This is a genomic window from Mammaliicoccus sp. C-M13 (assembly GCF_022386845.1).
Taxonomy (GTDB): Bacteria; Bacillota; Bacilli; order Staphylococcales; family Staphylococcaceae; genus Mammaliicoccus; species Mammaliicoccus lentus.
The window spans coordinates 1-57,671 of sequence record NZ_JAJNHQ010000013.1; the positions used below are offsets into that span (position 1 = coordinate 1).

Annotated in this window: 60 protein-coding genes and 1 riboswitch (1 of these 61 running past the window's edge); of the genes, 51 read left to right on the top strand and 9 right to left on the bottom strand. The window is 31.6% G+C overall.

The annotated features are described in order from the left end of the window. Nucleotides 1-469 precede the first annotated feature (469 nt). Nucleotides 470-1,330, bottom strand: a complete 861-nt coding sequence (locus LQ615_RS10555) for a helix-turn-helix domain-containing protein (protein WP_064211255.1) — start codon at nt 1,328-1,330, stop codon at nt 470-472. 28 nt (nt 1,331-1,358) lie between these two features. Then, entirely contained in the window at nt 1,359-2,843 is a 1,485-nt protein-coding gene (zwf, locus tag LQ615_RS10560) for a glucose-6-phosphate dehydrogenase (protein WP_064211256.1), read from the bottom strand. A 199-nt stretch (nt 2,844-3,042) separates the two neighbouring features. Here zwf and rnz point away from each other — a divergent pair, with 199 nt between their 5' ends. Next, nucleotides 3,043-3,960 (top strand): ribonuclease Z, encoded by a 918-nt coding sequence (gene rnz, locus LQ615_RS10565; protein WP_239703853.1) that lies wholly within the window; start codon nt 3,043-3,045, stop codon nt 3,958-3,960. Between the two features lie 88 nt (nt 3,961-4,048). On the opposite strand, the gene proC is transcribed toward rnz, so the two are convergent. Next, entirely contained in the window at nt 4,049-4,870 is an 822-nt protein-coding gene (gene proC / locus LQ615_RS10570; RefSeq protein ID WP_016999132.1) for a pyrroline-5-carboxylate reductase, read from the bottom strand. A 140-nt stretch (nt 4,871-5,010) separates the two neighbouring features. Between proC and LQ615_RS10575 the strand changes: the two genes are divergently transcribed. Next, nucleotides 5,011-5,760 carry an SDR family NAD(P)-dependent oxidoreductase gene (locus tag LQ615_RS10575; protein WP_016999133.1) on the top strand — a complete coding sequence of 250 codons (750 nt, stop codon included), beginning with the start codon at nt 5,011-5,013 and terminating at the stop codon, nt 5,758-5,760. 95 nt (nt 5,761-5,855) lie between these two features. Here the strand turns inward: LQ615_RS10575 and LQ615_RS10580 are convergent, their stop codons facing one another. Continuing rightward, a complete protein-coding gene (locus LQ615_RS10580; protein ID WP_239703852.1) occupies nt 5,856-6,767 on the bottom strand; it encodes an aldo/keto reductase in 912 nt (303 codons plus the stop codon). 76 nt (nt 6,768-6,843) lie between these two features. On the opposite strand from LQ615_RS10580, the gene LQ615_RS10585 reads away from it, so the two are divergent. The 3 genes from LQ615_RS10585 to xerD all read left to right on the top strand — a co-directional run bounded on the left by LQ615_RS10585 (nt 6,844) and on the right by xerD (nt 8,924). Beyond that, the gene (locus tag LQ615_RS10585) at nt 6,844-7,386 is read left to right on the top strand and encodes an NUDIX hydrolase (protein WP_016999135.1); all 543 of its coding nucleotides are present in this window, start codon (nt 6,844-6,846) and stop codon (nt 7,384-7,386) included. A gap of 99 nt (nt 7,387-7,485) precedes the next feature. Beyond that, nucleotides 7,486-7,926 carry a ferric iron uptake transcriptional regulator gene (fur, locus tag LQ615_RS10590; protein WP_016999136.1) on the top strand — a complete coding sequence of 147 codons (441 nt, stop codon included), beginning with the start codon at nt 7,486-7,488 and terminating at the stop codon, nt 7,924-7,926. A gap of 92 nt (nt 7,927-8,018) precedes the next feature. Then, on the top strand, nt 8,019-8,924 hold the full coding sequence (xerD, locus tag LQ615_RS10595) for a site-specific tyrosine recombinase XerD (protein ID WP_016999137.1): 906 nt from the start codon (nt 8,019-8,021) through the stop codon (nt 8,922-8,924). 93 nt (nt 8,925-9,017) lie between these two features. Here xerD and LQ615_RS10600 read toward each other — a convergent pair whose 3' ends face one another. After that, nucleotides 9,018-9,524, bottom strand: a complete 507-nt coding sequence (locus LQ615_RS10600) for a DUF309 domain-containing protein (protein WP_228064608.1) — start codon at nt 9,522-9,524, stop codon at nt 9,018-9,020. Between the two features lie 94 nt (nt 9,525-9,618). On the opposite strand from LQ615_RS10600, the gene LQ615_RS10605 reads away from it, so the two are divergent. The 9 genes from LQ615_RS10605 (at nt 9,619) to LQ615_RS10645 (ending at nt 18,471) form a co-directional block, all read left to right on the top strand. Continuing rightward, complete coding sequence (locus LQ615_RS10605; protein ID WP_016999140.1) at nt 9,619-10,353, top strand: segregation and condensation protein A; 735 nt, start codon at nt 9,619-9,621, stop codon at nt 10,351-10,353. Further along, nucleotides 10,340-10,897, top strand: coding sequence for an SMC-Scp complex subunit ScpB (gene scpB / locus LQ615_RS10610; protein ID WP_016999141.1), 558 nt, complete (start codon nt 10,340-10,342; stop codon nt 10,895-10,897). The genes LQ615_RS10605 and scpB overlap by 14 nt, the downstream gene beginning before the upstream one ends. Continuing rightward, nucleotides 10,897-11,634 (top strand): pseudouridine synthase, encoded by a 738-nt coding sequence (locus LQ615_RS10615; protein ID WP_016999142.1) that lies wholly within the window; start codon nt 10,897-10,899, stop codon nt 11,632-11,634. Before scpB ends, LQ615_RS10615 begins: the two co-directional genes overlap by 1 nt. A 114-nt stretch (nt 11,635-11,748) precedes the next feature. Further along, complete coding sequence (resA, locus tag LQ615_RS10620) at nt 11,749-12,285, top strand: thiol-disulfide oxidoreductase ResA (RefSeq protein WP_016999143.1); 537 nt, start codon at nt 11,749-11,751, stop codon at nt 12,283-12,285. 13 nt (nt 12,286-12,298) lie between these two features. Beyond that, a complete protein-coding gene (gene resB / locus LQ615_RS10625; protein ID WP_016999144.1) occupies nt 12,299-13,948 on the top strand; it encodes a cytochrome c biogenesis protein ResB in 1,650 nt (549 codons plus the stop codon). Then, nucleotides 13,941-15,158, top strand: coding sequence for a c-type cytochrome biogenesis protein CcsB (gene ccsB / locus LQ615_RS10630; protein ID WP_016999145.1), 1,218 nt, complete (start codon nt 13,941-13,943; stop codon nt 15,156-15,158). Before resB ends, ccsB begins: the two co-directional genes overlap by 8 nt. A gap of 31 nt (nt 15,159-15,189) precedes the next feature. Next, nucleotides 15,190-15,897 carry a response regulator transcription factor gene (locus LQ615_RS10635; RefSeq protein WP_016999146.1) on the top strand — a complete coding sequence of 236 codons (708 nt, stop codon included), beginning with the start codon at nt 15,190-15,192 and terminating at the stop codon, nt 15,895-15,897. Then, nucleotides 15,897-17,636 carry an ATP-binding protein gene (locus tag LQ615_RS10640; protein WP_016999147.1) on the top strand — a complete coding sequence of 580 codons (1,740 nt, stop codon included), beginning with the start codon at nt 15,897-15,899 and terminating at the stop codon, nt 17,634-17,636. The genes LQ615_RS10635 and LQ615_RS10640 overlap by 1 nt, the downstream gene beginning before the upstream one ends. Nucleotides 17,637-17,712: 76 nt before the next feature. Continuing rightward, nucleotides 17,713-17,844, top strand: a riboswitch (FMN riboswitch). A gap of 78 nt (nt 17,845-17,922) precedes the next feature. Continuing rightward, nucleotides 17,923-18,471: an ECF transporter S component gene (locus LQ615_RS10645; protein WP_016999148.1), complete on the top strand. Its 549-nt coding sequence runs from the start codon at nt 17,923-17,925 to the stop codon at nt 18,469-18,471. A 271-nt stretch (nt 18,472-18,742) separates the two neighbouring features. On the opposite strand, the gene LQ615_RS10650 is transcribed toward LQ615_RS10645, so the two are convergent. Continuing rightward, nucleotides 18,743-18,991 (bottom strand): ferredoxin, encoded by a 249-nt coding sequence (locus LQ615_RS10650; RefSeq protein WP_016999149.1) that lies wholly within the window; start codon nt 18,989-18,991, stop codon nt 18,743-18,745. Between the two features lie 104 nt (nt 18,992-19,095). On the opposite strand from LQ615_RS10650, the gene LQ615_RS10655 reads away from it, so the two are divergent. The 5 genes from LQ615_RS10655 (at nt 19,096) to LQ615_RS10675 (ending at nt 24,784) form a co-directional block, all read left to right on the top strand. Beyond that, complete coding sequence (locus LQ615_RS10655; protein ID WP_239705438.1) at nt 19,096-20,046, top strand: helix-turn-helix domain-containing protein; 951 nt, start codon at nt 19,096-19,098, stop codon at nt 20,044-20,046. After that, nucleotides 20,033-21,406, top strand: coding sequence for a RecQ family ATP-dependent DNA helicase (locus tag LQ615_RS10660; protein ID WP_218705914.1), 1,374 nt, complete (start codon nt 20,033-20,035; stop codon nt 21,404-21,406). The genes LQ615_RS10655 and LQ615_RS10660 overlap by 14 nt, the downstream gene beginning before the upstream one ends. Nucleotides 21,407-21,502: 96 nt before the next feature. Continuing rightward, nucleotides 21,503-23,029 carry a LysM peptidoglycan-binding domain-containing protein gene (locus tag LQ615_RS10665; RefSeq protein ID WP_239703850.1) on the top strand — a complete coding sequence of 509 codons (1,527 nt, stop codon included), beginning with the start codon at nt 21,503-21,505 and terminating at the stop codon, nt 23,027-23,029. A 24-nt stretch (nt 23,030-23,053) separates the two neighbouring features. Further along, entirely contained in the window at nt 23,054-23,692 is a 639-nt protein-coding gene (locus LQ615_RS10670) for a CBS domain-containing protein (protein WP_016999995.1), read from the top strand. A 105-nt stretch (nt 23,693-23,797) separates the two neighbouring features. Next, entirely contained in the window at nt 23,798-24,784 is a 987-nt protein-coding gene (locus LQ615_RS10675) for a YpdA family putative bacillithiol disulfide reductase (RefSeq protein WP_016999994.1), read from the top strand. Between the two features lie 48 nt (nt 24,785-24,832). Here LQ615_RS10675 and LQ615_RS10680 read toward each other — a convergent pair whose 3' ends face one another. Continuing rightward, nucleotides 24,833-25,801 (bottom strand): asparaginase, encoded by a 969-nt coding sequence (locus LQ615_RS10680; RefSeq protein ID WP_239703849.1) that lies wholly within the window; start codon nt 25,799-25,801, stop codon nt 24,833-24,835. A gap of 74 nt (nt 25,802-25,875) precedes the next feature. On the opposite strand from LQ615_RS10680, the gene cmk reads away from it, so the two are divergent. From cmk to LQ615_RS10830, 30 genes are all read left to right on the top strand, one after another. Continuing rightward, a complete protein-coding gene (gene cmk / locus LQ615_RS10685) occupies nt 25,876-26,529 on the top strand; it encodes a (d)CMP kinase (protein ID WP_016999992.1) in 654 nt (217 codons plus the stop codon). A 78-nt stretch (nt 26,530-26,607) separates the two neighbouring features. Next, on the top strand, nt 26,608-27,765 hold the full coding sequence (rpsA, locus tag LQ615_RS10690; protein WP_016999991.1) for a 30S ribosomal protein S1: 1,158 nt from the start codon (nt 26,608-26,610) through the stop codon (nt 27,763-27,765). Nucleotides 27,766-27,949: 184 nt separating this feature from the next. Continuing rightward, nucleotides 27,950-29,260 carry a ribosome biogenesis GTPase Der gene (gene der / locus LQ615_RS10695; protein WP_016999990.1) on the top strand — a complete coding sequence of 437 codons (1,311 nt, stop codon included), beginning with the start codon at nt 27,950-27,952 and terminating at the stop codon, nt 29,258-29,260. A gap of 19 nt (nt 29,261-29,279) precedes the next feature. Further along, on the top strand, nt 29,280-30,284 hold the full coding sequence (locus tag LQ615_RS10700; protein ID WP_016999989.1) for an NAD(P)H-dependent glycerol-3-phosphate dehydrogenase: 1,005 nt from the start codon (nt 29,280-29,282) through the stop codon (nt 30,282-30,284). A gap of 17 nt (nt 30,285-30,301) precedes the next feature. Continuing rightward, the gene (locus LQ615_RS10705; RefSeq protein ID WP_016999988.1) at nt 30,302-30,508 is read left to right on the top strand and encodes a DUF2768 domain-containing protein; all 207 of its coding nucleotides are present in this window, start codon (nt 30,302-30,304) and stop codon (nt 30,506-30,508) included. Then, nucleotides 30,501-31,226, top strand: a complete 726-nt coding sequence (locus LQ615_RS10710) for a hypothetical protein (RefSeq protein WP_016999987.1) — start codon at nt 30,501-30,503, stop codon at nt 31,224-31,226. Before LQ615_RS10705 ends, LQ615_RS10710 begins: the two co-directional genes overlap by 8 nt. A 126-nt stretch (nt 31,227-31,352) precedes the next feature. Further along, entirely contained in the window at nt 31,353-31,625 is a 273-nt protein-coding gene (locus LQ615_RS10715; RefSeq protein ID WP_016912122.1) for an HU family DNA-binding protein, read from the top strand. Nucleotides 31,626-31,756: 131 nt separating this feature from the next. After that, nucleotides 31,757-32,248: a hypothetical protein gene (locus tag LQ615_RS10720; RefSeq protein WP_016999986.1), complete on the top strand. Its 492-nt coding sequence runs from the start codon at nt 31,757-31,759 to the stop codon at nt 32,246-32,248. Beyond that, a complete protein-coding gene (locus LQ615_RS10725) occupies nt 32,249-32,956 on the top strand; it encodes a demethylmenaquinone methyltransferase (RefSeq protein WP_026023674.1) in 708 nt (235 codons plus the stop codon). A gap of 12 nt (nt 32,957-32,968) precedes the next feature. Then, entirely contained in the window at nt 32,969-33,931 is a 963-nt protein-coding gene (locus tag LQ615_RS10730; RefSeq protein ID WP_064204567.1) for a polyprenyl synthetase family protein, read from the top strand. A gap of 74 nt (nt 33,932-34,005) precedes the next feature. After that, nucleotides 34,006-34,458, top strand: a complete 453-nt coding sequence (ndk, locus tag LQ615_RS10735; protein ID WP_064204568.1) for a nucleoside-diphosphate kinase — start codon at nt 34,006-34,008, stop codon at nt 34,456-34,458. Nucleotides 34,459-34,576: 118 nt separating this feature from the next. Continuing rightward, nucleotides 34,577-35,743: a chorismate synthase gene (gene aroC, locus LQ615_RS10740; protein ID WP_182093953.1), complete on the top strand. Its 1,167-nt coding sequence runs from the start codon at nt 34,577-34,579 to the stop codon at nt 35,741-35,743. Nucleotides 35,744-35,751: 8 nt separating this feature from the next. After that, a complete protein-coding gene (aroB, locus tag LQ615_RS10745) occupies nt 35,752-36,825 on the top strand; it encodes a 3-dehydroquinate synthase (protein WP_239705436.1) in 1,074 nt (357 codons plus the stop codon). A gap of 15 nt (nt 36,826-36,840) precedes the next feature. Further along, nucleotides 36,841-38,079, top strand: a complete 1,239-nt coding sequence (locus LQ615_RS10750; RefSeq protein ID WP_016999980.1) for a tetratricopeptide repeat protein — start codon at nt 36,841-36,843, stop codon at nt 38,077-38,079. A 13-nt stretch (nt 38,080-38,092) separates the two neighbouring features. Next, nucleotides 38,093-38,632 carry a YpiB family protein gene (locus tag LQ615_RS10755; protein WP_016999979.1) on the top strand — a complete coding sequence of 180 codons (540 nt, stop codon included), beginning with the start codon at nt 38,093-38,095 and terminating at the stop codon, nt 38,630-38,632. Beyond that, nucleotides 38,632-39,066 (top strand): DUF2487 family protein, encoded by a 435-nt coding sequence (locus tag LQ615_RS10760; protein ID WP_239703847.1) that lies wholly within the window; start codon nt 38,632-38,634, stop codon nt 39,064-39,066. Before LQ615_RS10755 ends, LQ615_RS10760 begins: the two co-directional genes overlap by 1 nt. A 280-nt stretch (nt 39,067-39,346) precedes the next feature. Further along, entirely contained in the window at nt 39,347-39,850 is a 504-nt protein-coding gene (locus LQ615_RS10765; protein ID WP_016999977.1) for a Rieske (2Fe-2S) protein, read from the top strand. Between the two features lie 13 nt (nt 39,851-39,863). Further along, nucleotides 39,864-40,538, top strand: a complete 675-nt coding sequence (qcrB, locus tag LQ615_RS10770; RefSeq protein ID WP_016912349.1) for a menaquinol-cytochrome c reductase cytochrome b subunit — start codon at nt 39,864-39,866, stop codon at nt 40,536-40,538. Between the two features lie 37 nt (nt 40,539-40,575). Next, entirely contained in the window at nt 40,576-41,364 is a 789-nt protein-coding gene (locus LQ615_RS10775; protein WP_064204570.1) for a menaquinol-cytochrome c reductase cytochrome b/c subunit, read from the top strand. 193 nt (nt 41,365-41,557) lie between these two features. After that, on the top strand, nt 41,558-42,151 hold the full coding sequence (locus tag LQ615_RS10780; RefSeq protein ID WP_216683626.1) for a DUF1405 domain-containing protein: 594 nt from the start codon (nt 41,558-41,560) through the stop codon (nt 42,149-42,151). A 53-nt stretch (nt 42,152-42,204) separates the two neighbouring features. Continuing rightward, nucleotides 42,205-42,894, top strand: coding sequence for a zinc metallopeptidase (locus LQ615_RS10785; protein ID WP_016999973.1), 690 nt, complete (start codon nt 42,205-42,207; stop codon nt 42,892-42,894). A gap of 884 nt (nt 42,895-43,778) precedes the next feature. Continuing rightward, a complete protein-coding gene (locus LQ615_RS10790) occupies nt 43,779-44,114 on the top strand; it encodes a nucleotide pyrophosphohydrolase (protein ID WP_016999972.1) in 336 nt (111 codons plus the stop codon). Between the two features lies 1 nt (nt 44,115). Continuing rightward, the gene (gene bshA, locus LQ615_RS10795; RefSeq protein WP_239703846.1) at nt 44,116-45,237 is read left to right on the top strand and encodes an N-acetyl-alpha-D-glucosaminyl L-malate synthase BshA; all 1,122 of its coding nucleotides are present in this window, start codon (nt 44,116-44,118) and stop codon (nt 45,235-45,237) included. 1 nt (nt 45,238) lies between these two features. After that, complete coding sequence (locus LQ615_RS10800) at nt 45,239-46,450, top strand: CCA tRNA nucleotidyltransferase (RefSeq protein WP_064204573.1); 1,212 nt, start codon at nt 45,239-45,241, stop codon at nt 46,448-46,450. Then, nucleotides 46,437-47,405 carry a biotin--[acetyl-CoA-carboxylase] ligase gene (locus tag LQ615_RS10805; protein WP_016999969.1) on the top strand — a complete coding sequence of 323 codons (969 nt, stop codon included), beginning with the start codon at nt 46,437-46,439 and terminating at the stop codon, nt 47,403-47,405. The genes LQ615_RS10800 and LQ615_RS10805 overlap by 14 nt, the downstream gene beginning before the upstream one ends. A gap of 10 nt (nt 47,406-47,415) precedes the next feature. Beyond that, complete coding sequence (locus LQ615_RS10810) at nt 47,416-50,109, top strand: helicase C-terminal domain-containing protein (protein ID WP_135020266.1); 2,694 nt, start codon at nt 47,416-47,418, stop codon at nt 50,107-50,109. A 62-nt stretch (nt 50,110-50,171) separates the two neighbouring features. Then, entirely contained in the window at nt 50,172-51,464 is a 1,293-nt protein-coding gene (gene asnS, locus LQ615_RS10815) for an asparagine--tRNA ligase (protein ID WP_016999967.1), read from the top strand. A 169-nt stretch (nt 51,465-51,633) separates the two neighbouring features. Beyond that, on the top strand, nt 51,634-52,326 hold the full coding sequence (locus LQ615_RS10820) for a DnaD domain-containing protein (RefSeq protein ID WP_016999966.1): 693 nt from the start codon (nt 51,634-51,636) through the stop codon (nt 52,324-52,326). Beyond that, on the top strand, nt 52,316-52,984 hold the full coding sequence (nth, locus tag LQ615_RS10825) for an endonuclease III (protein ID WP_016999965.1): 669 nt from the start codon (nt 52,316-52,318) through the stop codon (nt 52,982-52,984). Before LQ615_RS10820 ends, nth begins: the two co-directional genes overlap by 11 nt. Then, entirely contained in the window at nt 52,981-53,322 is a 342-nt protein-coding gene (locus LQ615_RS10830; protein ID WP_135020264.1) for a YpoC family protein, read from the top strand. Before nth ends, LQ615_RS10830 begins: the two co-directional genes overlap by 4 nt. A gap of 349 nt (nt 53,323-53,671) precedes the next feature. Here the strand turns inward: LQ615_RS10830 and LQ615_RS10835 are convergent, their stop codons facing one another. Continuing rightward, on the bottom strand, nt 53,672-56,035 hold the full coding sequence (locus LQ615_RS10835) for a transglycosylase domain-containing protein (RefSeq protein WP_239703845.1): 2,364 nt from the start codon (nt 56,033-56,035) through the stop codon (nt 53,672-53,674). Next, nucleotides 56,032-56,658: a Holliday junction resolvase RecU gene (gene recU / locus LQ615_RS10840; RefSeq protein WP_218688398.1), complete on the bottom strand. Its 627-nt coding sequence runs from the start codon at nt 56,656-56,658 to the stop codon at nt 56,032-56,034. Before recU ends, LQ615_RS10835 begins: the two co-directional genes overlap by 4 nt. Before the next feature lie 168 nt (nt 56,659-56,826). Between recU and LQ615_RS10845 the strand changes: the two genes are divergently transcribed. Then, nucleotides 56,827-57,156: a DUF1798 family protein gene (locus tag LQ615_RS10845; protein ID WP_017000952.1), complete on the top strand. Its 330-nt coding sequence runs from the start codon at nt 56,827-56,829 to the stop codon at nt 57,154-57,156. Then, nucleotides 57,153-57,671, top strand: partial view of an SLOG family protein gene (locus tag LQ615_RS10850; RefSeq protein WP_103269585.1) — the 5' portion only. 42 nt of this gene lie beyond the right edge of the window; the window shows 519 of its 561 coding nt (coding positions 1-519); it begins with the start codon at nt 57,153-57,155; its stop codon lies beyond the right edge, outside the window. Before LQ615_RS10845 ends, LQ615_RS10850 begins: the two co-directional genes overlap by 4 nt.

The window sequence follows — 57,671 nt, forward strand, 5'->3', positions numbered from 1 at the left end:
TCAAACAGATTTATTTTGTTAATACATTCTAAAAAACCAATGGTTGATTACTTCTAAAGATATTACACATAAATATGGACTTGACTTAAAAGCGTGTCTATTTGGATTAATGAGGAAGAAAATCCAATAAAAGCGTGTCTATTTGGATTAATGAGTTAGAAAATCCAATAAAGGTGTGGTTAGTTGGATTAATGAGTTAGAAAATCCAATAAAGGTGTGGTTAGTTGGATTAATGAGTTAGAAAATCCAATAAAAGCGTGTCTATTTGGATTAATGAGGAAGAAAATCCAATAACAGGGTATTTATTTGGATTAACGAGGTAGAAAATCCAATAACGATGGCTGCACTTCATAAAAAAGCACCTATGTATACGTCGTACTTAATTTTAATCCAATAACAGTATATAAAAATAGCAGTGAAGAATTCCTATAATAATAGGGTTTTCTTCACTGCTTTTATTTATCTATATTTAATCTAATTTCTCGTAATCAATAGGTATCCATAATTGTACTTTAGTACTTTCTTGATCAAAGTTAACATCTAGTGGGTATACTTCAACATAAAAGTCATCATGTAAATAAGGCATTTTTAATTGCCATTGATTTTCAATATGGTGCCATGCTTCACTTACGACGAAATCCAATTCGCCTTGTAAATTAAAAGTAGCAAAATGATGACTAGGTAAGTAATAGTTATCTAAATGCCCTGGATAACGATCACTTGGTACACCGACGAAAACTTCTAAACCATCTAGAAGTGGTCTTCGTATAATAAAAAGTTGATTTGGTTTAACGTCATTATACCTAATAAAATCTTCGACATATTTATTTTCAATTAACATTTCCAATAAATCCGGTACAAGAAAATGGTTATCTAATTCGCTTGCTTGATAATGATAATTTTTACCTACTAAATTTAAATCGTCTTTATATTGTAAAGTATAATTTAAAGGTTCTGTTTCAGTAGCTGTAAGTTTGATAGAGACTCGATTTTTAATTTTAAGCATAGATTGATGTGTCTTTGTTTGTAGTGGGCTGATACCGTGATAAGCATTATAATCATGTGCAAAAGAGTTTGCATCACGATAACCATATTTCATAGCTATATCTAATATCCTTGTGTGTCCACTTAAAATATCCTTGGCCGCTTCGGTCATTCTTCTTGCTGATTGATATTCTAAAGGCGTCATACCTACTATCATAGTAAAAGTTTGGTTTATATGAAAAGGGGATTTATCTACATAATCGCTTAAAGTTTGTAAACTAATATCACTTAACAAATGGTCTTCTATGTAAACAATCACTCTTTGTAAATCTTTAATTACTTCCAAAGTTCAGTCACTCCTGTGGGTAGAAAGATTAATTTATATCGTCCCACCATTTAAATCCATCGACTGACAACAATAATTGACTCTTAATTGGGCCATTTGTGCCAGCTCTATAATTAGGGAATGGGGCTTTATCATTGTCCCATACATTTTGTATTACATCCACATATTTCCATGTAGCTTTTAATTCTTCCCAATGCGTAAAGTTTGTTGCATCACCTTTTAAGCAGTCAAAAATTAAATTCTCATAAGCATCAACTGTGTTCATTTTATCTTGAGCACTCATCGAATAAGAAAGTTGAACAGGTTCTGTTTCAATACCTTGAACTTGTTTTTTAGCATTTAAGTGTAATGATAAACCTTCATTTGGTTGAATGTTAATAACAAGTAAATTAGATTCAAGTTGTGAATCTCTTTGATAATATAAATTCATTGGGACTTCTTTAAATTCTACTACAACTTGTATTCCTTTTTTCTTCATACGTTTACCTGTTCTTATGAAGAATGGTACACCAGCCCATCTGAAATTATCAATTAGTAATTTACCGGCTACAAATGTAGGGGTATTTGAATCATCGGCTACTTTATCTTCTTCGCGATAACTCTTAACTTGTTCTCCGTCTATTTGTCCTCTATCATATTGTCCACGAACAAAGTTTTGCTTAACTTCTGATTCGTCTAAAGGTCTAATAGAGCGAAGGACTTTAACTTTTTCATTTCTGACATCTTCACTATTTAAACTGATAGGGGGTTCCATTGCTAGTAAAGCAACCATTTGTAACATATGGTTTTGGAACATATCTTTTAATGCACCACTGTCTTCATAATATCCACCGCGATCTTCAACGCCGAGTATTTCAGATGAAGTAACTTGAATATTTGATATATATTTATTATTCCACAATGGTTCGAACATCGCATTAGCGAATCTTAAAACTTCTATGTTTTGAACCATATCTTTACCTAAGTAATGGTCGATTCTATATATTTCTTCTTCTTTGAATGAACGTCTTATTTGTTCATTTAAATCTTCAGCAGATGCTAAATCATTACCAAACGGTTTTTCAATGATAAGTCTTTTGAATCCATCTGTTTCTGTTAAACCTGAAGATTTTAGGAAATCTGTAACTGTTCCAAAGAATTGAGGTGCCATTGCTAAGTAAAACAAACGATTTCCTTGTAGTTCATATTTTGAATCTAGGTCATTCGCAAATTCTAAAAGCTCTTGATAACTTGTAGCATCATTAACATCATGGGACTGATAAAATACATGCTCCATAAATTCATCTAATTTGTTTGTGTCTTGAACATGCTTTTGAACAGAAGCTTTAATCTCTGATCTGAACTTTTCATTAGACCAATCTCTACGACCAACACCTATGATTGCAATATGCTCGTCTAGTTGATTTTGTTGATATAAATGAAAAATAGATGGGAAAAGTTTACGGTGACTTAAGTCGCCAGTCGCCCCAAATATTGTAATTAAACATGGTATATTTTTAGTTTCAGTTGCCAATTTGATTACCTCGATTCTCTGACTTTTTTATCTTTATGCAATATCATTTATTATAACATGATACTTCTTGATATTCTTCAATTTGAACTATCAAAATTATAATTGAAATATTACTATACATATTAGTATACTCGAAATTATTTTTTTATAAATATAAATTTAAAAGACGTGTTATAATAATGTCGTTAGGAGGAAGACGATGGAGATTACATTTTTAGGTACAAGTGCTGGTTTACCGACCAAAGAGAGAAATACGCAATCTATTGCCTTTAATTGCCTACCTCAAGAAAATAAAATATGGCTATTTGATGTTGGCGAAGCTACACAACATAGAATATTACATACAGGTATTAAGCTAGGTAAAGTGAGTCATATTTTTATTACACATTTACATGGAGATCATATATTTGGTCTGCCTGGACTATTAACAAGTCGATCTTTCCAAGGTGGAAAAGATAAACCTCTTACGATAGTAGGTCCTAAAGGAATATCTAAATTTATAAATACAGTATTAGAAATTTCTCAATCCCACTTAAATTATCAAATAACGATTAATGAATTTAATACTGATACAGATTTAAACGTCGATGGTTTTCACATAAAAGCTTTACCATTGAAACATGGCATTTTATCAGTCGGATATAGAATTACCGCTCCAGATATAGAAGGTAAGCTAGACGTTAATAAATTGAAAGAACTTGGTATGGAGCCTGGTCCGTTATATCAAGAGGTTAAAGCTAATGAAACCTTTATTTATAACAACCAAACTTATCAGTCTAAAGATTTTAAAGGGCCAAAGAAAAAAGGTAAAGTCATCACAATTTTTGGTGATACGATGCCATGTGAAAATGAATTGATTTTAGCGAAAGATGCAGATGTTATTGTTCATGAAACAACATATATAGAAGGTGATAAGAATCTAGCTAATGATTATTATCATAGCCACATAGATGACGTCTTATCTTTAATGACCGAAGCTAATGTAAAAAGAGCATTGTTCACACATTTATCAAATAGATATGAGATAGAAGAAATCGAAGAAATCGAAGAAGAAATTAACAAAATAACACACCATAAATTTAACTTTGTTAATGACTATGAAACATATCAAGTATAAGCTCTCACGCACATAAAATAATTAAAAACGCCAATTCGTTAGTTAAGTTATGAACTAACGAATTGGCGTTTTTTAAAGTATTATCACTTTAAGATTTATCTTCATCTGCTTCAGCTAATTCTATACTTCTTTTTACAGCAGCATTTAAACAATCAGTGAAAATTGCTTCTATATCGTGATTGCTCAAAGCATTTAATCCTGCTTGTGTCGTTCCACCTTTAGATGTAATGTTTTTACGCAATTGATCCATTTTTAAGTCAGAGCGTTCTATCATTTTACCAGTACCGATGATAAGTTCTTTTATAGATTCTTCTACTTGAGACTGTTCGATACCAAGCTTAGTTCCTGCGTTAACATATTGTTCAAATACGTGATATAAAAATGCGGGGCCGCTACCAGTAATCGCTGTTACTTGGTGTAAATGATCTTCTTTTACTTCTAAAGCAGTTCCAAATGCTTCAATTAACGTTAAAACTTCTTGTTTAGAAGTAGGGCCGAAGTTTGAAGAGAAACTAATACCTGTTACTGAATGACCAACATGAGCATTCGTGTTCGGCATAATTCTAGCGATAGGATTATCATTTTGTAAATGTTCTTTAATATAATTTATAGGTAACCCTGCCATGATAGAGATAAATTTGTTATCTGCATTAATATGAGGTCTAATACGCTCAGCTAATTTTAGAAAGTCATAAGGTTTAGTACTTAAGAAAACATAATCAGCATCTTTTAATAACTCGGCGTCATCATAACTGTAACTGACACCTAATGAATTATGATAGTCTTCTAAAGCTCCTTGATTTGATTTATTTGTTAAAAAAATATTCTCCGGCTCAATTGATTTACTGTTAACAATACCAGTAAAAATTGCGTTAGCCATGTTGCCTGAACCATAAAAAACAATTTTCATTATTAATCACTCACTTCCGTAGGATTTCATTTTCATTATAAAGTAATTAATTTTTATGTCAAAAATGATTCGGTATATATTAATCAATTACTAGAAGGTGTGTTACCATTTATAATAATACATATAAAAAGGTGATAACTATGATAGGTAAACATTTTATTGTAACGGGTGCTACAGGTTCATTAGGAGAAAGTCTAATTCATTATTTAAATTTATACGGCGCAAAAGCTACAATAATAGTTCGTAATAAAGAAAAAGCTCAAATTTTACAAAATAAATATAATAATATTGAAGATACAATCATATTAGATTTAAATAATTCAAATGAAATTATTAATATGGGTAGTTTAAATCATAAATACGATGGCATCATAAATAATGCCGGATTAGGTTATTTTAAATCTAATGATAATCATAGTTTTGAAGATATTATGGCTATATACAACACGAACTTGGTCAACCTAATTTTATTACAAAACATATTGTTGCCAAACATGAAAAGAGGGGCATCAATTGTAAATATTGCGTCTATTTCAGGAAAAGTAACAACGCCGTATGCAAGCCATTACGCCGCTTCTAAAGCAGGTTTAATAAACTTTTCAAACGCCTTAAGATTAGAAAGACCAGATTTACATGTCTTAACGGTAAATCCAGGCCCATTTAAATCGTCATTTCATTTAAAAGCTGATCCATCTGGTTCATACAATGAATCTACTGAATTTCTACAATTGGATATTGATGTTTTAGCAAACCAAATTATTAAAGGTATGATTAATAAAACGATAGAAATAAATGAACCTAAGTGGATGGATATTGGACTTAGATTTTATCAGTTAGCGCCAAGAACAATAGAAAAAATATTTAAAAAAGTTTTTTTAAGTAAGATGTAATAGGTTTTTATAATGAAAACGCCCCATCCGAGAAGTAAAACTAACGGATGAGGCGTTTTATTTTAATAAGAGATATACGTTCATAAGCTAGATTATTAGTTTAAATGATTTGTATATTCTAAGTTCTTAACAATTGATCTTGCATGGTTAATTTGGTCTTCTGAAAGACTTTCATTGTAATGTTGCATATTTGTAATAAGTTGTTCTTTAGAGCTTGCACCTGTGATAATAGAACCTAATGCTTCGAATGATTTTAAATAGTTAAAAGTAACAGCTGAAAGATTATCAAATTCTTCTGCTAACTTTGTTACTGTTTCTGTTAAATCATCTGCATTATATTCTAATAAACCATCTTTGAATTTATTTTCTAAAACTTTATTATATTTATCAGTCAATAAACCTTTAGAAACAGGTCCTCTAGCTAATATTTTAATATCTTTATCGTTGATTCTTTCTGTCAGAGCTTCTGGTCTATTATCTAGAAGGCTAAATTGCATCATAATTGTTTCGATATTACTATTTTCTAAATAATAATCAATGACGTTTGGTCGAATAGAAGAAATACCATATGCTCTTATTAATCCTTGTTCTTTTAACCTTTCAAACGCTTCAATAGTTTCATCTTTGTTATCTTCTATTGTACCGCCGTGTAACATATATAAATCCAACTGTTCTACGTCTAGGCGTTGCAATGTATCTTTAATGCCTTTCATTATATGCTCTTTAGAAGGGTCCCAATGATGTTCTTTTGTTTCTTTATCAAAATGATTACCTACTTTTGAGCCGATAACAATATCACTGTTATTTTGATATTTTTTCAGCAAACTACCAACTATTTTTTCATTTTCACCATAATCGTATAAATCTGCTGTATCAAAATAAGTTATTCCTTGGTTAATTGCTTCGTCAATAATTGTTTCAGCATGTTCAACATCTGTACCTAAACTCATACAACCTAAGCCAACTTCTGATATTTCTATACCACTTTTTAAAGTATTTTTTTGCATATTGAAGCTCCTTTCGCTACACTTTATATATTAAGTTTATCAGATTAATTATTTAAATGAAAAGAGGCACGCTCGAATGAAGTTAACAGAAGATACAATTAGTAAAGAATTAATTTACGAAGGTAAGATTTTTAAAGTAGAAAAACATGAAATCAAATTACCTAATGGTGAAACGAGCTCAAGAGATGTTGTCTTACATAATGGAGCTGTAGCTGTGTTAGCTATAACACCTGAAAAAGAAGTATTAGTCGTAGAACAATTTAGAAAAGCAATGGAAAAAGTTTTAATAGAAATTCCAGCTGGTAAATTGGAGATTGGTGAAGAAAGAAAAAGTGCTGCATTAAGAGAATTAGAAGAAGAAACTGGTTATATTGCAGAAGACTTAGAATTAATAGGTGAAGTATACGGAAGCCCTGGATTCTGTAATGAGAAAATAAGCATCTATTTAGCTGATAATTTATCTGAAGGAAAAATGAAGTTAGATGAAGATGAATTTCTAGATATTAAAAAATATACAATTGAAGAAGTTAAAAATTTATTGTTATCTCAAAAAATTGAAGATGCAAAAACAATGATTGCGTTTCAATATTTATTATTAAATTATAATCATTCTAAATAATACAAAGTTTTCGCTTGCTTTTTTATAAAATTATTGGTAATTTAGTATACGAAATGTTTCTAATTGATAATGATTTTATTTAAGAAAGTAGGTGTCACCGTGGAAGAACGTATTCAACGTGTAAAAGAGCAATTACACAAAGCTTCCTATAAATTAACGCCACAACGAGAAGCAACTGTTAGAGTATTACTTGAGAATGAATCTGATCATTTAAGCGCAGAAGACGTTTATCTTAAAGTAAAAGATAAAGCGCCTGAAATAGGTTTAGCTACTGTTTACCGCACACTTGAATTATTAGCAGAATTAAAAGTAGTCGACAAAATTAATTTTGGGGACGGGGTAGCAAGATTTGATTTAAGGAAAGAAGGAGCGAAGCATTTCCATCATCACATGGTATGTATGGAATGTGGAGCAGTTGATGAAATTGAAGAAGATTTATTAGAAGATGTAGAAAAACGTGTAGAGAAAGAATTCGACTTTAAAATTTTAGATCATAGATTAACTTTTCATGGTATTTGCCATAGATGTAAAAAAGATTAATCTTTTAAGCTGACGTTACTAAAAGGTGTTTAACACAAATTTTAGTGATGTCTTTTTTTATGGTAAAATAAGTTCAACAATGAGGTGAATACATGGAGCAAATTATCAATGAATTTATAGATTTTATTAGATTAGAAAAAGGATTAAGCCAAAATACGATACAATCTTATAATCGTGATTTGTCACAGTATAATGAATATTTGAATGAACATAAAATTAGTCATATAGATAATATAGATCGTATCGTCATACAAAAATATTTCGCGGAATTAAAGAAAGATGGAAAGTCTTCAAAAACAATTGCGAGATTAGCTGCGACAATAAGAAGCTTCCATCAATTCGCAATTAGAGAAAAATACGCAGTAAAAGATCCAACGATATTAATAGAGACCCCAAAATATGAACAAAAATTGCCTGATGTGTTAAGTGAAGAAGAAGTGAATCAACTGCTAACATTTAGTCATATAACAAATGCTAGAGATGAGAGAGATAGAGTAATGTTAGAACTGCTCTATGGTACGGGGGTCAGAGTAACAGAATTAATAGAATTAAAAGTTGAAGATGTTAACCTTACAATGGGCTTTATACGTGTATTTGGTAAAGGAAATAAAGAAAGAATTGTTCCGCTTGGTAAGCATTTAATGGAATTATTGCGTGTTTACATCCAAGAAGTAAGACCTAACCTTTTGAAAAAACAAGTTACAGATATTTTATTTTTAAATGCACGCGGAACTCAATTAACAAGACAAGGTTTTTGGAAAATACTTAAAAAAATTGGACTAGAGAAAGGTATTACTAAAACTTTAACACCACATACATTACGCCACTCATTTGCTACACATTTATTAGAAAACGGTGCAGATTTAAGAGCGGTTCAAGAAATGTTGGGTCATTCAGACATATCTACTACGCAACTTTACACACACATTTCTAAAAAGCAAATACGAGACATGTATTTAAATTATCACCCAAGAGCTAAAAAGGAGAATGAAAATTGAGTAAACAAAATAAAAATAATGAATCTAATAAGTACATAACACTTATTATTTTAGTTGCCTTTATTCTTATATGGGGGAGCGTATACTGGTTATTTATCGTTTAGCATGTCGATTTTCATATGCTAAATTACGACTATTAATAACTTCTGTACGATCTCTTAATAAATGATAGTGTTTAATATAATCTGATATTTGCTCATCATAATTAAATGTAAAATCATCATATGCACTTTCTAGCGCTTGATAACAAGCAGAAGTTAGAGGCAATTGTATATTTTGATATGATTTGTTTTGTTGGATGCGCAATATTTGAGAATTAACAACCGATATATATTGTGTTTTTTCTATTCCTAAATGATCGAATTGGTCATTTAGTTCTGCTATTTGTAAAGATTTTTGGTAAGTTTTAAGTGCACCTTTAACATTTCCGCGGCGATAATGGTAACAAGCCGTTGAAAATAATATTAAACTTACGATTGGGTCATTTTTACTAAATTTATCTTGTTCTTTCCAGTGTTCTTCTAAAATATCGTGACACTCAAAATAATGTCTTAACACATGGAAATGATAATGAAATTCCATAATATTTGTTTCCATCATAAATCCCTCACAGCATAGAATCTTTATACGTAATCATGTTATAATAATTTTTAGGTTTATGCACGTAAAAGGAATAGAAAAGAGGAAGTCTTAAATGTATGAAGTAAAACTCGATGCCTTTGAAGGTCCTTTAGATTTATTACTTCATTTGATACAAAAATACGAAATAGATATTTATGATATTCCAATGAAGGAATTAACAGAGCAATATTTAAGTTATATCCATCAAATGAAAATATTAGAAATAAATGTAGCAAGTGAATATTTAGTAATGGCTTCAGAATTATTAATGATTAAAAGTAAATTATTATTACCAACACCTCCATCCGATATTGATGAATTAGAAGATGACCCTAGGGAAGATTTAGTAAGACAATTGATTGAATATCAAAACTATAAAGAATATGCGCAATTGTTAAATGAAAAGAAAAATGATAGAGAACAAATTTTTGTGAAGAAGCCAGCTGATTTATCGAAATTTGAAGCTGTTCATGATAAACGAGCGCCGTTAGATTTAAATATGACAGATTTAATCATTGCATATCAACGGACTAAAAAGAGACAACGTTTTAATCAGCCACAAAATGTTACAGTTAATGAAGATTCTTATACAATTGAAATGGCAACTTCTAAAATAAGAGAAGAACTTTCAAATAAGAAAAGTTATCATTTTTTCGAAGCGTTACCACCAGATTTATCAATACCGGTATTAGTCACAATGTTTTTAGCAGTATTAGAAATGATGAAATTAAGACAAATTGATGTTTTTCAACAACATCAATTTGGAGAAATAACAATAAATCGAGGCGTCAATTATGTCAGTGAGTAAATTAGGATTATTAGAAGGATTGTTATATTCTTTAGGTGATGAAGGAATTGAAGTTAATCAATTATGTGAGTTATTAGAAATTACACCGTCACAACTTAAAGATTTAGCAAGCGAATATGAGAGAGAAACATTACAAATTATTTTTTATGGTAACAAGTGTATATTAACAGCGAAGACAATTATGCATCCATATTTAGAGCAATTAATGTTGGATAATGTAAACACAAAATTATCACAAGCAGCTTTAGAAACACTTTCGATTATTGCTTATAATCAGCCTGTTACAAGAAGTGATATAGAAGTGATAAGAGGTGTGAATTCTGATGCTTCAGTAAAAACGTTAATTGCTAAAGGTGTAATAGAGTCAAAGCATAATGAACAATCAAGAAGCCAATTGTTATATACAACTGAATACTTTTTAAATGTTTTCGGTTTAACATCTTTAGATGATTTGCCTAAGACAACAAATGATGAAAATGAACAAGAAGAAATGGATTTATTCTTTAGTAGCATGAACGAATCAGAAAATGAGGAGCAATCATAATGAGCGAAGAATTAGAGAGATTACAAAAGGTTATTGCAAAAAGCGGTTATACTTCACGTAGAAAAGCTGAAAAGTTAATAGAAGAAGGTTTAGTGACAGTTAACCATGAACGTGTAACAGAACTTGGTACTAAAGTGAAAGAAACTGATCACATTGAAGTTGAGGGGATTCCTCTTGAAATGCCAGATAAGTTATATATATTATTCCATAAACCAACTAAAGTTATTACAAGCGTTTCTGATGATAAAGGGCGCGCTGTTGTAACAGATTATTTCAAAGATTTAAAAACACGAATTTTTCCTGTTGGAAGATTAGATTACGATACTTCAGGTTTATTAATTCTGACTAATGATGGGGAATTCACAAACTTAATGACTCATCCAAGATATAAAATAAAGAAAAAATATATAGCTAAACTTAAAGGATACCTTTTAAGAGAAGAGGTTAAACAGTTAGAAAAAGGCATTAAGTTAGAAGATGGTATGACTCAACCAGCATTAATAAAAGTTAAGAGTCAAGATAGAGACCGAAATGTTACACATGTAGAAATCACAATAACTGAAGGTAGAAATAGACAAGTTAGAAGAATGTTTAGTCATTTCGGACATGAAGTAACTAAATTATCTAGAGTAGAGTACGGTCCTTTAAATTTAAAAGGTTTAAATGCTGGACAGGGCAGAACCTTGACACCGCATGAGGTTAAAGTATTAAGACATCTAGCGCAAGATGGTAAATAAGCTGAAAACGTTCACAATTATGCCACTAAACTAGTATTTAGTCATGATATACTAAACAAAACACCATAACATATTATATGTATGGTTTTTTATTGTGTTAGGGAGGATTTTTAAATGAAAAGGAAACAAAAGAAAATACTGCAAATTGTTATTACAGCTCTAATATTAATAGCAATCGTTTTTACAGTATGGTCTAGTCTTTCAAAAGATAAAGATAAAGTGGCTCAAGTAGGTGATGATGCGCCGTTGTTCGAGCTAGAAACAGTTGATGGTAAAAAAGTTAACCTTGAAGATTTTAAAGGTAAGGGAGTTTTAATAAACTTTTGGGGAACATGGTGTGAACCATGTAAACGTGAAATGCCTGAGCTAGAAAATCAATATAAAGAATATAAGGATAAAGGCGTAGAAGTAGTAGCTATTCACGTTAGAGACAATCCACAACAAATTAAACAATATTTAAGTTCATTAAAAGAAACACCAACATTTAATGTCGCTATGGATAACGATAATTTAGTTACTGATGCGTACGGTGTGAACCCACTTCCTACAACAATAACAGTTGATAAAGATGGTAAAGTGAAATCAAAACATACTGGTGAACTTTCGAAAAAACAAATCATTAAAGAGATGGAATCGGTCAAAGTGAAGTAGAGGGGGATTAAAGGTGAGTAACAGTAACAAGCAAATCGTTTGTGAGTGTGGGTTCAAAAATCCTGAAGGAACTCAGCTTTGTTTAAACTGTGGTCGATTAATTAACGACGACTACGATAAGAAAAAAACGACAGACGTTATGAGATACGATGGACAAGCCATAAGGTCTAAAACTAAAAACAGAACGTTATTGGATCGCGTTTGGAATTTCTTCGCGTCAATAAAAACAGGGGTCACATTACTAGTTATTACCGTGATTGCAGCATCAATAGGTACGATATTCCCACAAGAATATTTTATCCCAATGAACGTAAATCCCGAACAATATTATTATGAACATTATGGTTCACTAGGTTTACTATACTATAAATTAGGTTTTCATAATTTATACAGTTCATGGTGGTTTTTAATATTACTGGGCTTAGTTGCATTCTCTATCATAACTTCAAGTATAGATAGAGGCCTCCCATTACATAAATCATTAAAAAAACAACGAACTAAGAAGCATATCACTTTCTTTAAACGCCAAAGATTATACATGTCTACTAAAGATAAAGTTGATTTAGATGCATTAGGCAAATCTTTTAATGAAAAAAGATACAAAGTGAAAAGAGATGGCGATAATCTATTGCTCGAAAAAGGTCGTCTATCAAGATACGGGCCATACATTAACCATCTAGGATTAATTATATTATTATTCGGTGCAATGCTCCGCTTCTTACCTGGCTTTTATTTAGATGAGATGGTCTACATTAAAGAAGGTGAAACAAAACCTGTCCCAGGTACAGATAGAGAATATTATATGAAAAACAACGACTTTATCTATGAAGAATACGACCAAAAATCTCAATCAAATACAAATCCTGAATCTATTGATCCAAGTCTAAATAAAATAGCGAAAAATTATGAAACGAAAGCTACTTTATATAAAAATAGTAAACAGGATGTTATCGGCTCAGATGCAAACTTAAAAGAAGTTAAATCAGATTCTATCAAAGTAAACCATCCGTTGACTTACGATAATTTACAGTTTTATCAAAGTAGTTTTGATAATTCATTGCTTAAAGAAATGACATTCAATTTAAAAACGAAAGATGGAAAAGAATTAGGTGAATCATTCACTGTTAATTTGGATAACCCTAAGAAAGAATATAAAGTAGGCAATGACTACACAGTTAAATTACGTAGTTATGCACCAGATTATGAAAAAATAGAAAATGGTGTACTAGCAACGAAAACACCAAATCCAAACAATCCTGCTTTTGTGTTTGAAGTAAATAAAAAAGGTGAGAAACCAGAATTTAGTTTCTTAAGAATTAAAGAGTCTCAAGATATTTCTGAGAATAATCAATATGAAGTAAAATTTGCTAATGCTACTAATCAATGGGCTACAGTATTAGCTGTTAAAAAAGACTTAACGCTTCCTATTCTCTTAACTGGTTTCATCATATTCTTAATTGGTTTAGCAGTTGGTTCGTATATTAACCATAGACGTGTATGGGTTAGCGCTAACGACGGTGAATTTAATATTGCCGGCCATACAAATAAGAACTATTATGGATTTAGTAAAGAAATCAATCAAGTTCTAGACAAACATAATATTCAACATATAGTTGATACAAAAGAAGATTCACATGAAAGCAAGGAGGCAAACAATGGATAAAGATTTAATATTAAATATAAGTAATATCAGTTTATATTCAGCATTTATTTTATATCTTGTTGCAGTTGTGCCATTTTCATTTTCAGTTCGTTCTTCAAAAAAGCGAGCTGAAAAGATTGGTGTAACGTTAACGATAGTAGGATTTGTGTTACAAATCATTTATTTTATAACGAGATGGATAGCAGCAGGACATGCCCCAGTAAGTAATATGTACGAATTCTTGACGATGTTTGGCATTATGATGGTAGGTGGCTTCTTAGTCATTTATTCTATTTATAAAACGCCTGTTCTTGCATTGTTCGTATTACCAATTGCAATGTTGCTTATTGCTTATGCAAGTATGTTCTCAAGAGACGTATCTCCATTAATACCAGCTTTACAATCAAGTTGGTTAGCTATACACGTTATTACGGTAACTATATCTTATGGTATTTTATCTATTAGCTGTGTAGCAGGATTAATATACTTATTAGCAGCAGTAAGTCCAAAAGAAAAATCTATACATAGTTTCTTTGTTGAAGTCATTATGTATTTCGTTGTTATTGTTATTGGATTTATTTTAACGACTGTTGTCATGAAAGATATCGCTGGTTATGATGACACTTATTTCTTTATTGATAAGAATGATAGTAATTCAGTGCAACATTATCATCTTCCAGCTTTTGTTACACAACAAGATAGTTTGCTAGTTGATCATGTGTCCGGTAGTGATTATGAACCTAAAGAGCGTACAGATATATTAAAATGGTCTAAAATTGAACTACCTGCAGTTATTAATGCTCAAAAATTAAACACTGTAATATGGTCTATTGTTATAGGTACAATCCTTTATGGTATACTAAGATTGATTTTCAAAGGTCGAACTTTATTTAGCTTAATAAAACCATTAACCAAACGCGTTAATTTATCGCTTATGGATGAAATAGGTTATCGTTCAGTTATAATCGGTTTCCCGTTATTTGCTTTAGGCGGTATATTATTTGCTAGTATTTGGGCACAGATGGCATGGAGTAGGTATTGGGGTTGGGACCCTAAAGAAGTATGGGCACTCATTACATTCTTGTATTATGCAATATTCCTACACTTAAGATTAGGTAAAGGCTGGGAAGGCAGAAAATCTGCTTGGCTAGCAGTTGGCGGCCTTGCTATCATTCTATTTAATGTAATCGCAGTTAACTTAATCGTAGCAGGATTACATTCTTACGCATAATATTGCTAGACTAGAAAGGAGTTTTGTAAGAATGACAGACCGTATTTTAGTTGTAGACGACGAAGATAGAATTCGTAAATTAGTAACAATGTACCTTGAAAGAGAAGGGTACGAAACAGATGAAGCAGAAAATGGTCAAGTCGCAATCGATAAAGCTTTAAACGAAGATTATGATTGTATTTTACTAGATTTAATGTTGCCAGAATTAGATGGTATTGAAGTATGTAAACGACTAAGAGAAACTAAATCTACACCTATTATTATGCTAACTGCTAAAGGTGAAGAAAATAATAGAGTCGAAGGTTTTGAATCTGGAGCAGATGATTATATTGTAAAACCATTCTCGCCAAGAGAAGTAGTTTTACGAGTTAAAGCTTTATTAAGAAGAACAACTAATCATGCCGTAGTCAATCAATCAAATACTGCTAAAGACCTTATCGTATTCGAAAATCTAGTTATAGATAATGATGCTCATCGTGTATTAGCAGATCAAAAAGAAGTGAACTTAACACCTAAAGAATATGAATTATTATTATATTTAGCGAAATCACCTGATAAAGTATTCGATCGTGAGCAACTCCTTAAAGAAGTATGGCATTATGAATTTTACGGAGACCTACGTACTGTAGATACACACGTAAAAAGATTACGCGAAAAGCTAAATCGTGTATCTGAAGAAGCTGCTCAAATGATTCATACTGTATGGGGTGTTGGATATAAATTTGAGGCGCCTGAATAATGAGACGGCTGAATAGTGTCGTTGTAAAACTGTGGTTATCTATTATATTAATAGTAACGACAGTTTTACTTTTATTAAGTGGTTTTTTAATCACATTTATCCAATCTTACAACACCTCTAATATTGGTGAAAACTTATATAATAATGCAGCTAAAATTGAACGACTAATGCTAAATACACATGAAAAAGATTCCACGATTGATTATGCAAGAGAGCTTGTAGAAGACCCAGCAGGACTCATTATCATTAAAAACAAAAAAGATTTACAAGAAAAATCTGAAGATCCTTTAAAAGGGGTAATGATTAATGAAATAAGAAAAAACCCTTCATTCAACAAAGTATTTCGTAGCAATGAACATGTTTTAAAAGAGATTAAGTTAACTGTTAACGGTGAAGATCATCGTTATATCTTACTAGGTTATCCTTCTCAAGCATTTCAAAGTGATAACGCGGGTATATTTTTATTCCAAGACATCAATTCAATAAAAGAAACGCAAAAAGTGATTACGTTAAGTATATTGATAGCTGCTATCATATTATTGATTGTCAGCACAGTATTTGCATTCTTTCTTTCAACTCGAATTACTAAACCACTTATTCAACTTAAATATGCTGCTTTTAAAGTAGCGAAAGGTCATTACACAGAAAAAGTACCTATTTATACGAGAGATGAAATAGGTGAACTAGGTTTAGCATTTAATAAGATGAGTAAAGATATTAGAAAAAATATAGAAGATGTAAAGTCTAAAAACAATATTCAAGAAAAATTAATCAATTCAATGATTGATGGTGTCATTGGTATCAATGATAAAAATGAAGTTATTATTTCAAACTCAAAAGCGGACGTATTCTTAAATGAGTTAAAAGACTTTGAAAACAAAGATATGAGTGAACAAAGAAATGTTACTTTTAAAGAGAAGAACACTCAATTTTTCGAATATGAATTAGGACATAAATATTATGTCGTAATATCTACTTATATTGAAAGTATTCAAATTGATGGGTCATCAGGTATCGTCATTATCATTAGAGATATGACAGAAGAACATCATATGGATCAAATGAAGAAAGACTTTATAGCAAGTGTCTCACACGAATTAAGAACGCCTATATCTATGTTACAAGGCTATACTGAAGCAATAGTAGATGGTGTTGTAACAGAGAAAAAAGATGTAGATGATTTCTTGTATATTATTTTAGATGAATCGAAAAGATTAAGCCGTCTAGTCAATGAATTATTAGAAGTAGCTAAAATGGACGCAGAAGGTATTAAAGTTTCATTGGCTGACTTTAACATCACGACATTAATTAATAAAATAGATACAAAATTCAAGCCTCAAGCTATTGAAAATAATTTAAAACTTTCAGTTAAGCATGTAGGTGATGGCAACACTTGGTATGGCGATGTTGATAGAATAGAACAAGTCTTAACAAACTTAATAGATAATGCTATTAGGTACACACACGAAGAAGATAGCATCGACGTTATATTTGATGATAGTCTAGAAGACTATGTACAAATCAAGGTTAAAGATACAGGTGTCGGCATTGCAAAAGAGCATTTAGAACAAATATTTGATCGTTTTTATAAAGTGGATACTTCTCGTACGAGAGGTAAGTACGGAACTGGCCTTGGATTATTTATTGTTGAAAAAATAATAGATGCCCATGAAGGTAGTATAGATGTGCAAAGTAAAGAACAAATAGGGACAGAATTTACAATCACTTTACCAAAATAAAATATTTATGAGTTAATTTGATGAAAATCCCTTAGCAATGTGCTAAGATATAATCGTAAAATAAAATTAAATAAAAATTCATCTTCGGGGTTTGGTGTAATTCCATACCGGCGGTAATAGCCCGCGACCCAATGTGATTAATTTCATATTGGCTGACTTAGTGTAAATCTAAGGCCGACAGTAAAAGTCTGGATGGGAGAAGATGGAGGAATAATCTAGCACGCGCTAGGTTTATTTAGCTATTGCTTTTCCTCCTATTCTAACGAGATGAATGGGAGGAGTTATTATGTCTAACGATAACAAAACTAAGCGCTTACTAACGGTAAGTATGCTAATCGCAATTAGCTTTATTTTGATGTTTTTAAAATTTCCTTTACCATTTTTACCACCATATTTAACTATGGATTTTAGTGATGTTCCCGTTTTAGTGGCGACATTCACATTCGGTCCGGTTTCAGGAATTTTAGTTGCACTATTCAAAAATATTTTTAACTTTTTAATTGTATCTCATGAACCAATTGGAAATACAGCAAACTTTTTAGCTTCTGTATGTTTAATACTTCCAACTTACTATTTTTATAAGATGAAAAAGTCTAAATTATTCATGATGTACGGTTTGGCAATAGGTGTTATATTGATGACGATATTAATGAGCGTATTGAACTACTTCGTATTATTGCCACTATATGGCCAAATAATGAACCTTGCAGATTTAGCACACAATTTAAAAGCAATCGTATCAGCAGGTATTATACCTTTTAATATCATCAAAGGTGTCATCATAGCAATCATCTATATATTGATATTTGATAAATTGAAAACAATAACAAGATAGAAAACAAATAAGAAAAGCTGAGACAGAAATTAATGTCTCAGCTTTTTTACTAGTAGGAGATTTCTGTCCCATAGCATACGGTTCTAATGTGTAAGAAATTTGAGGGAAGCTTAGACGCTTCTTATTGGATTAACCCTAATTCAAAAACATAAATAAAAGTTCCTAACCCGTCAACGAAAACAGGTTAGGAACTTTATTTTGAGTAAGGATTTATTATCCTAAGTTCATTTATTTTTGAGAAAGACATTTAAGTCTTATACTCTTATATATATTATTCGAATTTAAGCGCATCTCCATCAAACGGTTCGTCTGCTATTTTAATTGAATCTGTAGGACAACCTTCGAAAGCGTCTTCCATATCTTCGAGTAATTCTTCTGGGACAGCTTCGATTCCTTTATTGTCGTCTAATATTACGTAGGCGATACCCTCATCATCATAATCGTATATATCAGGGGCAGCTGCACCACATGCACCGCAAGCAATACATGTATCCATATCTACTATAGTGTATTTAGCCAAAATTTTCGCCTCCTTTAAAAAACATGCTACACTTATTATACATAACTATTTTAGTGATTACATGTATATTTTTCAACATTTTTATATTAAATGAGGTGACTTAATTGCAAGAGATAATAATGAAAACACTCTCTATGAAACACGAACTCAAAACTAATAAAAGTATTTATAATATTCTTATCGGTAAAAAGTCTCATCAAACATATTTTGATGCTACAATCGAACATCTTAAACTCTATTATGGTTGTTTACCAAATTTAAAATATCATCACTTTGAATCGATTATAGAAAATGAATCATACTCACAATATAAGCCAATTAAAGCCAACACTTTTTATGAACAAGCTTATCAAACAATTCAAACGATTTTATTGGTTATACAAATGGTTAGTCATAAAAAGCATGACCATTCCTTCTATCAACCAATTATCAATGATAAATCTATTCAATTCAAGGCAAAAGAATTATACACATTTATTAAAAAAGATAAATTCGATTTATTTATAAATGAAATTTACGAATTATTAGAAGAAATAGAAAATGAATTTAATACCGTATACGTACATTATTTATTGACAGGATTTGGTGAAACGCCCTACACAATAGAACAAATATCACTTCTTGAACATATTCCTGTACTAGAGTTAAAGTCACAATTAATACAAGAATTTCAATATATTCAAAAGTGTTTAGAAAATAGCGAGAAATATCCGATTTTATCGAAAATTAAATTTGAAGCTAGTTTAAATTATCAAACTTTAACAACTTTTCAATTATTAAATCAGACAACGAATATTGAAAGATTAGCAGAATTAAAAAACGTGAAGACTCATACAATACATGATCACATTATTGAAATGTATATTAAAGGTTATTTAATCGATAAATCTCTATACATAGATGACGAAACTTACGTCAATTTTATAGAAGTATTTGAAGAAAAGCCTAACCAAAATTTAAAATATTATTATGAGAAACTTGAAAATTTAAGTTACTTTGAAATTAAATTAATGTACGTTATTTATGCAATGGAGGAAATCTATGTTAAAAGATGAACTGAAAAAATATTTTGGTTATGATGATTTTAGAAATGGTCAAGAAGAAACGATACAATATATTTTAGATGGACATGATGTATTAAGCATACTTTCTACAGGAGCAGGGAAAAGTTTATGCTATCAATTGCCTGCTTATATTACTGGAGGTAGTGTTCTTGTCATTTCACCCCTTATTTCTTTGATGGATGATCAAGTTGCTCAAATGAAAATAAATGGCGAAAAAAAGGTTATCGCCATTCATTCAGCACTTTCTAAAGAAGAAAAAGACGAAGTATTTCGCAATTTAAACAAATATCAATTTATTTTCTGTAGTCCTGAATTTATATGTGAAAATCATAATTTTAATCATTTTAGAAATTTATCTTTGAAATATATTGTAATAGACGAAGCGCATTGCTTAAGTGAATGGGGATTCGATTTTAGACCTCACTATGCATTAATCTCAAAAGTTACAAATTATTTCAATGATGCTCAAGTAATTGCATTAACGGCTACATTAACAGATAAGATGTTTAACGACATTGAAAAAATCACAAATAGAAAGTTCAAGTTACACAAAGAAAGTTTAAATCGTGAAAATATAATGTATCATCATTTTAATTTTTCGAGCGAAGACGATAAAGAGAATTGGTTGTTAAAAGAAATTAAAAAAACCGGTCCTACAATTATTTATGTTTCTTCAAAGAAAAAATGTCATGAGCTTGCTGAAAAAATTTATAAAGCAGGTTATCTAACAGGGATATATCATGGGGATTTGGATTATCAAGAAAGAACCACTGTACAATCACAATTTATTCATAATGATATTAAAATTATTGTCGCTACCAGCGCTTTTGGAATGGGGATTAACAAGCAAGATGTAAGAACGGTAATCCATTATCATTTATCAACTTCTCCTTCAAAATATGTACAAGAAGTGGGGAGAGCTGGACGAGATGGTAGACCATCTCAAGCAATCAGTTTATATACAGATAGAGATTTAATGATATTGAACCATTTAGCAAATGAAAATAGTTTAGATATTGATGTGCTTAATTTGTTTGAAGAAGGGTATCAAATAAATGAGGAACTTTCTAGAAATATTCAGTTCCTTTTAGAGTTATATCCTATGGAACAATTAAAGCAAAAAATATTAAAAGAACAAGAACAAAAATTTAATGCTTATCGTTACATATTAAATTATATAAGGCTAGAATCATGCCGAAGAATATATTTATTAAAGTATTTTGATGAATATGTGAAACAAGATAATCTTTGTTGTGACAATTGTAAGAATGTTGAATTGCTAAATGAACCAAACAAAAAAGAAGTAAAACAGAAGACCACATTCAAAGAAAGATTAAATGCAATATTTTAATAGGATTGCTTTACTTGGTAAGTTGAACAGGGATATAATAAAGTATACTAAATATTAAGTATATAAATTTAAAAAGATAATGAAGAGGTGAGTTTATTGTCTAAAGATAATTTCAAAGACGAATTCGAGAAAAGTCGTCAACCGATAGAGCGAACTGAAGACAAAGCAGATCAAGAACTAAATGATTCTCAAGAAGATGTTAAAGAGAATCAAAATAATCAAGATAATCAATCTAGTCGGAAAGAAAGCAGAAAACAAAATAGACAGCAAAAGAAAGACAAACAACAGTATCCTCCAAGAGGCGCGTTAAGAAGACAACGAAGAAAAGAAGAAGCGCAAAAACAAGCTTCACAACCTAAAGAAACAGATAAAAGCACTGATCAAGTTGAACAAAAGCAAGATAAGAATCATAAAAGTGCAGCAGCAGGCGCTGCTGGAGTTGCAGGAGCAACGGGCGCTGTAAATGCAAACAAAAATTCTAAAAAATCTTTAACAGATAAACCTGAAAAAGATACAGACGATAAAAATCAAAAAGGCAAACAAAACAAAAAAGGTAAAGTTGCAGGAACAGCAGCGGCTGGCGCAGCTACATCTTCTCAATCTGGAAATGCTTCTCCAAAGGATAAAGACGAAACATCTAAAGATACAAATAAAGAAGATAAAGGTTCTAATAAGAAAAAAGCAGCTGGAGCGGCTGCTGTAGGTGCCGGAGCAGCAGGCGCGGCAGGTTTAGCAGCTAATTCTAAAAATAATAGTGCTGCTGAAACAGATTCTAAGAAAGATAATAAAGATCATTCTAATAAGAAGAAAGGTGCAGCAGCTGGTGCCGCAGGAGCGACAGGCGCAGCCGGAGCTGCCGGAGCTGGAGCATCTGGTGGTGGAGGAACACCTCCAAGTGGCGGAAGCGGAAACGGTGGTAATGGCAATGGTGATGGTTCAAACAAGTTTAAAAAAGCCATTATACCAATCGTTGCAGCAATATTGATACTTGGTGCTTTAGCAATATTCTTAGGCACATATTTAAACGGAACAAATAATGATAATGGTAAAGAATTAGCAGAAAAGACATCTCAGACAAATAGCGATGCTAAGAAAAAAGCTGACGAGCAAGCTGAAAAAGATAGAAAAAATAAAGAAGAAGACGATAAATCTAATAAATCATCAGATGAAGATAAACAATCAAGCGATGATAGTGATAAATCATCTAATAGTTCAAATGATGATAGCAATTCGAATAATGATAATAGTGACAGTAATGAAAATGCTAGTGATGATGCTTCTAATAACAACCAAGCTTCACAACCAGAGCAAAATAGCGATCAAAACGTAAATCAATACGGTCAAAATTCAGATTCAAGCAATGATGATGTTCAAAATGCAGCTGATGATGCAGCGAACAATCAGAATGGGCAAAATGGTCAAAACGCCCAAAATAACCAAAACAATCAGTCTAATCAAAGTCAAGGCCAAGAATCTCATACTGTAACTGGTAAAGAGAACTTGTACCGAATTGCTATACAATATTATGGTGACGGTTCAGCTGAAAACGTTGAAAAAATTAGACAAGCAAATGGTATTTCTGGAAACAGTATTTCTCAAGGTCAAGATTTAGTAATACCATAGACATCAATTAAAGGGGATGGAATTATGTATTTATCAAATATTATGATACCTAAAGAAAAATGTTACATCGCACATCCAAAAGATACGATTCATTCAGCATTAGATAAGTTAGAACATCATGGTATCGACGGTTTACCAGTTGTTGAACATGGCAAGTATATCGGGATGATTACACGTTACAGTATTTTTAGACATTACTTTTTTAAAAAGGAAAATGTATCAAGAGATAATTTCATTGATGATACAATAATTGAAGATATACTGACGATTGACTTGCATTCACTTAATGAAAACTTAGTCGTTGAAGAAGCATTGTTGAACTTGCAAGATTTTCCGATTATTGCTGTAGTTAACGATGATAAAGACTTCCTTGGAATTGTGACAAGATATGATGTAATGGAACAATTTAAGTCAGCATTCGGTATGAAGCAAAAAGGGGTAAGAATTGCGATTACTTCAGTGGATGCTGAAGGTAGAATTAAGCGACTATCTAATATTATTGCAAAATATAAATTAAACACTATTTCATTTGTAACATTTGATGAAACAGACAAAATGTATCGTCGTATGATTATTAAAGTTGAAAAGACAGATAACATTAAAAAATTCATTAAGTATTTATCTAGAAACGGATTCAAAGTTCTAGACGTAACTGAAGACTAAGAAAAATAGAGCCCAGGACAATTATTTATGTCTTGGGCTCATTTTATTTTATTTATAGCTCTTTATTGATATAATTATCAAGGTATATTATAAGGAGTGAAATAAATGCAAGAATTTGAAAGCCTAATAATTGGTGGTGGACCATGTGGCTTAAGTGCAGCCATTGAACAAAAACGTCAAGGTATAAACGCTGTAGTAATTGAAAAAGGGAACGTTGTAGATGCTATATATCATTACCCTACGCATCAGACATTCTTTTCATCAAGTGAAAAACTTGGTATCGGTGATGTACCTTTTATCGTTGAAGACTTAAAACCTAAAAGAAACCAAGCACTTGTTTATTACAGAGAAGTGGTTAAACATCATCAATTAGATGTAAGAACATTCGAAGAAGTATTAACTGTAAAAAAAGTTGATAATCGATTTTTAGTATCAACAACTAAACAAACTTATAAAGTTAGATTTTTAACTGTAGCAACAGGATATTATGGTCAGCATAATGAATTAGATGTAGAAGGCCAAGAGTTAGATAAAGTTATGCATTACTTTAAAGAAGCACATCCGTACTTTAATCAAGACGTTGTAATCGTAGGCGGCAAAAACTCTGCAGTAGATGCTGCTATCGAGTTAGAAAAAGCGGGTGCAAATGTAACAGTAATTTATCGTGGATCTGAATACTCTAAAAGTATAAAACCTTGGATTTTACCTAACTTTGAATCATTGGTAAATCACGAAAAGATTACAATGCATTTTAACAGTGAAGTTGAGCACATTGACGAAGAGACTTTAACGTATAATCAAGATGGTAAATCATATACAATTAAGAACGATTTTGTATTTGCAATGATTGGTTACCACCCAGATTATAAGTTCTTAGAATCATGTGGTATTGATACAATAACTAATGAATATGGCACAGCGCCTTCATACAATAAAGATACCATGGAATCAAATGTTGAAAATCTATTTATAGCTGGTGTAATAGCAGCTGGTAATGATGCCAACACAATCTTTATTGAAAATGGTAAATATCATGGTGGTACAATCGCACAAGAAATAGCTAGAAAAAAGCAAACACCACTGGAATCATAAAACAAAATCCTTTTTGTGAGTAATACACTCATAAAAAGGATTTTTATTTTACGCGAAATATGTTTTCAATTGTTCTTTATTTAAATGATTACTTAAACCGACTAACAATTTTAATCGTGCTTTTTGACCATTTAAGCCGTTTGAGAAAATTAAGCCCATATTTTGAAGTTGAGAACCTCCGCCTTCATATGCATATATACCATCTACTATTCCATTAAAGGAACGAGATACGACTACTACTGGTATATGCGCATCCATTAACTTATGTAAGCCATCTAGAGCAGTTGGGGGTAAATTACCTTGTCCGAGCGCTTCAACAACTAAACCATTGTATTGATGTTCTACAAAGAAATTAAATATATCACTAGATATGTCCATATGTGCTTTGATTAAGCCGATTTTGGTATTTGGTTTAATTTCAGGGAATTTCTTATAAGGAAAAGGTTGATGATGAAATATAACATGTGTCTTAGTTACACTACCGATTGGTCCATAGTTAGGACTTTGGAAAGTACTCGTATTTGACGTATGCGTTTTTGTAACATTTTTAGCTGTATGAATTTCGTCATTAAAGACGACCATGACACCTTTATTACGCGCTTCGTCTTCTGAAGCTACTTTTAATGCTGAAACATAATTATATAATCCGTCAGAACCAATTTCATTTGAAGATCTCATCGCACCAGTTAAAATAATTGGTAATGATGTATCTATTGTTAAATCTAGCAAATATGCTGTTTCTTCCAAAGTATCTGTACCGTGCGTAATAACAAAAGCATCATATGCATCTTTTTCTATAGCATCAGTAATAATATTTTTTAAAATAATGATATAATCATTGTTCATATGTGGAGAAGGAACTTGGAAAGGATTAATCTCTTCTATGTCTCCAAGTGATTGTATAAAAGCTTGATGCCTATGCATTGGATGCTCTTCGTTTGTTTCGACTTTACCTGTATCTTTATCTTCTGACATGCTAATTGTTCCACCAGTATGAATTACTAAAATTCGCTTCATATCTTTCCTCCTGTTCATAAGTTTATAATTTATGATAAAATATATAAGATTAAAGAACAAGAGAGGTTAAGGAAATGAGTAAAATAAATATAGCTATAGATGGACCAGCAGCTGCTGGAAAAAGCACCATTGCTAAATTAGTAGCACAGCATTTCAATATGATTTATATAGATACTGGTGCTATGTATAGAGCAATTACGCTTTATTATATCGAACAAGAGACAGAAGATTTTAGCCAGCTTGTTCAAAACATCGATTTAAGAATTGTTTTACAAAATGGTCAGCGTGTCATTTTAAACGATGTTGATGTATCAGAAAGAATTAGAGAGAATGATGTTACAGAAAAAGTTTCTCATGTAGCTTCACAAGAACCTGTTAGAACATTTTTAGTAGAGGAACAACAAAAGTTAGCTCAAGAAAAAAATGTTGTGATGGACGGTAGAGATGTAGGAACAACAGTATTACCGGATGCAGAGTTAAAAGTATACATGATAGCATCTGTAGAAGAACGTGCCTTAAGAAGATTAAAAGATAATGAACTAAGAGGCATTGAATCAGATTTAGAAAGTTTAAAAATTGACATTGAGAGAAGAGATCAATTTGATATGAATCGTGAAATCTCACCGCTTGTGAAAGCAGAAGATGCAATAAGTATTGATACAACAGGTTTATCCATTGACGAAGTGACAAATGAAATTGTAAATTTGGCAAAAGTCAAAATGGTGTAAATAGTACGAATTTCTTGACAATTTAGCTTCTTTATAAGAAGTTAATATTAAGATATTTATTTTAAGGAGGCAATTTTGATGACGGAAGAATTCAACGAATCCATGATAAATGAAGTGCAAGAAGGTGACAAAGTAAAAGGTACGGTGCAACAAATTGAAGACAAACATGTAGTTGTACACATTGATGGTGGTAAATTTGATGGCATCATTCCAATAAGCCAACTGTCAACTCAACACATCGAAACAGCTAATGAAGTCGTCAATATTGGTGATGAAATCGAAGCTTTCGTAACTAAAATTGAACAAAACGAAGAAAGCGGTCATTATATATTATCTAAGCGTAAACTAGATGAAAATTTATCATATGACAAACTTCAAAAAATCCAAGAAAATGATGAAACAATTGAGGCTGAAGTAACAGAAGTAGTTAAAGGTGGACTAGTAGTAGATGCTGGTATAAGAGGTTTCATACCTGCTTCTTTAATTTCTGTTCATTATATCGAAGACTTCTCTGACTATTTAGGAAAAGTCTTAACATTAAAAGTAGAAGAACTTGATCAAACTAATAACAGAGTGATTCTAAGCCACAAGAAAGTGGAACAAGAATCATTAGACGTTAAGAAAGAAGCGTTATTAGACAATCTTTCTCAAGGAGACATTCTAGAAGGAAGAGTTGCTAGAATTGCTAACTTCGGTGCGTTTATTGACTTAGGTGGAGTAGATGGATTAGTGCACGTTTCTGAATTATCACATAATCATGTTAAAACGCCTGATGAAGTCGTTCAAGTTGGAGATAATGTAAAAGTTAAAGTAAGAGCTGTTGATCGTGAAGCGGAAAGAATCTCGCTTTCAATTAAAGATACTTTACCAAGTCCATTCGAACAAATCGAATCAGAATTTAATGTAGGCGATATTGTACCAGGTAAAGTTGTGCGTTTAGCTCAATTTGGTGCTTTTGTTGAAATTGCTGCTGGATTACAAGGTTTAGTTCACATATCTCAAATTAGCCACGAACACATTGGCAATCCTGAGGAAGTATTAGAAAAAGGTCAAAACGTTCAAGTGAAAATCTTAGGTATAGATAAAGACGAAGAAAGAATTTCATTATCTATTAAAGATACAATCGAACAAGAAACTGACTATGATGAATCATATTTAAATCAATCAGATTCAGATGAAGATAACCCTACTTTAGGTGATGTTTTCGGAGACAAGTTAAAGAATTTCAAACTATAAAATTATAGGATATGACATGAGACTGCTATTAGAGGAAGTAGACCTTTATTAGCAGTCGTTTTTATTTTTTACAACATTACATGATATGATAAATTATTAAATTAAAGCTCTTTTTATATTTCATAGGCTAAATAGCGATGATATGTTAAAATAAAAAGGATTATGAATGAGAGGAAGACGGTTTATGACAAAACCCATTATAGCGATTGTAGGGAAACCTAACGTAGGGAAATCTACAATTTTTAATAGAATTATTGGTGAAAGAGTATCAATAGTTGAAGATACGCCAGGTATCACAAGAGATAGAATTTATTCTAGTGGTGAATGGTTAACACATGACTTTAACTTAATAGATACTGGTGGAATAGATTTAGGTGATGAACCTTTCCAAAAACAAATAACTGCACAGGCAGAAGTAGCAATTGATGAAGCGGATGTCATCATCTTTATGGTAAATGGTAGAGAAGGTGTCACTCAAGCTGATGAAATGGTTGCTAAAATTTTGTATAAGTCTAATAAACCAGTTGTATTAGCAGTGAACAAGATTGATAACCCTGAGATGAGAAGTGAAATATATGACTTCTATTCATTAGGATTTGGTGAACCTTTCCCGATATCAGGCTCCCATGGATTAGGTTTAGGTGATTTGTTGGATGAAGCGGCTAAACACTTCCCAACTGAACAAGACCCTGAATATGATGATGAAACAATTAAATTGTCTTTAATTGGTCGTCCTAATGTTGGCAAATCAAGTTTAATCAATGCGATTCTTGGTGAAGAACGTGTTATCGTTTCGCCAATCGCTGGTACAACTAGAGATGCTATCGATACTGTATACAATTATGAAGATCAAGAATATGTATTAATTGATACAGCAGGAATGAGGAAAAAAGGTAAAGTATATGAAAGCACTGAAAAATATTCAGTATTAAGAGCATTAAAAGCAATAGAAAGATCTAATGTAGTACTCGTTGTAATTGATGCTGAAGAAGGCATAATCGAACAAGATAAAAAAGTAGCTGGTTATGCACATGAAGCTGGTAAAGCAATTGTAATAGTAGTTAATAAATGGGATACAGTAGAAAAAGATTCAAATACTATGAAGAAATTCGAAAAGAAAGTTAGAGATAACTTCCAATTCTTAGATTATGCACCAATAGCTTTCGTATCAGCTTTAGAGAAATCTAGACTAAGAACATTATTCCCATTCATACAAATGGCTGATGAAAATCATCGTAAACGTGTACAAAGTTCGACACTTAATGAGGTTATTACAGACGCTGTTGCAATGAATCCTACACCAACTGATAATGGTAGAAGATTGAATATATTCTATGCGACACAAGTTGCTATACAACCTCCAACATTCGTTATTTTTGTTAACGATGTTGAATTAATGCATTTCTCTTATAAACGATTTTTAGAGAATCGAATTAGAGATGCTTTTGGATATGAGGGAACACCTATCCACTTAATTTCAAGAAAAAGAAACTAAAGAAAAAGGATGGATAACTATGTCAAATATTACTGTATTTGGTACTGGAAGTTGGGGAACTGCTTTAGCTAACGTTTTAGCAGATAATAATCACAACGTACTAATGTGGGGCAAAACTGAAAAAACTGTAAACGAAATAAATAAAGAACACAGCAATCATAAATATTTAAAAGATATATCAATTAATGAATCCATTAAATCTACGATGGACTTAAAGGATGCTGTACATCATTCATCAATTTATATAATCGCTGTACCTACAAAAGCGATACGAGAAGTTTCTACAAATATTAACGATATTGCATATGGAAAGAAAATCTTTATTCATGTATCTAAAGGAATTGAACCTGATACATTCAAGAGAATATCTGAGATGATATATGAATCAATAGACAGCAAAATTAACGGCGGTATCGCTGTACTATCTGGACCAAGTCACGCAGAAGAAGTTGCAATTAAACATCCTACTACAGTATCTGTATCTTCTGAAAATCAAGAAGTAGCGAGACTAGCTCAAGATCTATTTATGACTGATTATTTCCGAGTTTATACAAACAACGATTTAGTTGGAATTGAAATTGGTGGGGCTTTAAAAAATATAATCGCACTGGCTTCAGGTATAACTGATGGAATAGGCTACGGCGATAATGCAAAAGCTGCACTTATAACAAGAGGATTAGCAGAAATCACGCGATTAGGCGTTAAAATGGGCGCAGATCCTATGACCTTCTTAGGATTAGGCGGTATCGGTGATTTAATCGTTACATGTACTTCTGTACATTCTAGAAACTGGAAATGTGGAAATATGCTGGGTCAAGGAGCAACTTTAGATGAAGCTTTAGAAGAAATGAACATGGTAGTAGAAGGTGTTCGTACAACTAAAGCTGCTTATCATCTTGCTCAAAAGTATGACGTTGAAATGCCAATTACATCAAGTCTATATAAAGTATTATTCGAAGATTATCCTGTACCAGATGGGGTTAGAGATTTGATGGAACGAGATAAGAAGTCTGAGAATATTTAAGCAAGTGGGGTAGTGAAATGTTTGATATTTCAAGAATGGATTTAATGTGGGTATCTTTTTATTCAATTGGATTTATGATATTAGCAATAGTACTTGTATATTTATCAAGGTTTAAATTTAGTAATAGAATCATAAGTGGTATTACGATGTTTCTAGCGGTAATATCACTTATATTGGCAGGCGTCTTAATGATTGTCGTTTTAGGTGGGTCAAGCCATGGATAAACAAAAGCGTATTTACATATTATTATTTACTTGTGTGTTGTTGTTATCAGCATGTGCTTTTCCTGATAAAGAAAAGGCAGAAAATCAAGTTCCTGCTAAAGATCAATTAAGCATCGTCCAAACGGCTGTAGATGAATATCAAAAAGCCAATGATGGTTTATTACCTATCAAAGAAAGAGATGATAGCTACTCGATTTACCTACAACATCCAGTTGACTTCAATAAATTAAAACCTAAATTTATATCTCAATTACCAGGTAATTCTTTTGAGAATGGTGGTATTTATCAATACGTCATTATGGATGTAGATAAAGATCCTACTGTTTATTTAATCGATTTAAGAACTTCCGAAGTATTAAAAGATATTAGAATACGCATAGATGCTAGCGGTGAACCACTTCAGTTAGGTGATAAAGTAGCACCAAATGTTTATGAAATTGATTATAAGAAGTATGGTTTTAAAAAGAAACCAACTGTACCAAGCCCATATAGCAATGAAAGATTACCAGTATATATGAATGGCGGAAATGATTTTATTATTGATTATAGGCTCGATTTATCTAAAGAAATTAAAAAACGAAAAGACCTTCCAAAACCAGGAACGGACATCAGAAAATTATTGTATGAAGATTCGCCAGTACTACCAGCTTATTCGCCCGAATTTACAATAAATAGTGATAAAGAACCCGTTTTTAAATCAAAAGTGAAAAATTATTAATAAAATTCGAAAAATAGTGCATTTATAGCTTGTAAATCGTTGCAGTGACACAGGTTGTTGTGTTAAAGTCTTATCATAATGGTATTATACATATCATTAGATAACCTTTTGGGAGGTGAATTTGAAATGAACAAAACAGAATTAATCAATTCAGTAAGTGAGAAAGCTAATTTAACTAAAAAAGAAGCTGGTCTTGCTGTAGATGCAGTGTTCGAATCAATTCAAAAATCTTTATCAGATGGTGAGAAAGTACAATTAATTGGTTTCGGTAACTTTGAAGTACGCGAAAGAGCTGCTCGTAAAGGACGTAACCCTCAGACTGGTAAAGAAATTGATATCCCTGCAAGCAAAGTTCCAGCTTTTAAAGCAGGTAAAGCATTAAAAGATGCAGTTAAATAATGAATTGTATCTAAGCCCTTTTTAAGGGCTTTTTTTATTTGTCTTATTTCTTTTATTTCTTTAAATATATGCATTTTCATTTCAATAAAGTTAGTGTTAAGATATATAGGTGATAATGTTGAGGTGATAAGATGGATAATATAGAAAAAATTTATAATAAAGAAGTTGCTGAATTGTTAAAAGGCGTTAATAATAGTCGTATACCAGTAGTCAATCCAATAATAGCAAACATATTAAATGATATTAATATTGATATAAATGCTAAGCTTGCTACAATATCTATAGATGCCTCAATGCGCTTTTTAAATAGAATTGGAGAGCCTGGTGTATCCAATCAAGATATTCTAATCGGAGATCTTGTAAGTGCGTACTTTTACAAATGTGCTACATTACATAGAGATTTGCAATTTTTAGATATTATGACTAAAGCAATTAGTAAACAAAACGAACTAAAACAAACTCTTATAGATAGCAAGTCTCAAAATAATATTGATTCTCTAAAAGAAATTGAATCTATATTTATTTTAACTTTATTAGACTACTTTGATATTGAATTAGATAGAGAATCTATAAAAGAAGAGATATACGCATACTATTATAAAAGAAACCAAAGGACTGAATAAATAGTGGACAATAAATCTAAATCAGAACACGTACATCACGTTTTTCAAAATATATCTGGAAAATATGATACTTTAAATAATATTATAAGCTTTGAACAACATAAAAGATGGCGTAAATACGTTATGAAAGAAATGAACGTTAAACCTGGCAGTAAAGCTCTAGATGTTTGTTGTGGAACTGCTGATTGGTCAATTCAATTAAGTCACGCAGTTGGCCCATATGGAGAAGTAGTAGGATTAGATTTCAGCGAAAACATGTTAGAAGTAGGTAAAAAGAAAACCGAAAATATGGCTAATATCCATTTAATACATGGCGATGCAATGAATCTACCTTTTGAAGACGATGAATTCGATTATGTGACAATTGGTTTTGGTTTGCGAAATGTACCAGACTACAAGCATGTATTAAACGAATTAAAACGTGTTGTTAAACCAGGCGGTATGGTAGTATGTTTAGAAACGAGTCAACCAACTATACCAGTATTCAAACAATTATATAGTTTTTATTTCAAAAACATCATGCCATTATTCGGCAAATTATTTGCAAAATCTTTACAAGAGTACAATTGGCTTCAAGAATCAACTCAAAACTTCCCAGGTAAAAAAGAACTTGCTCAAATGTTTGCAGATGTTGGTTATGAAAGAATTAAATATAAAGGATTTACTGGTGGCGTAGCGGCTATGCATTTAGCTTATAAACCTAAATAAAAAGGTGATCACATGTATGACAAAACAAAGATAAACTTAAATAAAGAAGTAAAAGAAGTAGAAAAGCTTCTTAACAGTTATATTAATAGTGAGCAAAGTACTGTTAATGAAGCTTGCCAATATTTATTATCTTCTGGGGGTAAACGTATTAGACCACTTTTCACGCTTATTGCTAGTCAATTTGGTGATAGTGGGTCAAAAGATGTTAGAGCAGTCGCTACGACACTTGAATTAATACATATGGCTAGTTTAGTTCATGATGATGTAATTGATAAAAGCGATAAACGGAGAGGTAAATATACCATTGCAAAGAAGTGGGATACCCAGACCGCTGTCCTTACAGGAAATTATTTATTATCTCAGTCCTTAAACGTCGTGAGTACAATAGAACACGACAAATTACACGAGCAATTAGCTAAAGGTATAATAGAAGTATGCCGTGGCGAGTTATTCCAATTTGAAGACCAATTTGTTGCTGATCAATCTATTACAAACTATTTAAGGCGAATAAAACGAAAAACGGCACTTTTAATTTCATTATCAACTGAACTAGGTGCTTATAGTGCTCGAACAAGTGACGAGACAGCTCAAAAGCTTGGTAAAATTGGGTATTATATTGGTATGAGTTATCAAATTATAGATGATATTCTAGATTTCACAAGCACTGAAAAGAAGCTTGGTAAGCCAGTAGGATCAGATTTAAGAAATGGACATTTAACTTTACCAGTATTACTTAGAATGAAAAATTCTAAACAGTTCAAAGATAAAATACAGCAACTAAGTATAGATAGTTCTGATGAAGTATTTAACGCTGTTATACAAGAAGTTATTGAATCTGAAGAATTACAAAAGTCTAAAGAAGTGAGTAATAACTACTTGAAAAAAGCGGAAAAACTAATCAGTTCTCTCGAAAATGAATCCGGCCAAAAAATGCTAGCTGAAATTATTAAAAAAATAGGTAACAGAAACCACTAGAAAGCGGTTGCAAGTGGAGTCCCACAGTGATAAACTTATCTTGGATTTACATAAAACAAAGGTAGGGATTACATATGGACAGAACTTTTTTAATGATTAAACCAGATGCGGTGCAAAGAAATCTTATAGGGGAAATCGTTACTAGATTAGAAAGAAAAGGTTTAAAGCTTGTTGCTGCAAAGTTATTTCAAGCTGATGAAGCATTAGCTAAAGAACATTATTCAGAACATACAGATAAACCATTCTTTAACGCATTGGTTAGCTTTATTACTTCAGGACCTGTTTTTGCTATGGTTGTTGAAGGAAACAATGTTGTAGAAGTTACAAGAACACTTGTAGGTGAAACTAACCCATCTAAAGCTGCTCCAGGTACAATTAGAGGAGATTACGGTTTAGATTTAGGTAGAAATATTATACATGGCTCAGATTCAAATGAATCTGCAGAACGTGAGATTAACTTATGGTTTAATGAGTCTGAACTTAATGACTATAAATTAAACAATGAAAATTGGGTTTATGAAGAATAATTAATATATGGATTAGTTTAACGAATTTTTGTTAAACTAATCCTTTCTTTTTGTTAATTTAACGCGTTAAATATGATATGATTAATTTTATATTTAATTAACAGTAGGGAGAGATAATATGCGTTACTTAACATCAGGCGAATCACATGGCCCACAATTAACTATCATTATTGAAGGTGTCCCAGCTAATCTTAAAATCGATGTAAATGAAATAAATGAAGAAATGTTTAAGCGTCAAGGCGGTTATGGCCGTGGACGTCGTATGCAAATTGAGAAAGATTCAGTAGAAATTGTTTCTGGTGTAAGACATGGTTATACTTTAGGTAGTCCTATTACACTTATCGTAACAAACGATGACTTTAAACATTGGAGAAAAATCATGGGAGCAGATGCTTTAACTGAAGAAGAAGCTCAAAATATGAAACGTGTTATTACAAAACCTAGACCCGGACATGCAGATTTAGTAGGTGGTATGAAATATAACCATAGAGATTTAAGAAATGTTCTTGAACGTTCATCTGCACGTGAAACAGCTGCTAGAGTTGCTGTTGGTGCTGTTTCTAAAATATTATTAAAACAATTAGATATTGATATTTATTCACGCGTTATAGAAATTGGCGGCATTAAAGATGACTATGAATATACACTTGATGAAGTAAAAGCAAACATAGATCATAATGATGTACGTTGTATTAGTGATGATGTAGCAGAAAAAATGCGTGAGAGAATTGACGCAGCTAAAAAAGAAGGCGATTCTATTGGCGGTATAGTTGAAGTTGTAGTGGAAAACTTACCAGCTGGCATCGGTAGTTACGTACAATACGATAGAAAACTAGACGGCAGATTGGCTCAAGCTGTTGTAAGTATAAATGCTTTCAAAGGTGTAAGTTTTGGTGAAGGCTTTAAAGCTGCTGAAAAACCAGGTAGTGAAATCCAAGATGAAATAGCATACGATTCAGAAAAGGGATATTACCGACTTTCAAATCATTTAGGTGGTTTAGAAGGTGGCATGTCTAATGGTATGCCTATTGTTATAAATGGTGTTATGAAACCAATTCCTACACTATACAAACCATTAAACTCGGTAGACATTGAAACTAAAGAAGATTATAAAGCTACAATCGAACGTTCTGATAGCTGTGCCGTTCCAGCAGCAAGTGTTGTTTGTGAACATGTTATTGCATTCGAAATTGCTAAAGCTATCACAGAAGAGTATCAATCTAACCATATCGACCAATTACAAGATGCTATTCAGCAACACCGTGATTGGAATTTAAATTTCTAGGTGATGTCATGATATTTGAAACAACTTATACTAAAGATAATTATCCAATCATACTAAAAGATAATGCATTATCTGAACTCTCATCATATTTAAAACCAAATGAACAAAATATCGTTTTGATTGATCAAGATGTGTACAAATTTCATAAAGATTATTTAAAAGACCATTTAGATTCACTAAACCTTAAGTATTTAACGATAATAAGTGGAGAAATGTGTAAACAAATGTCTTATTTTGAATCTATCAGTGAAAAGTTGCTTTCAATGAATATTAATAGACAGTCTCAATTAATAGCTATTGGTGGAGGAGCTACAGGTGACTTTGTAGGTTTTCTTGCAGCAACACTACTAAGAGGTATTGATTTTATACAAGTGCCAACAACATTGCTCGCACATGATTCTGCTATCGGTGGGAAAGTAGGTATTAATGCTTCTGTTGGTAAAAATTTAATCGGTGCATTTCATCGTCCCAAAGCTGTTATATTCGATTTGCACTTTTTAAACACGCTTCCAAACACCGAGATTAGAAGTGGTTATGGTGAAATATTTAAACACGCTATATTAAATAACGAAGAAGAAGCTAATAAGTTAATGGCTACTTATCCCTCAATTAAAGAGTTAACACACTTAGAAGACATAGAAGCATTTTTAAAAATGGGTATTCAAACTAAATTAGATATTGTTATACAAGATGAGTTTGAAGGCAATGTTAGAAAACATTTAAACTTAGGTCATACTTTTGGACATGGTTTAGAATATTTGACTAAAATAGCTCACGGTGAAGCTGTCATGATAGGTATACTATTCCAAAAAATTATCAATCAAAAGATTACTGCTTACGATAACGAAGATAGTATTTTTAAATTTATAAATTATTTAAAAGAACTTGGCTATCCATTAAATATTTTAAATCAAGTTGATATTGAGAAAATATTTGAATATATGAAAAAAGACAAAAAAAATATTGGACAATCTATTCAAATGGTTTTACAAACGGGCGATGGTTCGTTTACAATTGAAGCCGTTTCTAAAGAAGAAGTATTAGATTCATTTATAAAGCTTAAGCAGCTAATAAATGATTAGAAGGAGTCCTACAAAATGGAAGATGTATATAAAGTTATAGATGATATTCATATGCAAAATATTAACCAATTAGACGAAAAGATAGATAGAGTATTACAATCTGATGATCACGATGCGCTATTTATGCTTGGTGAAACATTATACAAATATGGAATTGTGGATCAAGGTGTAAAAATATTTGAAGAATTATATATGCTATACCCTGATGAAAATGAAGTGCTTGTATATTACGTAGAAGGTCTAATTGACCAAAATGAGTTAGATAGAGCACATGAAGTATTATTTAATAGCCCAACCTCTACTGAAAAATTAATGCTTGAAGCTGACTTATATCAACAACAAGGATTATTCGAAGTAGGTATAGAAAAATTAATAGAAGCAAAAGAAATCGAACCAGATGATATGGTTATTACATTTGCTCTGGCTGAAATGTATTATTATGATGGTCAGTATTTAAAAGCAATTAGAAACTATGAATCAATTGTTCAAACAGGCGAAGATATTATAAACGGTATATCTATTTACGCTAGAATGGCAGATTCCAGTTTACAAAGTGGCGCTTATGAAGAAGCAGTTAAATATTATGAATATGTATCTGAAATGGATATGACTGTGGAAGATTATTTCAAACAAGCGATTAGTTATCAGAAGAATGAACTGACACAAGAAGCGATTAAGCAACTTGAAAAACTATTACACAAAGATCCTGACTTCATGCAAGCTTATCATTATCTACTGCAAATTTATGAATCTGAAAAAGATTATGAAAAAGCGATTGAGATTGGTAAAGAAGGTCTACGTTTAAACGCTTATTACAAAGAATTAATGACTGACACAGCACGCTTAATGTTGACGACAAATGATGAACATGGTGCTTTACTATTACAAGATGCTCTAACTGTTGATCCATCATATACAGAAGCTGCTATTTTATTAGCGGACTATTATCGAGAGAAAGATAATACTACAGGTTTAATTAACTTACTAACTTATATTGATGAAGATGACATTGATCCAATAGTAGCATGGCATATTGCTTATGCATTTGGCATTGAAGAGCGTGATAAAGAAGCTCAACATTTTTATGATTTAGCGTATCCGGATTTAACTCAAAACATTGATTTCTTAAATGACTACTATCATTACTTAATTGAAATTGGCCAAATTGCCACTGCTAAAAACATTCTAGAATCTATTCGTAAAATTGACCCAGAAAATCCTTACTGGGACCAAGAATTAGAAAGATTACAATAAGTAGGTTATTCCAATGGAACATACATGGCTCATTTATGAAAAGCAACGTTTTATTGAATATATTCTATATCAATATGAGTTTAAAAATGCTGAAAGTGTATGGATTTTAAATTTAATTAAGAGTAACCCTAAATACTTATCAAATATTTCATTTGCGAAAGAAATGACAGACGATCGATTTCTATCAATAAGTACTAAACAATCTAATCAATTATCTCTAATGTATTGTAAAGAAAAATTTTGCATTGATGATGGCAGACAGATTTTTCATGATATTAGATTAGATCAGTCTCATTTAAATGTGATTCTCTATTTAAATCAAAGAGATGATCGTCTAAATAGAATAATGTTACTGCAAATGTTATTTGATCAATTTAGCGATAACGAAAATGTTAATTTTTCTAAAGATAACCCAAAAGAATATAGCATTTATCATTGGGAACAATTAATTAGGAATGAAATTGATCGAGCATTAGATAATAACGATCAGGAAACATTTTTGGAAATGACTAAAATATTACAATTCATTAATGAGTTGGAGGAAAATTGGTAATGTTATTCAATCATGCAGATTTAAAGGATTTAAAAAATAATTTAGAATATATCGACACAGCGATTATCCCTGTTTCAAATATAGATATGACTAATCAATTAATTACATCTTGTGATCAAAGTGAAACGATTCAATTAGTCGGTATGTTAACTGAAAAGCAATTCAAAGGCAGATTATTATTAACTCCAGCTTTCTTTACTAGTGGTTTTCATACTGAACATATACAATCATTCATTCAAAGTCTTAAAGAATATGGTTTAACTAATATTATTATTTTAACAAGTGATAAATTAGAAAATATTGAAACTGAAGAAATATATACTGTTAATACTATTCCGATGGCCGACTTAGATGAGGAAATGAAACGCACACTTATAGAAGACGAAGTTAAAAACTTCATGAAATTTATAATAAAAACTTGGAATAAGAAATAGATAGAAACAATTGGGAAAGAAATTTTCCCTCTAAGAATAGCTAGGAGTGAAAAGCTTGATTTAAATGCATTTTCAATCCACTTAACTCCTACTATTATAACGAATTAGGCTTAGGCAATTAAATTTGTCTAAGCCTATTTTCTTTTTGCTCAAAAATAGTGAATAAAACCACAAGAAATAAAAATATAAATTGTGACAAAGCGTTGACCGTCTTGAGATAATAGGCTAAAATTAAATTGTCCTAGTTATAAAAGAACGATTAATAGAGGGGGGAATCTAAATGAGCCAACGTGTCACACGACGCCAATTTTTAAACTATTCATTAATGGGTGTTGGGTCATTTATGGCTGCTGGTATGATTTTACCTATGGGTAGATTTGCGCTTGATCCTGTTTTTAAAGCAGAGGGCAAAGGCGATATGATCGCTACAGGCGTAAAAGAGTCTGAACTTGGTAAAGAGCCAATTAAAGTTGACTTTAAATTTGAGCAAGAAGATGCTTGGTACACGAGTGAAGTTACCGAATTCGCTTGGGTATACAAGGATGGTAAAGACATTGTCGCATTATCACCAGTCTGTAAACATTTAGGATGTACAGTTCAGTGGAATGGTGACAATTCAAATCCAAATCAATTTTTCTGTCCATGTCATAACGGACGTTATGAGAAAAATGGTAAGAATGTACCTGGAACGCCGCCATTAGCACCATTAGATCAATATGAAGTAAAAGTGAAAGATGGCATTATTCAAATCGGTAATAAACATGAGAACGAATTAGCTAAATAAGGAGGGATTAACAATGATAGATAAAATCTATGATTGGGTCGATGACAGACTTGATATTACACCAATTTGGCGAGATATTGCTGATCATGAAGTGCCAGAGCATGTTAACCCTGCTTATCACTTTTCAGCTTTCGTATATTGTTTTGGTGGATTAACGTTTTTCATTACAGTTATCCAAGTTTTATCAGGTATGTTTTTAACTATGTATTACGTACCAGATATCGTAAACGCTTGGAAATCAGTTTACTATTTACAACACGATGTTGCTGCAGGTGTTATCGTTCGTGGTATGCACCATTGGGGGGCTAGTCTAGTAGTAGTAATGATGTTTTTACATACACTTCGTGTATTCTTTACAGGCTCATATAAACAGCCTAGAGAATTAAACTGGGTTGTAGGTGTCTTAATATTCTTTGTAATGCTTGGTTTAAGTTTTACTGGTTATTTATTACCATGGGATATGAAAGCACTATTCGCAACTAAAGTTGGTTTACAAATTGCAGAATCCGTCCCTATTATAGGGCCTTGGGTTAAAACATTACTGGCAGGGGATGCAGAAATAGTTGGTGCACAAACTCTGACTCGTTTCTTTGCGATTCATGTATTCTTCCTTCCTGCTGCACTATTCGCGTTACTGGCAGCACACTTTATAATGATCAGAAAACAAGGTATTTCAGGTCCACTATAAAATTAACGTGAATAAATGAAAAAGGAGGTCATGCGACATGCATCGCGGTAAAGGGATGAAGTTTGTTGGTGACTCAAGAATTAAGTCATACGACAAACCAAAGTTAAATAGAGATTATTCAGAATTTCCAGGTCGTACTGAAAGTTTCTGGCCTGACTTTCTACTTAAAGAATGGATGACTGGAGCAGTTTTCTTAATTGCTTATTTATGTTTAACAGTTGCACATCCATCGCCACTTGAACGTGTGGCGGATCCATCTGATACTGGTTATACACCATTACCAGACTGGTATTTCTTATTCTTATATCAAATACTTAAATATTCATTTGCATCTGGTCCATATAATACTTTTGGTGCTATCGTCTTACCAGGTATCGCATTTGGTGCATTACTATTAGCACCATGGTTAGATAGAGGCCCTGAACGTAAATGGACAAAGAGACCATTTGCATCTGGATTTATGTTATTAGCAGTTGCTATTTTGTTCTACACTACTTGGGAATCTAGTTATTACCATGACTGGAAACAACAAGCTAAGCAAGGTCAAATTGTATTCTCAAACTTAGATAAATCTGACCCTGTATATACGGACATCATCAAGTCAAACTGTACAAGTTGTCATGGTGGTGAGTTGACCGGTGGGCAAGGTCCAAACCTAGTCGAATCTAAACTACCTGAAGAGGGCGTAAAAGGTTTCGTCGAAAAAGGGGCTGGTAAAATGCCTAGCTTTAAAGATACCCTTTCTAAAGAAGAAATAGATAAAGTTTCGAAATACGTTGCAGATTTACATGAAACAGACTCTAATGGTAAAGAATTGAAAAAATAATAATTTAAAGGGATAGGGACATAAATCTTATTTTACAAAAAAAGATTTCTTAGTCCCACCCCGGCAAAGTATGACTCGAATTGAAATAAAGCTTAATAAAAGCACATTTTCAGACCAGTCAGCTACTGCCAATATAATAAATCAGGCTGAGACATTATTATGTCCCAGCCTCTTTTTTCAAAGGAGAATTTAAATGGCATTTTGGAAATACGTAATGGGCCAAAAACCAATGCTTGCCACATTTTTTATAGCCAATCTACTAGGCACTGTTTACGGATACATATGGTATGGTGGTCAACTTGCTGAGACAAAATGGTACTTTTGGCCATTTGTACCAGACAGCCCAACAGCAACATTCTTCCTAATAATAGCTATAGCAGCCATATATTTTAATCGTCATTTAGGGCTTTTTGAATGTTTAGCATTTATTACTTTAATTAAATACGGAGCATGGGCAGTACTTATGAATTTATTTGTGATGATACATTATGAGCAACTTGTTCCAATGGCGCTCATGTTAATGGTTTCTCATGGCATTATGGTTGTACAAGCATTTATGTTCTATCCATTATTTGAAATCAAAACATGGCATATCGTCGTTACAATGATATGGGTTTTCCATAATGATGTGATAGATTATGTATATCATCAATATCCAGTTTATAGTATGTTGAGCCAATACGAGGCACACATAGGATATTTAGCTTTCTGGTTAAGTATTATTCCATTCTTACTATTAATATATTTACAAAAAACATTTAAATTAGGGTCAAAACATTTGACGTGAAGGTCTTCACTCCGTAATATATAATTTAAGAGGGATAAAAAGGAGGAAGTTATTTGTTTTCATTTATTATATATTTCATAATCATTATGATTGTCCCTATGTACTTCCAATATAAAGTAAAATCAACTTACAACAAATATTCTAGAGTACGCTCAACTAGTGGCAAGACGGGAAGAGAAGTTGCTGAAGAAATTTTAGCAGCAAATGGTATTCATGATGTACAAGTATTGCAAGGTGAAGGGTTCTTATCAGATCACTTTGATCCGGTTAAGAAGAGAGTAGTATTATCACCTGATAACTTTAACAAGCCTACTGTAGCTGGTACAGCAATCGCTGCCCACGAAGTAGGACACGCAATCCAACATGCACATGGATATGCATTCTTAAAATTTAGAACAGCATTATTACCACTTGCAAACCTTGGAAGTTCATTATCGTATATCATTATTTTAGCAGGTATTGTATTAACGGCATTAAGCAATACATTTGGTACAACTCTATTATGGGTAGGTATCGTATTCATGTCATTCGCTGTACTATTTACAATTATTACATTACCAGTTGAATTTGATGCGAGTAAACGAGCAATGCGACAAATTGAGAAATTAAATATGGTCAATCAACAAGAATACAAACATGCTAAGAAAGTATTATCAGCAGCAGCTATGACATATGTAGCAGCAACTGCAGTAGCAGTAGCAGAACTTGCTAGATTTATACTAATAGCACGTAGTGGTGACTAATTAACAAGAAGCTGAGACATTATGATGTCTTAGCTTTTTTTATATGGAGGATTATAATAAATTCGGTATTGCCCAGGTAAAAACAGTATTTAATCTGATAATGTAGCGCACCATAAAAATTTATTTTGGTTCAACTTTTGGGGTGCACTTCATAAAAGGTGCTCTAGTTGGATTATTGTCTTAGTTAATCCAACAAAAGGTGTTCTAATTGGATTTTCGACTTAATTAATCCAATAAAAAGGGCTCTAGTTGGATTATTGTCTTAATTAATCCAACAAAAGGTGATCTAGTTGGATTATTGTCATACTTAATCCAACAAAAGGTGCTCTAGTTGGATTATTGTCTTAGTTAATCCAATAAAAAGGGCTCTAGTTGGATTATTGTCTTAGTTAATCCAACAAAAGGTGATCTAGTTGGATTATTGTCTTAGTTAATCCAACAAAATGTGTTCTAATTGAATTTTCGACTTAATTAATCCAATAAAAAGGCTCTATTTGGATTATTGTCTTAGTTAATCCAACAAAAGGTGTTCTAATTGGATTATTGTCTTAGTTAATCCAACAAAAGGGGTTCTAATTGGATTATTGTCTTAGTTAATCCAATAAAAGGTGCTCTAATTGGATTATTGCCTTAGTTAATCCAACAAAAGTACAATTCGTGAGTTTACGACATTCTTAATCCAATAACAGAACCCAATCGCAATTTAATTCATCCACGATCCAAATCACTTCTCAATCTAAGTTTTTCTATACCTTTATACGGTGCTATTTTGCGGTAAACTCAACTATGCCGAGTTTATTACATTGTCATTATGTATATAAATCCTTTATAATTTTATTAAGTGGGCTCAAAAAAACAAAATATAAATATTAGGGGGAAGTACAATGGATATGCATGAAATGCAAAAGGAAGTAGATGCATATATTTCTCAGTTTAAGACTGGTTATTTTTCTCCATTAGCGAATTTAGCTCGTTTGACTGAAGAAGTGGGTGAACTTGCTAGAGAAATTAATCATTCTCATGGTGAGAAAAAGAAAAAATCTACTGAAGAAGATAATACAATAGAAGCAGAATTAGGAGATAATTTATTTGTTTTAATTTGTCTTGCTAACTCTCTAGATATAGATTTAAATCAAAGTTTTGAAAATACAATGCAAAAATTTAATACGAGAGATAAAGATCGTTTTGAACGCATAGATGAAAATAGTAAGGAGGATTAACATGAAAATAGGGATAACTTGCTATCCTTCTATGGGTGGTTCTGGCATAGTAGCCACAGAATTAGGGTTAGAAATGGCTAAAAGAGGACACGAAATACATTTTATCACTTCTAATATGCCCTTTAGGATGAAAGAACCTGTGCCAAACGTGACTTTTCACCAAGTTGATGTTAATCAGTATTCAGTATTTCAATATCCTCCATATGACATAACATTAAGCGCTAAAATTGCAGACGTTATCAATGATTATGATTTAGACATTTTACATATGCATTACGCTGTACCACACGCTATATGTGGAATATTAGCAAGACAAATTTCTGGTAAAGATGTTAAGATTATGACGACATTACATGGTACTGATATAACTGTATTAGGATATGACACTTCTTTACAAAGCGCGATCCGATTTGGCATTGAGAAAAGTGATGTCGTTACAAGTGTTAGTAACAGCTTGAAAAAGGAAACTTATGAAATTATACAACCAGATAAAGAAATCAAAACAATTTATAATTTCGTTCAAGAAGACAGTTTCCCCCAAGTTTACAATAAAGAATTAAAATCTAGATATGGCATTAAAGAAGATGAAAAAGTGATTACATTCGTATCAAACTTTAGAAAAGTAAAACGAGTGCATGATGTCGTAGAAACATTTTCTAAAATAAATAAAGAAATTAAATCAAAGTTACTTTTAATCGGTGACGGTCCGGAACTTCAGGATGCTAAAGAGCAAATAAAATCAATGGGCATAGAAGATAATGTACTGTTTTTAGGTAAACAAGATAAAGTGAACACATTCTATCAAATGTCTGATATTACACTTCTATTAAGTGAAAAAGAAAGTTTTGGTCTCGTACTTCTAGAAGCTATGCTTACTGGTGTTTTACCTATAGGGACAAACGCTGGTGGTATAAAAGAAGTAATCAAAGATGGTATTACAGGATATACTGTAGATGTTGGTGATACTGACTTAGCAAGTAAACGAGCGATTGATTTATTAACTGATAGCGAATTGTATAACAAAATGCAACAAGCTATGATACAAGATGTTAAAGAGCGATTTTCATCTAAAGTTATCGCTGATCAATATGAAAATTGTTATATTAACATGTTAGGAGATTAATATGAATGACACAAAAATTTTCGAACAGTCTAAATGGATAATCGAACAACTTGAGAATTATGGCCATAAAGCTTTTTTTGTTGGAGGATCTGTACGTGATTTTTTAATGAATAAAGCAATTTCAGATGTTGATATAACAACGAGTGCCTTACCAGATGAAGTAGAGTCTATTTTTGACAAAACACTACCAATCGGTAAAGAACATGGAACGATTATGGTTATAAGTAATGAACAACAATTTGAAGTTACAACTTTTAGAAAAGATGGAGATTATGTAGATCATCGTAGACCGACATCAGTTCAATTTGTAACGGATTTATACGAAGATGTTGCTAGACGTGATTTTACAATGAACGCTTTAGCCATGGATAAAAATTATGGTATACATGATTATTTTAACGGCAAAGAAGATATCGAAAACCACATTATTAAAGCTGTAGGTACACCATTAGATAGAATGAATGAAGATGCATTACGCATAATGAGAGGTATTCGTTTTCAAGCACAAACTGGTTTTGATATTGAAATAGACACTCAAAATGCTATGAAAGACACTGTTCATTTATTAAGTAACATTTCAATAGAACGCATAATAGTAGAGTTAAAAAAGCTTATCTCTGGCAGTTATATAAAAGAATCAAAGAGAACAATTGATTATTTATCAATTTTTCAACATATACCATTTTTTGAACAAATTAAGAATGATGAAATTTTTATGCCTACTGACGCAGACTTTGACTTATGGATTGGAGCCTTATGCTTCATTTATAAAGTCGACACAACTTCACTAAATACACTCAAAATTAGTAATTTAGAACGAAAACAAATCATAGCTTATGTAGAGTTACTTAAATCATTTTCCAAAAAGAATATTAGCAAACAACAATTAACTTTAATCGTTTATAAATATGGTGATGTTCAAGTCAAAAATATTTTAAATCTTATTAAAGAATATCATGAAATTTTAAATATTGAATATCAACCAGTTATTATGAATAACATATTAATAGATGAAATATATGGTAAACTACCTATATACAATAAATCGGAATTAAATATTAATGGCCAAATATTAATGACCGAATTTAATAAAACTGGTGGACCGTGGATTAAACATGCTTTAAACCAGCTGGAAGAGGCTGTTGTATTAAATAAAGTGAACAATAAACGGTATGAATTAATAGAATGGATGAGAGAACATGTCGAAATATAAGCATGAAATAATTCGTTATTTATACAAACAAAATGAATATTTATCTGGTCAACATATAGCTGAAGCTTTAGACTGTTCAAGAGTAACGGTAAAAAAAGTGATGGATCAATTACGTAATGACGGATATGAAATAGAATCTATATCTAATAAAGGTTATAAGCTCAATCAACTTCCTGATAACTGGCAAGAAGATATTGTTAATATAGATATTCAAAATAACAAAATATTAAATAAAGCATATGTAGAACCACAAGTTGATTCTACTCAAATCTTAGCTAAGTCGATACTCAATAAAGATGATGGTTCTTTCATAGTATTGAGCGATGAGCAGACGAAAGGAAGAGGTCGTTTCAATCGACCATGGTCATCATTAAAAGGCAAAGGATTATGGATGTCAGTTGTATTAAGACCAGACATACCAATTCAAAAAATGTCGACATTTAATTTATTTATTAGTCTAGCAATTCAAGAAGTTATCGAAGAGCATTACCAGTTGCCAAGTAAAATCAAATGGCCGAATGATATATATATCAATGAAAAAAAAGCATGTGGATTTTTAACAGAAATGATAGCTGATACTGATGGCGTAAATGCAATTATATGTGGAATAGGCTTAAATTTAAATCAAACCGAAGAAGATTTTAAGAAGGCAAAGCAGGATCGTGCAACAAGTTTACATATTGAAAAAGAAAGTCATATTGAGCCATATCAATTTTTAGAGAACTTATTACTTTCCATCGAAGACAAATATGAACAATTTTTAAATGGGGAATTTACCGATATAAAAGAGGTATATAAAAGTAAAAGTATGATTTGGAATCGTGAGCTGACATATACTGAAGGCAAGAAAAGAATAAAAGGGCGAGCAATTGATATTCAAGATAATGGCTTTTTAACAGTGATATCTCAAGATGGTGAACTTTATCAATTTATGAGTGCAGATATCGAAATATAGGAGAGATAATATGGCACAAAGATACGCGGTTGTAGATTTAGAAACAACTGGTAATCAAATACAATATGACGAGATTATACAAATTGGTATAACTTTTGTAGAAGGTTTCAAAGTCGTGGATACATATCATACATATGTAAAAACAGATTTAGAAATCCCATCTTTTATACAAGCTTTAACGAACATAACAGAACAAGACTTATTTGAAGCACCTTATTTTGAAGAAGTTAGCAAATCCCTTTACGCACAACTAAAAGATTGTGTATTTGTTGCGCATAATGTTTTATTTGATTTAAATTTCTTAAAATCTCACTTTGAAAAACATCAAATTGAATTTGAACCAAAATTAGCGATAGACACGATGGAGTTATTTAAAATTGCTTTCCCACAAGAAGAAAGTTATCAATTAAGTGAATTAAGCCAATCTTTAGAAGTAGATTTAAATCAAGCACATAGTGCAGATGAAGATGCGAAAGCAACAGCCTTATTATTTATTAAAGCTATTAAAAAAATAGAATCATTACCGATAGACACAATTAAACAATTATATTATTTATCGAAATCTTTAAAATATAACTTAAGTGACGTGCTTTTCGAAATCGTAAGAACTTCTCAAGGTAAAGAAGAATCACTGCATAATATTAAAAAATATCAAAATATATATTATTTAAAGCAAAAACCTATAAAGAAATCTAGTAGTAAAGATACGATTTCTATTGATGAAGCGTATGAAAGAATTTTAGAAAAGTTCGGATTTGATTATCGTAAAGAACAATATCAACTTGTTCAACAGTTATTTGATTCGTTACTGCATAATGAAAATGCGTTGATTGAAGCGCCTCTAGGTAGTGGCAAATCTATGAGTTTCGTTCTTGCATCTTTATTATATTATTTAGAAACTGGCGAACATATTCTCGTTTCGACACATACTAAATTATTACAAAATCAACTATTAGAACAAGAATTTAACAAAGTATTAGATGTGCTCAATCTTGATTTGAAAGCTATGATTATTAAAAGTAAAGATCATTATATATCTTTAGGTTTAATTTTGAATATTTTACAAGATGACACTGACAATTATGAAGCTACCATTCTTAAAATGCAGCTTTTAGTATGGATACTTGAAACTGAAACTGGAGACATCGAACAATTGCACTTAAAAGGTGGACAAAAAGTATTTTTCGAACAAAAAAGAACAACGTATGTACCTTTTAAAAATGATATACATTACTATCAATTTGTTAAGGAAAGTGCGAATCATGTAGAAATAGGGATAACTAATCATGCACACTTACTTCAACATAGTACAGAAGACACTGTATACCAATTATTCAAACACATAATTGTAGATGAAGCGCATAGAATACAAGACTACGCTTTAAATCAAGTAACTGATGTATTAAGCTATCAACACATTAAATATCACCTTGGTTTATTAGGTAAAAATGAACAAGAGAAATTATTTAAGAGGTTGGATAAGTTAGAAAACAGAAGAGTTATAGAACAATATCCAATTGAACCGATTGATATTTATCAACTTAAACGAGATATAGATTTATTGCATGAACAAAATGAAAATTTATTTGATAATTTAATGGATCAAATTAACGAAAAACATCATAATCAGCAACAATATGACAATCAAATCCATTACTTTTATGATTTAGAAATTGATGAGATTTCCGAAATTTTCAAGAAGCAAATTAGTACAATAAATCAAATATTATCAAGATTCAAATCTTATACACATGCTCATATAAAAGCATTTAGAAAAGAGCTTATTTATATTTATCATCAATATACTAAAATTTATAATATGATAAAAGCAGGGCAAGTGCCGTTTGTTTCTATAAAAAAATTATCCCAGAAATCAACACTTTCTTTATTTGTAAAAAAAGAAGAAGTGAAAGATTTATTAAATGAAGTATTCATAGAACAGTTTAATAGTAATATATTTATTTCAGGGACTTTAACAGTTAATGAATCATTTAACTCGTTTAAATCAATGTTTCCAGATGATATAGCATTTAAAAGCTATTTCCTAAATGATATATACGATTTAAAAAATCAAGCATCATGTTTCGTTCCAGAAAACATGCCACAATATCAATACCAAGACCAAGATGAATACATTGAAACAATCGTGCATTATTTATCAGCTTTTGTAACTGAAACCAATCAAAAATGTTTAGTTTTATTTACCAATTATTCAATGTTGTATCAAGCTTATCGATATATGGAAGAACTAGAAATGTTTAGTGATTATGTCATTTTAATGCAGCAACAACATTCGCACGTCTATAAATTAGTACAACAATTTAATCAGTTTGATAAAACGATATTGTTAGGTACTTTGTCATTCTTTGAAGGCTTCGATTATCAATCTGCCGGAATAAAATGTGTCATGATGACAAAATTACCGTTTATACATCAAGACGACCCAAGATATCATCTGATGAAAGATGAATTTGAAAATCCTTTTAAAGATTTTGTTTTGCCTGATGCAGTAACAAAATTCAGACAAGGTATTGGCAGATTAATTCGTAACAAACATGATCAAGGCTTACTTGTGTGCTTTGACAGAAGAATTTTAGATAGTACTTATAGTAAATTTTTCATTAATGCTTTAGGAGAAATACCTGTTATAGAAGGCGACATAGATAAATTTACAGATAAGCTAAGAAAATATTCAAACAGATAGCAGTTCCATGTATTATTTGATAAAATAACAATAGGTAATTTATTTGAATAGGAGAAATAATAATGAACATAACGATTAAACAAGCTAAAGATTATGTCAATCAAGAAGTGACAATCGGTGCTTGGATTGCTAACAAGCGATCAAGTGGTAAAATTGCGTTTTTACAATTAAGAGACGGGACAGGCTTTATGCAAGGTGTTGTAGTTAAAGCTGAAGTTTCGGAAGAAGTATTCCAAACTGCAAAATCTATAAACCAAGAGTCATCTGTATATATTACAGGAACAATTACAGAAGATGACCGTTCTAAATTTGGATATGAAATACAAGTAAGTGATATTGAAGTTATTTCAGAATCACATGATTATCCAATCACACCAAAAAATCATGGTACAGAATTCTTGATGGACCACAGACATTTATGGTTACGTTCTAAACGTCAACATGCTGTTATGAAAATTAGAAACGAAATTATTCGTGCGACATATGAATTCTTTAATGACAATGGATTTACAAAAATAGATCCACCTATATTAACGGGAACTGCACCAGAAGGTACGAGTGAGTTATTCCATACTAAATACTTTGATGAAGATGCATTCTTATCACAAAGTGGCCAGTTATACTTAGAAGCTGCTGCAATGGCGCACGGAAGAGTATTCAGTTTCGGACCAACTTTCAGAGCAGAAAAATCAAAAACTAGACGTCATCTAATTGAATTCTGGATGATTGAAGGCGAAGTGGCTTTCATGAACCACGATCAAAGTTTAGAAGTACAAGAAAACTATGTACATCATATAATTAAATCTGTACTTAAAAACTGTCAATTAGAATTAGAACTATTAGAAAGAGATACTTCTAAATTAGAACAAGTTACAACTCCTTTCCCTCGTATTACTTACGACGAAGCAGTTGAGTTCTTAATTGAGGAAGGCTTTACTGATATTGAATGGGGAGACGACTTTGGAGCGCCACATGAAACGGCTATCGCTAACCACTACGATAAACCAGTATTCATCGTGAACTACCCAACTAAAATTAAACCATTCTATATGGAACCAAATCCAGAAAACCCTGATACAGTATTATGTGCTGACTTAATTGCACCCGAGGGATATGGTGAGATTATTGGTGGCTCAGAAAGAATTAATGATTTAGAATTATTAAATCAACGTATTAAAGAATACGGTCTTGATCCAGAAGCTTACGAATACTACACTGACTTAAGAAAATACGGTAGTGTTCCTCATAGTGGTTTTGGATTAGGCCTTGAAAGAACAGTAGCTTGGTTAAGTGGCGTAGAACATGTAAGAGAAACATCACCATTCCCAAGATTATTAAATCGCTTATATCCATAGGAAGTGGGACAGAAATCTCATTTAAACCCCACCTCGACAGGATAACTAGGTTTGAAAAGCTTGATATGACCGTATTATCAATCCTGTCAGTTATGGCTAATATAATGAATGAGTCTGGGACATTTATTTATGTCTCAGACTCTTCTATTACAAAGTAGGTGAAATAAACATGTACACGAGCCAAATGTTAAAAGAAAAACCGGTTGTAATACAAAGATCTTTATTTAATCATTACGCAGATTTAGGTTTAAATGAAAAACAATTTGTTATTTTAATTAAACTATTGGATAAAGAAAATAACAGTGGTCTACAACCACCTTTAGAAGAAGTTCAACAAGGAACGAGTTTATCTATACAAGAAGTTAGTCACATAGTTAACCAATTATCTTTGCTGAAATGTATAGATATTAAAATCGAAAAAGACGAACAGCATAAATATAATGAGTTTATATCATTCGAACCATTGTATGAACAACTTGCTTTAGTTTTAAACGAAAGTACTCAAGAAAATGAAAATGAAAAATTAAATATTCAATTCAAAAATTTGTTCCAAGAATTTGAATCTACTTTTGGTAGACCTTTAACACCTCTAGAAGTACAAACACTCAATCACTGGATTGATAGTGACAAACATTCTAACGAGCTGATTATGAGTGCTCTAAACGAAGCACACAGTTTAGAAAAATTGAGTTTTAAATATATAGATAGAATTTTATTAAATTGGAAAAAGAAAAACATCACAACAGTTTCTTCTTCTAAACAAGAAAGTGAAAAATTTAATCAAAGTAAAAAAGTAAAACATAATGTTAATTTAATCCCAACTTTTGATTGGGTGAATGGGGAGAATCCTTATGATAAGTAAAAAGAAAGCATTAGAAATGGTTGATGTAATTGACGGGATGTTTCCTGATGCTGAATGCGAACTTAGACATGATAATCCTTTCGAACTTACAATTGCAGTATTACTATCTGCCCAATGTACAGACGTCTTAGTCAATAAAGTTACAAAATCTTTATTTGAAAAGTACAAAACACCTGAAGATTATTTAAATGTAAGTTTAGAAGAATTACAAGATGATATTAGATCGATAGGTTTATACCGCAATAAAGCTAAAAACATACAGAAATTATGCCAATCATTATTAGATAACTATGATGGTATCGTTCCACAAACACATAAAGAACTAGAATCATTAGCTGGAGTAGGTAGAAAAACAGCTAACGTAGTCATGAGTGTTGCTTTTGGAGAACCATCACTAGCAGTGGATACACATGTAGAACGTGTTTCAAAACGATTAGGAATATGTAGAATTAAAGATAATGTTCGACAAGTAGAAGATAGACTATGTAGCATTATCCCTAGAGAACGTTGGACGAAAAGTCATCATCAACTTATATTCTTCGGAAGATACCATTGTGTAAGTCGTAAACCAAAATGTGAAGTATGTCCTTTATTAGATGATTGTAGAGAAGGGCAAAAACGATTAAGAGCAGGATTAGTAAAGGTTGATGGCGCATGATAGATAAAAATGACTTTATAGAACTAGAAGAACAAATAGAACCGTTAGTAAAGCAAAAGCAATTAAAAACTGATAAAGCACGACAACTTCTAGATCAATATTACAAACTAATTATGGACTATTTTAAACAAATCAATGAAATAGAAGAGTTTGATATAGGTAATATAGAACAATATCCAATAGTACCTATGAACTTTTCAGAAAGATATCAATATATTAATCAGCGAATCTATCACTTTATGGGATATAGACAAATGGTGACACTTAAAGATGAATTGATTAAGATGAATGCGAGATATCAATTGCAACTAAAAAGAAAACGAAACTCACAAAAATAAAAGGTCTTTTCATTAGATAAATTATTCTAATGAAAAGACCTTTTTTATTGGATGAGGAATTTATATTTATGGGGCTAAAGAGCTTGTTTGAATGGACTTGCAAGTTAGAGCAGGTGATTTTACATTTATTATTGTCACGTTTGATAAGAAAAGGCAACAAAGCCACTCTTATTGTCACGTTTGATAAGAAATGACAACAAGGACACTCTTATTGACACGTTTGTTAAGAAATGACAACAAGGCTACTCTTATTGTCACGTTTGATAAGAAATGACAACAGCCGCGCCCTAAACAACACTATTTTGTATCAAACAAAAAAATGGTAGCTCCTATGAGCTACCATTTTTCTTTAATTTTCATCTTTTGCTTGTTCTGCAGCTTGTTCTGCTGAACTAGAGCTGGATGAGCTATTAGTGGAACTATCACTTGAGGAATCATCTTCATCACCATCAGAGTCGGAGTCAGAGGATTCTTCAGTTGTAGGTTGTTCCGTTGTTACATCTTCATTACGTGCTTGTTGTGGAGATGTATTAGATTGTGTTGAATTCTGTGTTGAGTTTCTTTGTGTTGTTTGTGGTTCATTTGTATTTACGTTGTTATTGTTGTTTGAGAAATTGTAACTGTCATTGTTTTCTTGTTCGTTGCCAGTGTCTGGTGATGAACTAGTTGTTGTTTGATTATCCTCATTACCAGCAACACTTAAGCTCTTGCCGCTACCTGATACTGAATCTGGTTTTTCAAAGTCAGTACCATCGTAACTTGAAATTTGACTCATTACATCTTTGAATAACGTTTGTGGTTTTACTTGTTCGTCATGTCCTAAGAATGAGTTTTCACCGTATTCTTTAACTTTAGTGAAGCCCATCCATACTGACATTGTGTACTGTGGTGTATAACCAGTAATCCAAACGTCTTTAGCTGCATTTTCAGGTAAGTTATATTCAGTGTAAACTTCGTCACCATAAGTACCTGTACCTGTCTTAGCAGCTACGTTAAGTCCGCTAATACCCATTCCGTAAGCTGAACCATAAGGATCGAATGTTCCTTTAAGCATTTCAGTTAACATATAAGCAGTGTAATCTTCCATAGCTTTATGGCTTTCTTTAGAGAACTTAATTGTTTCATCATCTTGTGTTACAACTTTTCTTATTGATTTAGCTTCGTTGTATGTTCCGCCGTTACCCATAGAAGCAAATGCTGATGCTAATTGGGTAGTGGAGAATTCAGATTGTGAACCACCAAGTACTTCTGATGGACCGATTGTATCTTTATAATTTAAGTTTACTTTAGATGCGAAGTCTCTAACAGATTTCTCACCAGCGTTTTGGTTTGTTTCTTGCCAAGCTTTTAATGCTGGTATGTTATAAGATCTTGCAAGTGCATCAGCCATTGTTACTGAGCCATGTCCTTTACCATCATAGTTCTTAAATATGCTACCGTTAATATTATATTCATTTTCATCTTGGAACTTATGGTTTGTAGCATACTGCATATTTTCAATAGCTGGACCATAAGCTAGTAATGGTTTTAATGATGAACCAGTAGGGTGGGCATCTGTTGCTTGGTTTCTATCTACAACATCTTTATAATTCTTACCACCACTAATACCTACAAGTTTACCAGTCTTCGTATCTACTATTGAAGAACCAGCAATTTGATCATCGTTTTTATAGAATGTACCATTGTCGATTGAATCTTGTAATGTTTTTTGTACATCTTTGTCCATATTTGTGTAAATCTTAAGTCCGCTTGTCATAATATCGTTTAATGACTGTTTCTTGAATGCTTTGTTTTCTTTAAGTTCTTGTTTAACGTAGTTAACATATGATGCGTATTCATTGTCTGGTGTTTCAGTCATTGCATCGTTTCTTTCTTCTACAGTACGTTTGATTAAGTTTTTATCTATTGGTGTATCTTGTGCTTCTTTCATTTCTTTCTTAGAAATTCTACCATGTCTTTCCATTAAATAGAGTACAGTATCTTTACGCTTTTCAGCACCTTCAGGATTATCATATATATTATATTGGTTAGGTACTTGAGGTAAACCAGCTAAATAAGCAGTTTCGGCTAAATTAAGATCTTTTAGCTTCTTGTCAAAATAATATTTAGCAGCTGTTTGAGAACCGTAAATACCATCTGAATAGTAGATTTTATTTAAATACATTTCAAAGATTTCATCTTTAGAGTATTCTTGTTCTAATCTGTATGAAAGATAAGCTTCTTGTGCTTTTCTCTCTACTGATTTCTTATCTGTTAAGAATGAGCGTTTAACAACTTGTTGTGTTAATGTTGAAGCACCTTGTGAGCCAAATCCGCCCGTAAAGTTTTTCATAACAGCTCCAGATAAACGTTTGTAGTCTAAAGCACCATGTTCATAAAATCGATTATCTTCTGTTGCTAATACTGCATCTTTCATTTTGTCAGGAACATCATCAAATTTTACGTGTTCACGTTTTTGTCCCATGTATAAGGTTGTTACGAGGTTGTCGTTCTTATCGTAAATCTTAGTTGGTAATTGGTCTTTCAAAGCACTTTCATTGAAAGCAGGAGCTTTCCAAGCATAGTATGCAAATAATAGAACACCTACTATGACCATTGCCAAAAATGCTAGAACAAGGATACCAAACACCTTGATTATAGTTCTTTTGATATTCCTTTTCTTCTTAGGTTGTTCTTTGTTATTTTTACTATTAGAAGCTTTTGATTTACTCATTTGAGCGCCTCACTTTCTATTTTTATCAATTGATCAACTATTTTTATGTAGTCTATTCTAGGTCTATATTGGTAAGGAATTAAATAACCATCTCTTTCGATTTCTTGTTTAGCGATTGATTTTTTGCCTCCTGATTTATATCTGTCCCAATATACCATGAATTTCCTAAAAGGCAATAAAAATACGCTATCATGGTAGCTGAATTTTATCAATAAAAAACATATGCCTTTTTGTTTTAAAATTTGGTTCATGTGAGAAACTTGATGATCATGAATGTTATTTAAAGGGAAACTCGTTTTGTTTTTAGTTTCTTTGGCTTCAAAGTCAATATAATATCCTTGGTAAATACCATTATAATCTGTAGTAGAAGGCTTTCTAAAATAAGCTTCCTTAATAACAGCTTTTTGTCTCTTCGGATAATCTACATCAACAATTTGCACTGGTGTCGGTTTTTTATGAATAACTGCGATTTCTTCTAATCTATAAAATTGATTAGATTTATCAATTTCCTCTTCTAAATTCATCCCACGTTTACCATATTGTATTTTACTATAATTTGTCTGGGTTTGCCGTGAGACTTTAGAAGTATTTTTTGAAACTTTTTTACCATTTGGATAATTCAAATACATCACCTAGCTTTACTTCATAAAAACTCTACATATTATACCTTATTTCATTATAAGTTACAAAAGTTTTTTATGAAACATATATATTCTAGAACATACCTAGTTATGTTATCATTTTATCGTGAGGTATTATAAATTACAAACTGATTGATAGTAGGGATAAAAATGATTGAAACACTTTTAAATAAACTTACTGAAATGCAAGAAATTTTTAGTAACGCTAAAAATGATCATGAATATGATTTCTATAAAGATGTTGTACCTTTTGTTGAATATGTAGATGAATGTCTAGAACAATTTATACAACATAAAAATACAATATTACAATTACAATATATGAATGAACAAAAGTTCGAATTATTAATAGATAACTATAAAGAATTATCAGTAGAATGCCATTATAAACGTACAAGTAAAAAACTATTTCTAGAAAAACATAAAGCTGTTCAACATGATTTAAAATATATACAAACACATTTAGGTGATTTGTCATGAGTTCTATTTATTTTACAGGGTATAAGCCTTTTGAGTTAAATATTTTTAAAGATGACCAACCAGAAGTAAAAGTCATTAAAGCTTATATTAAAGAATTGATAGAAAATGAAATAGAAGAGGGGCTTGAATGGGTTATTATTTCAGGACAGCTTGGTTTTGAACTATGGTCCGCTGAAGTTACGATTGATTTAAAAAATAAATACCCAGATTTAAAGCTCGCAGTTTTGACTCCTTTTCTAAATCATTTTAATAAATGGAATGAAACAAACCAGCAAAAGTATCAAAACATTGTCATGAATGCTGACTACGTCAACGCTATACATCAAAGTGAGTATCAAGGCGCGTTTCAATTTCAACAAGCTAATGATTTCATTTTAGATAATACTGACAAGACCATTTTATTTTATGACGACGAACAAGAAGCTTCACCAAAGTACTTTAAGACTAAGTTAGTTGATTTTGCGGAAAAGACAAATTATACTTATAATGTTATAACATTCATGGATTTACAGGAT

Bases quoted from the DNA above. Each gene is read 5' to 3' on its own strand.
- rnz (WP_239703853.1), top strand. From the start codon at position 3,043: ATGGAGATTACATTTTTAGGTACAAGTGCTGGTTTACCGACCAAAGAG.
- proC (WP_016999132.1), bottom strand. From the start codon at position 4,870: ATGAAAATTGTTTTTTATGGTTCAGGCAACATGGCTAACGCAATTTTT.
- LQ615_RS10575 (WP_016999133.1), top strand. From the start codon at position 5,011: ATGATAGGTAAACATTTTATTGTAACGGGTGCTACAGGTTCATTAGGA.
- LQ615_RS10580 (WP_239703852.1), bottom strand. From the start codon at position 6,767: ATGCAAAAAAATACTTTAAAAAGTGGTATAGAAATATCAGAAGTTGGC.
- LQ615_RS10585 (WP_016999135.1), top strand. From the start codon at position 6,844: ATGAAGTTAACAGAAGATACAATTAGTAAAGAATTAATTTACGAAGGT.
- xerD (WP_016999137.1), top strand. From the start codon at position 8,019: ATGGAGCAAATTATCAATGAATTTATAGATTTTATTAGATTAGAAAAA.
- LQ615_RS10600 (WP_228064608.1), bottom strand. From the start codon at position 9,524: ATGATGGAAACAAATATTATGGAATTTCATTATCATTTCCATGTGTTA.
- LQ615_RS10605 (WP_016999140.1), top strand. From the start codon at position 9,619: ATGTATGAAGTAAAACTCGATGCCTTTGAAGGTCCTTTAGATTTATTA.
- scpB (WP_016999141.1), top strand. From the start codon at position 10,340: ATGTCAGTGAGTAAATTAGGATTATTAGAAGGATTGTTATATTCTTTA.
- LQ615_RS10615 (WP_016999142.1), top strand. From the start codon at position 10,897: ATGAGCGAAGAATTAGAGAGATTACAAAAGGTTATTGCAAAAAGCGGT.
- resA (WP_016999143.1), top strand. From the start codon at position 11,749: ATGAAAAGGAAACAAAAGAAAATACTGCAAATTGTTATTACAGCTCTA.
- ccsB (WP_016999145.1), top strand. From the start codon at position 13,941: ATGGATAAAGATTTAATATTAAATATAAGTAATATCAGTTTATATTCA.
- LQ615_RS10635 (WP_016999146.1), top strand. From the start codon at position 15,190: ATGACAGACCGTATTTTAGTTGTAGACGACGAAGATAGAATTCGTAAA.
- LQ615_RS10640 (WP_016999147.1), top strand. From the start codon at position 15,897: ATGAGACGGCTGAATAGTGTCGTTGTAAAACTGTGGTTATCTATTATA.
- LQ615_RS10645 (WP_016999148.1), top strand. From the start codon at position 17,923: ATGTCTAACGATAACAAAACTAAGCGCTTACTAACGGTAAGTATGCTA.
- LQ615_RS10660 (WP_218705914.1), top strand. From the start codon at position 20,033: ATGTTAAAAGATGAACTGAAAAAATATTTTGGTTATGATGATTTTAGA.
- LQ615_RS10670 (WP_016999995.1), top strand. From the start codon at position 23,054: ATGTATTTATCAAATATTATGATACCTAAAGAAAAATGTTACATCGCA.
- LQ615_RS10675 (WP_016999994.1), top strand. From the start codon at position 23,798: ATGCAAGAATTTGAAAGCCTAATAATTGGTGGTGGACCATGTGGCTTA.
- LQ615_RS10680 (WP_239703849.1), bottom strand. From the start codon at position 25,801: ATGAAGCGAATTTTAGTAATTCATACTGGTGGAACAATTAGCATGTCA.
- cmk (WP_016999992.1), top strand. From the start codon at position 25,876: ATGAGTAAAATAAATATAGCTATAGATGGACCAGCAGCTGCTGGAAAA.
- rpsA (WP_016999991.1), top strand. From the start codon at position 26,608: ATGACGGAAGAATTCAACGAATCCATGATAAATGAAGTGCAAGAAGGT.
- der (WP_016999990.1), top strand. From the start codon at position 27,950: ATGACAAAACCCATTATAGCGATTGTAGGGAAACCTAACGTAGGGAAA.
- LQ615_RS10700 (WP_016999989.1), top strand. From the start codon at position 29,280: ATGTCAAATATTACTGTATTTGGTACTGGAAGTTGGGGAACTGCTTTA.
- LQ615_RS10705 (WP_016999988.1), top strand. From the start codon at position 30,302: ATGTTTGATATTTCAAGAATGGATTTAATGTGGGTATCTTTTTATTCA.
- LQ615_RS10710 (WP_016999987.1), top strand. From the start codon at position 30,501: ATGGATAAACAAAAGCGTATTTACATATTATTATTTACTTGTGTGTTG.
- LQ615_RS10715 (WP_016912122.1), top strand. From the start codon at position 31,353: ATGAACAAAACAGAATTAATCAATTCAGTAAGTGAGAAAGCTAATTTA.
- LQ615_RS10720 (WP_016999986.1), top strand. From the start codon at position 31,757: ATGGATAATATAGAAAAAATTTATAATAAAGAAGTTGCTGAATTGTTA.
- LQ615_RS10730 (WP_064204567.1), top strand. From the start codon at position 32,969: ATGTATGACAAAACAAAGATAAACTTAAATAAAGAAGTAAAAGAAGTA.
- ndk (WP_064204568.1), top strand. From the start codon at position 34,006: ATGGACAGAACTTTTTTAATGATTAAACCAGATGCGGTGCAAAGAAAT.
- aroC (WP_182093953.1), top strand. From the start codon at position 34,577: ATGCGTTACTTAACATCAGGCGAATCACATGGCCCACAATTAACTATC.
- aroB (WP_239705436.1), top strand. From the start codon at position 35,752: ATGATATTTGAAACAACTTATACTAAAGATAATTATCCAATCATACTA.
- LQ615_RS10750 (WP_016999980.1), top strand. From the start codon at position 36,841: ATGGAAGATGTATATAAAGTTATAGATGATATTCATATGCAAAATATT.
- LQ615_RS10755 (WP_016999979.1), top strand. From the start codon at position 38,093: ATGGAACATACATGGCTCATTTATGAAAAGCAACGTTTTATTGAATAT.
- LQ615_RS10760 (WP_239703847.1), top strand. From the start codon at position 38,632: ATGTTATTCAATCATGCAGATTTAAAGGATTTAAAAAATAATTTAGAA.
- LQ615_RS10765 (WP_016999977.1), top strand. From the start codon at position 39,347: ATGAGCCAACGTGTCACACGACGCCAATTTTTAAACTATTCATTAATG.
- qcrB (WP_016912349.1), top strand. From the start codon at position 39,864: ATGATAGATAAAATCTATGATTGGGTCGATGACAGACTTGATATTACA.
- LQ615_RS10775 (WP_064204570.1), top strand. From the start codon at position 40,576: ATGCATCGCGGTAAAGGGATGAAGTTTGTTGGTGACTCAAGAATTAAG.
- LQ615_RS10780 (WP_216683626.1), top strand. From the start codon at position 41,558: ATGGCATTTTGGAAATACGTAATGGGCCAAAAACCAATGCTTGCCACA.
- LQ615_RS10790 (WP_016999972.1), top strand. From the start codon at position 43,779: ATGGATATGCATGAAATGCAAAAGGAAGTAGATGCATATATTTCTCAG.
- bshA (WP_239703846.1), top strand. From the start codon at position 44,116: ATGAAAATAGGGATAACTTGCTATCCTTCTATGGGTGGTTCTGGCATA.
- LQ615_RS10800 (WP_064204573.1), top strand. From the start codon at position 45,239: ATGAATGACACAAAAATTTTCGAACAGTCTAAATGGATAATCGAACAA.
- LQ615_RS10805 (WP_016999969.1), top strand. From the start codon at position 46,437: ATGTCGAAATATAAGCATGAAATAATTCGTTATTTATACAAACAAAAT.
- LQ615_RS10810 (WP_135020266.1), top strand. From the start codon at position 47,416: ATGGCACAAAGATACGCGGTTGTAGATTTAGAAACAACTGGTAATCAA.
- asnS (WP_016999967.1), top strand. From the start codon at position 50,172: ATGAACATAACGATTAAACAAGCTAAAGATTATGTCAATCAAGAAGTG.
- LQ615_RS10820 (WP_016999966.1), top strand. From the start codon at position 51,634: ATGTACACGAGCCAAATGTTAAAAGAAAAACCGGTTGTAATACAAAGA.
- nth (WP_016999965.1), top strand. From the start codon at position 52,316: ATGATAAGTAAAAAGAAAGCATTAGAAATGGTTGATGTAATTGACGGG.
- LQ615_RS10830 (WP_135020264.1), top strand. From the start codon at position 52,981: ATGATAGATAAAAATGACTTTATAGAACTAGAAGAACAAATAGAACCG.
- LQ615_RS10835 (WP_239703845.1), bottom strand. From the start codon at position 56,035: ATGAGTAAATCAAAAGCTTCTAATAGTAAAAATAACAAAGAACAACCT.
- LQ615_RS10845 (WP_017000952.1), top strand. From the start codon at position 56,827: ATGATTGAAACACTTTTAAATAAACTTACTGAAATGCAAGAAATTTTT.